A 55614-nucleotide genomic window follows, 5' to 3' on the forward strand; every position below is an offset into this window, starting at 1 on the left:
GGATGCGGGCGCCGAGCTGGTGGTATTTCTCGGGCTGGCGCAGGAAGTCGACGACTTCCTGCAGGTCCTGCTTGGCCTCGTCGCAGCCGGCGACGTCGGTGAAGTTCAGCTTGATCTGCCCCTCGGCGATCACCGCCGCCTTCGACTTCCCGAAGTTGCTGGCCGCGTTGCCGCCGCCCCCACCCGCGCCGCGCATGCTGCGCCACAGCACCAGCAGGATCAGGGCGGTCAGCACCAGCGGCAGCGCCTGCGTGATCCAGCCGAAGGGCGAGCCGCCCGTCACCACCCGCAGCGGCACATCCGCCGCGCGAATCTTATCCAGCGTCGCGCCGTCGGGCGGCACCACCAGCGAGCGCACCGCCGGCGAGTCGCTGGGACTGGCCAGGAAAGTCACGCTGGCATTGCCGGCGCTGTCCAGCCGGACCGAGGCCACCCGTCCGTTCTTGAGGTCGTCGAAGAAGCGGTTGGTGCTGTAGCCGCCGCCCGCCGACGTGCCCGGCGCCACCGGGGAACCGGGTTTCGCGTCCAGCGGATCGGTCTGGGCCGCCGTGGGAAAGACCGGTGTCGCCTGGGCCAGGGCGGCGGAATAGGGGGCGGCGCTCAGCAGCCACATCAACAGCAGGGAACGCGCGGCGCGGGTCATACGGCATGCTACGTCAGGGCCCGGCGCGGCAACCGTCAGGAAAGCCGGGATCACGCCGCGTACAGGCAGTCCAGCATGCGCGGCCACGTGACGGCCGGTCCCGAACCTGAACTGTCGGGCAGCCGCCTCTCAGCTTCCCGTCAGCCTGGGCGCCTATGCTGCCGGGTATGCGTACATTCCTCCTGCTCGGCACGCTGGCCCTGGGGCTCAGCGCCTGCACCGTGACGGTCCGGCCCAACGCCAGCGCCAATGTTCAGATCCAGCCGCAACGCAGCAACCTGATCACCGGCCTGCGCCCGGACCGGGGCGAGGGCAGCACCTACGCGGTGGGCGAGGCGGTGCGTTTTCAGTTCAGCGCCCGCGTGCCCGGCTACGTGACCCTGATCGCCCTGCAGAGCAACGGTTACGCCAGCGTGCTGGCCCAGAACGTCTACGTGAACGCCGGAACCACCTTCTTCCCGCGTCCCGAGGACGGCGTGATGTACAACCTGGCCGAGCCGCGCGGCATCCAGCGGGTGCGCGCCATCTTTACCCGCGTGCGCCCCACCACCAATATCGTGCTGAGCGGCACCTACGACGGCAACCGCTGGAACTCGACCACCACCGCCTACCTGACCCCCTACGCCGTGGGCGACCGCGACGTGCAGGAAACGTTCCTGTACATCCGCTAGCAGCGCCTCAACGTGGCCTTACCCCCTCCCCCAGCGGAGGGGCTTTTTTTGAGGTGACCCGGACAAGCGCTAGCCTGCGGGCATGGTTCAGACCCCGCCCGCTTCTCTCACTTTCGCCGACGCCAGCGCCCGTGTGGACGCGTATATCTCGCAGTTCAAGGAAGGATACTTTCCGCCGCTGCTGCTGATGGCCCGCCTGACCGAGGAGGCCGGCGAGGTGGCCCGCGTCCTGGCCCACGAGAACGGCAAGACGCCCAAGCCCGGCGAGGACGCGGGTGATCTGGAGCTGGAACTGGCGGACCTGCTGTTCGTGATGATGTGCATGGCCAACGAGCGGGGAATCAGCCTGGAGCGCGGCTTTGCCCGCATGATGGACAAGGTGGAGACGCGCGACGCCAACCGCTGGACCCGCAAGGATGGGGAGGGCGCGTGAGTGCCGATCCCCGCTACCCCCTGGGGCCGATGCCCACGCCGCTGGAACTGAGTACGCGCGAGCGCGAGACGGCGCTGACGCATCTGCGCCTCTTGCCCGGCGAGCTGCGCGCCGCCGTCGCCGGCCTGAGCAACGCGCAGCTGGACACCCCCTACCGCGAGGACGGCTGGACCGTGCGTCAGGTGGTCCACCACGTCGCCGAGAGCCACATGAACGCCTTCGTGCGCGTCAAGCTGGCGCTGACCGAGGAAAACCCGGTGATCAAGCCCTACGAGGAAGACCTGTGGGCCAACCTGCCGGATCATCAGTTGCCCCCAGAAGGGAGCCTGACGCTGCTGGACGCGCTGCACGCCCGCCTGCTGCCGGTGTTAGAAGGTGTGACCGATTGGAGCCGCCCGTGGACGCACCCCGCGCAGGACTGCACCTACACGCTGGACTCGCTGCTGGCGCTGTATGCTTGGCATGGGCGGCACCACGTCGCCCACATCACTGGCCTGCGTGGGCGACAGGGCTGGTGATGCAGCACGGCGAGAAGACGCACGTGGACGTGGAATTGAAAGCCGCTGGCGTGGTTGTTCTGAACGCGGCGGGCGACATCCTGCTGGTGCGCGAACGGGGCACGGTGGGCCAGATGGCAAAAGCGGGCCTGTGGCACATTCCCAGCGGCACCGTGGAGGACGGCGAGAACCCGCAGGACACCGCCGTTCGCGAGGCGTTCGAGGAAACCGGCCTGCGGGTGACGCTCACGCGCTTTGTGGGCGCGTACCTGGGCCGCTTTCCGGACGGTGCGCTGGTTCTGCGGCACGTCTGGCTGGCCGAACCTCTGCCGGGGCAGACGCTGCGGCCCACCTTTGCCGAGGAAATTGCCGAGGCGCGGTACGTGGGCCGGGCGGAATTCGACGCGCTCTACGCCGCCGGGAAGATTCGCATGTACCAGACAGGGCTGTTTTACGAGGACGCCCTGCGGGAAGCGGCCAGAGCCTAGGGGTCAATCCCACCCACCTCTCCATCCGGCGCGCGGCGGCACGGTAGGCTGCGCCGCATGACGCGCCCTTCCCCCTCCCCCACCGATCCGGTCACGGCCCCCGTCGTGCGGGCCTATGACCGCTACGGGCGGCAGGCCGACAAATGGCAGGCGGGCTACCGGGCGCGCGGCGGCAAGATCTTCTGTGGGGCGGGGTGCTTCCAGTGCTGCAACATGCCCATCCGGGTGTCGCTGGCCGAGGCGATCATCACCGCCCGCGCCATCGACGCCGCGCAGGCGGTGGCCGTGGAGGCGCACGCCCGCGCCGCCCTGCAGAACGCGCGGACCGCGAAGGACGACGCCCAGTACGTGCAGCGCCACCGGCAGGAGGTGGGCTTCTGCCCGCTGCTGGACCGCGAGAACGGCGCCTGCACCCAGTACGAGGCGCGGCCCACGCGCTGCCGCGACACCTTCAGCGCCTTTCCGGCCCACTACTGCGCGGAAGGCACCTGGGAGGCCATGAGCAACCGCGAGAAGCGCGAGTACAGGCGCGAGGTGGCCCGCACCCCCGGCACCGACGGCGAGTGGCACTTCATCGCGCCGCTGGAACACCTCTCGGAGCCGGTGTGGGTGGCCGCGTCCAAGAGCATGCGCGCCGCGTGGGGGCTGGAGGTCTGGGGCGATTTCTGGCTGCTGACCACGCTGGCCGCCGACGCGGGCTTCATGGCGCGGGTGCAGCGCGGCGACGGGCGCGGAGCGTGGCAGGTGGCCAGCGGGCGCGGGCTGGCGCACCGGGAACTGTTGCAGATCGAGTAGCGCCCTGGCCCCATCTAGCCTTTTCTGGTGCCCGCCTACGCCCGCCGGCTTCTGGAGCGGCCCGAGCGGGGGCGGTGGCGCTGCAGCCGCAGCTTTCTGGCGCCCTGCCGGAAGCCGTGATCGGGCCGGATGCCGTCGGCGATCAGGTGCAGCCACTGGCTGAGAAAGTAGCCCAGCACCAGCGGCAGGACGAACTTCATGCTGATCGGTTGCGGAATGGTGGGCAGGGTCAGGCCGGGCGCGGCGTAGCGCAGCACGCCCACCACCAGCGTGAGGAGCAGCGCCAGGTAGGCCAGCCGGGTCAGCGGGCCGATCACCCAGCTGTGCGACAGGCCCCGGTGCCGGAACAGCTTGCCGTACGGCACCCACACGAAGCCCAGCAGGCCCCAGTGGCGTTTGCTGTCCACCCTGCCGTCGGCCAGGTCCAGGTCCGGCGACAGCAGGAACGTTCCGGCCGCGTAGGCCACGGTGAAATTCAGCGCCTGCACCGGCGTGACGGTCAGCAGCTCCTGACGGCTGAGGACCAAGGCGGCGGCGGCCAGGACGCTGTAGGCCGCGATGTTGATCAGATTGTGGACACGTCCGCTGGGCACCGCCCCATTGTGCTGTGCTGGAAGGGGCTTTGTCAGCCCGCCCCCCTCCACCCGCCCACTGTCTCCGGCGCGGACTCCCTTCCTTTCACGCACTCCCCACCCTGGTGCGGCATGCTACGCACAATGCCCCGTCTGTTCCCGTCGACCCTGCCGCTGAGCCTGGTGCTGGCCTGCACGCTGGCCGCCTGTACGCCTTCCGCGCCGCTGCCCCTGCAGGACCAGGCACTGGACCTGGGCCTGTCGCTGGGCACCAAAGCCAGCCAGCCGTTCGTCGGGCGGTGGACGGTCACCGACGTGCCAGCCTGGTTGCAGGTGACGCCCACCTCGGGACAGGGAGACGTAACGGTGCAGCTGCGGGCCGACCGGGGGCTGGGCACGCCCCTGGCCGCCGATCAGGCGGTGCTGACCGGCCAGTTCAAGATCGTCTGGACAGCCGGTCCGCAGGACGCAACGGGCGGCACGGACGCGCCTGCGGGCACCGCCACCTGGACGGTGCGGGCCGATCAGTACGCCCTGACCGGGCGGGTTCGCGAAGCGGCCAGCGCGCAGGGCCAGGACCTGCGGGTGGGCACCGGCTTGTCCAAGGGGACATCCGAACCCACGCCGGCACGCGGCCTCATCGTCAAGTACCGCAAGGTGGAGAGCGTGTCCGGCCTCCAGGCGCGCGGCGCAGTGGCGGGCAGCACTGTGGCCCAGCGTGCCCGAAGCACCCTGCAGGGGGCCGCCCTGAGCGTGACTTCCAGCCGCCCGCTGTCGGACGACACCGCCGCCCTGCAGGTGGAGAACGTGGCGGCGGCCCTGCAGGCCCTGCGGGCCGATCCGGCGGTGGAGTACGCCGTGCCCAACGCCATCCTGCGCGCCCAGAGCCTGCCCCGGCCCAGCGGCCCCGGTCAGCCGCCGCTGGCGCAACCGCTGGAACCCACCGATCAGTACGCGGGCCTGCAGTGGCCTTTCCGGCTGCTGGGCTACCCCGCCGTGTGGCGGGACATGGAGGGTGGCGCGTACACCCGGCCCGTGACGGTGGCGGTGGTCGACAGCGGCGTGCGCTACGACCACCCGGATCTGGAAGGCCGGCTGTGGAAACCGGGCGAGGGCGCGCTGGACCTGCTGTCAGACCCCAAGAATGGCGACGGCGACGGCGTGGACAACGACCCCACCGATCCGGGGGACCGCACCCGCCAGAGCGGCAGCCACGGCACGCACGTGACCGGCATCATCGCGGCCCGCTGGGGCCAGAACACGGCCACCTGCGCCGGATGCAGCGCCACCGGCGTGGTGGGCGCGGTGCGGCGGGCCAACGTCAAGGTGCTGCCCCTGCGGGTGATCGACGCGGCGGGCGATGCCAGCGTCGCCGACGTGGCCCTGGCCGTGCGCTACGCCGCCGGCCTGCCGATCACGCTGACGGACCCGCAGACCCAGAAGGCCACCACCCGGACCAATCCCCAGCGGGCCGCCGTGATCAACCTGAGCCTGGGTGCCGAGGTCAGCGCCGACACTGCCCGGCCCATGTGCGAGGCCATTGGGGACGCCAGCAACGCCGGATCACTGATCATTGTCGCGGCGGGCAACGGCTACGGCACCAAGCCGTATTACCCGGCCGCCTGCCCAGCGGCGGTGGCGGTGGGCAGCGTGACGCTGTCGGGCGGCAGCGCGCCCAAACACGCGGTCTACAGCAACGCCTACCCGGCGGTGCAGCTCAGCGCGCCCGGCGGCACCGATCCGCTGCAGGACCCCGCCGCGTTCAACGGCGGCGTCTTCAACGGCCAGCCCTTCCCGGATCTGGTGCTGTCCACCGGCTGGGACTACGCCAAGGACCAGCCAAACTACGAGGCCGAGGCCGGCACCAGTCAGGCCGCGCCCCAGGTCTCGGCGCTGGCCGCGCTGCTGCTCAGCAAGGGCGTGACCACCGACGCCGCCTCCACCCTGGCCCGCCTGAACGCCACCGCCACCGATCTGGGGGCCGCCGGGCGCGACCCGCTGTTCGGCTTCGGCATGATCAACGCCGCCGCCGCCCTGGGCGCCCCGGCCATCAGCGACACGCTGGGGCTGCGGCTTCAGGACTCGCGTGGGCGGGTCTTCCAGCCCCCCCTGGACGCCCTGGGCCGCTTCAACGCCTTCCTGGGCGACGGCACGTTCCGGGTCATTGGGGGTCGGGACCGCGACGGCAACGGCATCTACGGCGAGACGGGCGAGCCGCGCGCCGAGAAGGCGGCCACCCTGGGACCAGCCACCCCACAGGTGGACGTGGGTGACCTCGTCCCACAGGAGTAAGCCGCGTTCCAAGGGCCAGAAGTTGAATCCCCTGAAAATTTCAGCGCAGCGGGCGGGAATCGGAGAGGACCGGCCCCCAGCGCCTTATACGGATTCCGATTGAATCGTTTGCAAAAACGATGAAATCCGAGCGGACGCGAGGAGGAAAAAAGACGGGTTCCGCGTATGGATGAACCCAGCGGTGCTTTCCCGATGGGTTAAGGAATTAAGCGGAATCCGTATTAGCCGTTCACGTCAATCACGGTGCGTCCCCGCACCTGCCCGGCCAGAATCTGCGGGGCCAGGGCGGGCACCTCGGACAGGCCGCGCGTCTGGGTCACGTCCGCCAGCCTGGAGGCCGGAAGATCGCGGGCCAGCCGCTGCCAGGCGGCCTCGCGGCGCGGCCGGGGGCAGGTCACGCTGTCGATGCCCAGCAGCGAGACGCCGCGCAGGATCATCGGGAAGACGGTGGTGTTCAGGCCGGTGCCCCCCGCAATGCCGCAGACGGCCAGCGCGCCGTGCGTGCGGGTGGAGGCGTAGGCCCCCGCCAGCGTCTCGCCGCCCACCGTGTCCACCACGCCCGCCCAGCGCTCCTTTTCCAGCGGGCGTTTCAGGGCCGGCACTTCTTCGCGCCCGATGATGCCCGAAGCCCCCAGCTCCCGCAGGTAGGCCTCCTCCTCGGGGCGCCCGGTGCTGGCGGTGACCGTGAACCCGGCGGCGCTCAGCAGGGCAATGGCGGTGCTGCCCACGCCGCCCGCCGCGCCCGTCACCAGCACCTCGCCGTGCCCAGGCCGCACGCCCGCGTCCTCCAAGGCCATCACCGCCAGCATGGCCGTGAAGCCCGCCGTGCCCACGCTCATGGCCCAGGCCGCGTCGGTCCCTGCGGGCTGGCGCACCAGCCACTCGGCCCTGGCCCGGGCCAGAGTGGCGTAGCCGCCGTCCTGCCGCTCGCCGATGCCCCAGCCGGTCAGGATCACCGCAGTCCCAGGGGCATACGTGCCGCTGGCATCGTCGAGCACCGTCCCGGCCAGATCGATGCCGGGAGTCATGGGCCACTGGCGCAGGATGCCTTTGCCAGTCACCGCCAGCCCATCCTTGTAGTTCAGGCTGGAATGCGACACCGCGATCAGCACCTCGCCTTCGGGCAGTTCGGAGAGGGGCAGGGTCTGCAACTCAGCGCGTTTTTCGTCACCGTCCTGAATGACCCGCAGGGCGCGGTAGGTGTCGGGCGTGGGGGGGGTGGTCATGGGTGGAACCTCCAGGGAATGAAGTGGACGGCAGACTGTGGACCGCCGTTCAGGCTAGCGCGTCCGCCTGGGCACGCCAGCGCTCAAGAATTGTTCAAGCCCGCGCCGCGCCCTCCGGTGTGTTAAACTTTGCGCTGCTATGGAGCCTCCCAGTTTCGGCTCTTCCCTAGTGCCCGGTGAAACCCGCCTCAGGGCGGCGTTTTTGCTGTGGCAGCCTCGCATCACCAGCGGTCACCGACACCCCTCCACTGTGGAGCGGGCGGGCAGCATGTGCCCTGCGGCTGACCAAGGCGCGGTTACGGAGCGCGCCCATTCATGAATGACCTTCTCGGAATACTTGCGCTGTTGGTTCTGGTGTTAATGAACGGTTTCTTTGTGGCCGCGGAGTTCTCGCTGGTCAGCGTGCGCCGCACCCGCATCGACCAGCTGGCCGACGAGGGCGTCGCCGCCGCCAAAGCCACCCAGGGCGCGCTGAAAAACCTGGACCTGTACATCGCCGCCACCCAGCTCGGCATTACCATGGCCAGCCTGGCCATCGGCTTCGTGGCCGAACCGGCCATTGAGCATCTGGTGCATCCGCTGCTGGACGGCGGCTCGCTGACCCAGGGCCAGATCACCGGCATCTCCTTCGGGCTGGCCTTCGCCATCAGCACCATCTTGCACATCGTGTTCGGCGAGCTGGCCCCCAAGAGCTGGGCCCTGCAGCGCACCGAACAGGTCGCCATGATGGTCACGCGTCCGCTGCTGGTCTTCACGCTGGTCTTCAAGTGGGCCATCATCCTGCTGAACGCGATGGGCAACGGCGTGGTGCGGCTGTTCGGGCTGCGCGGGGTGGCCGGTCATCACGCCGCGTACTCGGAAGAGGAAATCCGCATGATCGTCGGCGCGTCCAGCCAGGAAGGCGTGCTGGAGGAGAGCGAGCGCGAACTGGTCTACAACGTCTTCGACCTGTCGGACACCACCGTGCGCGAGATCATGACCCCACGCGTGGACATGATCGTGGTGGACGGCGCTTCGCCGCTGCGCCGCATGCTGGAGCTGAACGCCGAGCACAGCTACTCGCGCGTGCCGGTGTACCAGGACACCCCCGACAACATCGTGGGCATCGTCCACAGCGGCGACGTGCTGCGCCACCTGGACGATCTGGATACCCTGACCGTGGCCGACATCATGCGCCGGGTCTTCTTCGTCCCCGAGAGCATGAAAATCAAGGACCTGCTGGCCAAGATGCGCGAGAAGAAGTCGCACCTGAGCGTGGTGGTGGACGAATTCGGCGGCACGGCGGGGCTGGTCACGCTGGAAGACGCCCTGGAAGAGATCGTGGGCGAGATCTACGACGAGACCGACGAAGAAGAGCTGCCGCTGTACCAGCTGGTCGGCGAGGGCGTGTACCTGATCGACGGCGGCATGATCGTCCACGAGGTCGAGCAGATTCTGGGCAGCAACCTGGAAGACGGCGAGGGTGAGTTCGACACCCTGGGCGGCTTCATGACCGACCGCTTCGGCGACATTCCCGAGATCGGCTACACCTTCATCCACGAGGGCTGGGCCTTTACCGTCGAGGAGGCCGACGAGCGCCGGGTCAGCCGCGTGCGCGTCGAGCGCGCCGCCGACCCCGGTCCGCTGGCCCTGCCCGAGGAGGCCAGCGATGGCTAAAACGAAGCTCAATCCGTTGGGCATCACGCCTGACCCGGCCCTTTTGGCCGCCGCGAAAGCCGCGTTTGCCCAGGCCTACGCCCCCTACAGCAAGTTCCACGTCGGCGCGGCGCTGCGGACCCCGGACGGGCAGGTGTTCAGCGGGGCCAACGTGGAGAACGCCAGCTACGGCCTGGGCCGCTGCGCCGAACAGTCGGCGGTGCAGGCGATGGCGACGGCGGGGGCGCGGACCTTCACCGATCTGGTGGTCTACGCCGAATCCAGCCCCCCGGCCAGCCCGTGCGGCGCGTGCCGTCAGGTGCTGTACGAGTTCGCCCCCGACGCCCGCGTGGTCTGCGTCAACGCCGACGGTGAGGTGCTGAGCGGTCTGGTGCGCGACTTCCTGCCGCACGGCTTCCGGCTGGAAGAACGCGAGGACGGACATGGCGTGGGGACGGAGTAGCGGCACGCCGTCTCCCGTAGACGGCAAGACAGAGCGTTCCCATCCTCCCCTTTCCTCTCGGAGAGGGGGTTTTTAGTCCTCTGCGCTGCCCTGCAGTTCCTCCAGCCGCCGGTCCAGCAGCGCGGCCTTGCCCAGCGCGTTCCACTCGTCCGGGCCTTCCAGCAACGGCGCCAGCCCGCGCAGGTAGGCGGCCTGGGCGATCAGGTAGGCGCTCAGCGGCGTGGTCAGAAACTGAAACAGCAGCACCGCCGCCAACCGGGTCAAGGCCTCGGTCTGGGCGAATTCCAGTCCCACCCCGATGAAGATGCCTGCCGAACCCAGCGTGATCAGCTTGCTGCTGGCGTGCAGCCGCGAGTACAGGTCCGGAAAGCGCACCATGCCGATGGCCGCCGTCAGCACGAAAAAGGCCCCCAGCAGAATGGGGATATCGCGGGCCGCATTGAAGTCGTTCATGGCCGCCCCCCCGTTCCGGTGTTCATTTCATCACCCGGCCCAGCAGCAGGTAGCGCGTCAGGGCCACGGTGCTGAGAAACCCCAGCAGGCTCAGGACCAGCGCGGCGTCCAGCATCACGATCAGGCGGGTCTTGACGGCGATTAAAGCGATCAGCACCACCAGATTCACGCTCAGAAAGTCGAAGGCCATGATCCGGTCGCCCCAGCTGGGGCCGCGCAGCACCCGCACCGTGACCAGCAGGACCGACAGCGTGACGATGCCCAGGGCCAGATTGATGATCATGCGTGTTCCTCCACGGTGGGGGCGGTGGACGCGGCGCTCTGGCCGTACAGCGGCAGCAGGGCGTCTTCCACCTTCTTGAAGCCCTCGCGGGCGGCCTGCGGACTGTCCGCGCCGATCACGTGCGCGTACAGCACGCTGCGCTCCGGGTTAAAGCCCATCGCCACCGAGCCGGGCATCAGGGTGATGGTGGCCGCCAGCACCGTCTGGGCCGTGTCGCCGCTCAGGCGCAGCGGGTAGGCGATGACCATGGGGTGCAGCGGTGGACGCGGGCGCAGCGCCCACAGCGCCACCTGCACGTTCGCCGCCGTCAGCTCGCGCACGAAGAACAGTGCGAAGCGCACCACCGCCAGGGTCCGGCGCACGTAGTTGCCGGTGCCCAGCGACAGCGGAAAGAAGCTCAGGATGGCGAAGCCCAGCAGCATCCCGATGGCCAGCTCGCGCAGGCTGAACTCGCCCACGAACAGCGTCCAGACGATGGCGAGCAGGATGTTCAGCGAGAGGCCCCTCACGGCGCGTCCTCCGGCTGCTGCACCTCGTCGCCCGTGGGGGGCGCGGGAAGGTCCAGCGGGCCTTCGCCCAGCACCCCGAGGATGTACGAGGCGTTGCTGCCCAGTTCGTCGGCGGTGCCGCGCGCGTAGCCCAGCAGCGGCCCGGCGAACACGGTCAGCGCGGCCACCAGCGCCGAGGCCAGGTAGGCCGGGAGCCGCTCGGGCCAGCGGACCCGCCGCACCGGTTCGCTGACCGGATGACGCCCCCAGAAGAAGCCGCTCCAGACCCGCAGCAGCGCGTACAGGGTAATCAGGCTGCTGAGCAGGGCGCTGGCCGTGGCGGCGTAGGCCAGCGCCGTGCCGCCCTCCAGCCCGGCGCGGACCAAGTCAAACTTCGCCACGAAGCCCGCGCTGGGGGGCAACCCGGCCACCGTCAGCGCGCACAGCAGGAAACACGCGGCCAGCAGCGGCAGGAACTCGATAAAGCCGCGCGCCCGCACCAGCCGGGTGCCGCTGGCCCGCTCCGCGACGGCAGCGATGAGAAACATCGCCAGGGTCACCACCACGCTGACCGCCAGGTACGCCAGGCTGGCCCGCAGCGCGTCCGGCGAGTCCAGCCCCAGCCCGAAAGCCAGGTAGCCCACCGAGCCCACCACCGTGAACGACAGGATGCGGCGCCACTCGCGCTGGCTGACCGCGCCCAGCGCGCCGTACAGCATGGTCACGGCGCCCAGAAGCAGCAGCAGCGTGTCGGGCAGCCCCGGGTCCTGGTTGAACACGGTGGTGAACACCCGGATCAGCGCGTACAGCCCCACCTTGGTCAGCACCGCTCCGAAAAACGCGCCGGTGGCCGGGGGCACCGCCGGATAGGTGCCGGGCAGCCAGAAGCCCAGCGGAAACAGCGCCCCCTTGGCCGCAAAGACGATCAGCAGCAACACGCCCACGGCAGTGACGGTGGTGTTCGGCCCCAGCGCCGCGCTGCGCTGCGCCAGATGCGCGAAGTTCAACGTGCCCAGCGTGCCGTAGGCCAGCCCGCAGGCCACCACCAGCAGCGCCGAGGCCGACAGGTTCATCACGATGTAGCGGAAGCCCTCGCGCAGCTGCTCGCGGGTGGACCCCAGCACGGTCAGGGCGTAGCTGGCCACCAGCATCACCTCGAAGGCCACGAACAGGTTGAACAGGTCGCCGGTTAAAAACGACAGTTGCACCCCCGCGAACAGGAACGAGGTCAGCGCAAATGAATGATGCCGCTCGCGCACCGGGTCCGGCTGCGCGGCCATCAGCCAGACGGTGAACACGCCGCACAGGGCGGCCAGGGCACTCATAAAAGAACCCAGGCGGTCGGCGGCCATCACGATGCCGAAGGGGGCCTTCCAGCCGCCCAGTTCGCTGACCAGCACGCCGCCGGTCGTGGCGTTCATCAGCAGCAGCGCGAAGGCCAGCGTGAGCAGCGCCGAGGCCAGCGCCAGCGTCACCCGCCACCGGCGGCGCATGGGCAGCAGCAGCAGCAGGCCCAGCCCCAGCGGCGTCAGGATCGGCGCAAGGGGCAGGCCAGAGGTGATCACCCCGATGGGTTCAGGCGTCATCGCGTGATCCTCCGCAGGCGTTCCAGCTCGGCCAGCTGGGCGGCGGTCTCGTCGGCGTGGTCCACTTCCGGTACGTCGGGGCTGAGGTGCTCGGGATCGGCGTGCTGGCCGTCCGGGGCGTCGGGGTCACGGGCCAGGTTGTCACCGAAGGCCGCCACGTCGTCGTGTCCGGCCACCTGATAGGCCCGCAGCGCCACCGTGAGCAGCAGCGCGGTGGTGCCGAAGCCGATCACGATGGCGGTCAGCACCAGCGCCTGCGGCAGCGGGTCCACGTACGGTCCTTCCAGCGTCAGCAGCGGCGGCGAGTCCTGACGCAGCCCCGACACCGTCAGGATCGCCAGATTCACGCCGTAGGCGACGAAGGCCAGCCCCAGCACCACCCGGATGATCGTGCGCGACAGCATCAGAAAGACGCCTGCGGCCACCAGCAGGCCGATCAGCACGGCAAACAGGGTCTCCATTACCTGGCCTCCAGCCGGGCGGGAAGGGAAGGAACGCCAGCGCCGGCCCGCCGCCACCGGTCTACAGGAGCAGCCGGCTTCCGCCCCCCGACACGACCATCTGTCCGACCTCCACCCACACGCTCCATCCTCATTCGTCTCCCTCCACCCGTTCCGACGGCTCGACCTCGATCAGGGCGTAGGCCAGCGACAGCCCGGCGCCCACCACCACCAGGTACACGCCCAGATCGAACAGCAGGGCGGTGGCCCACTCGAACTCGCCGGTCAGGGCGGTGGTCAGGTAGCCAAAATCGGACTTCAGGAAGGGGCGGCCCAGCAGGTACGGGACCAGCCCGGTGGTGAAGGACAGGGCCAGCCCCCAGGGAATGAATTTCACTGGGTCCACCCGCAGGGCGCTGTCGCCGTTGGCGATGCGGTGCAGGATCAGGGCGCACACGGTCATCAGGCCCGCGATGAAGCCGCCGCCGGGCGCGTTGTGACCGCGCCACAGCAGCAGCAGCGCGAACAGCATCACCAGCGCGAAGGCCGCCCGGCTGATGGTCTTCAGGATCGGATCGTTGATCAGCAGGTCGCCGGGGCGGGGCGGGGCGGGCGCGGCCTCCTTCACCGCCTTCTTGGGGGCGCGTCTGGGACTCATGGGCGCCTCTGTTGCAGCTCAAGGTCCAGCAGGTCCTGCGTCGGCGGGGCAGTGTCCTTCTCGCTGCGGGCCTTGCCCCGGCGGCCCAGCCGCACCAGACTGCCCACCGCCAGCGCCACCATCGCCACCACCATGATCTCGCCCAGCGTGTCGAAGCCCCGGAAGTCCACCAGCAGGACGTTCACCACGTTCTTGCCGCCGCCGCCCTTGTAGGCGTTTTCCAGGTAATACGGCGAGATCGGCGGCGACAGGAAACGCAGGCTCGCCAGAATCAGCAGCGTGGTCCCCACCCCCGCCGCCCCGGCCAGCCCCACGTCGATGACCTGCCGCGTCCGGCCGCGTGGCAGGCTGCGGAAGCCCGGCAGATAACGGAAGACCAGCAAAAAGAGAATCACCGTGACCGCCTCGATCAGCAGCTGCGTCAGGGCCAGATCGGGGGCGCGCATCGCCAGGAAGGCCACGGCGCTGCCGAAGCCGGTCAGGCCGGTCAGGACCACGGCGGTCAGGCGGTTGCGCGACAGCAGCACGCCCAGCGCTCCGGCCACCAGCAGCACGGCAATGGGCAGCGTGCTGAGGGGCACCCCCTCCAGCGGCTGCAACACCTGCGGCGCCCGCCACACCGCGTAGCCGCCCATCAGCCCGGCGGCGGCCAGCGTGATACGCAGCTGGTCCGGCAGCGCCAGCCCCTGCGTGCCCGTGATCACGCGCGAGGCCAGGGTTTCCAGGCCCAGCAGCAGCCGCCGGTACCCCCGGTTGGAGCTGAACGGCAGTTCCAGATGCACCTGCAGGAAATACACCCGCGCCGCCTGCCACACCAGCAGCGCGGCCAATCCCCAGGTCAGCAGCGTGAGCAGCAGGGCCGGAGTGACGCCGTGCCACAGCGTCAGATGGCCGCCGTAACCCGCGAAATCCAGCGCCGCCCCGGCCCGGCGGGCCAGCCACTCGGCGCTGGCCGGCCAGACCCCGAACAGCAGCGCCGTCCCCGCCAGCAGGGCAGGCGGCAGCAGCAGGCCAGGACCGGCCTCATGAATGTGGGGGGTGAGGGGCTGCCCATGGTCGTCCTCGGGCGCGCGGAAGTCGCCGAAGAAGATGCCGATCAGCCGCGCGCAGTACGCCAGCGTGAGGGCGCTGCCGATCACCGAGACAGCGATAAAGCCGGGGCCGGCGCGCAGCATCGCCTCGTAGAAGAGTTCCTTGGAAATAAACCCGCCCAGCGGCGGCAGCCCGGCCATGCTCAGGGTGGCCAGCAGCGCCACCACGAACGTCAGGGGCAGCACCCTGCGCAGCCCCGACAGCCGGAAGGTCTCGCGGGTGCCGGTTTCGTGGTCGATGATGCCCACCACGAAGAACAGCGCCGCCTTGAAGGCCGCGTGGTTCAGCAGGTGCGTGGTGGCGGCGAAACGTCCCGGCGCGTCGGCCAGGCCGTACAGCGCCATCAGCAGCCCCAGTTGCGACACCGTGGAAAAGGCCAGCAGCGCCTTGAGGTCTGTCTGTTTCAGGGCCCGCCACGAACCCCAGAACATCGTCGCCACCCCCAGCGGCACGATGATTCCGGACCACAGGGCGCTGCCCCCGAAGATCAGGCCGAACTTCGCCACCAGCACCACCCCGGCCTTGACCATGGTGGCCGAGTGCAGGAAGGCCGACACCGGAGTGGGCGCCTCCATCGCGGTGGGCAGCCACAGGTGGAAGGGCAGCTGCGCGCTCTTGGTAAACGCCGCCAGCAGCGTGAGCAGCAGCGCCGGCACGAACAGCGGTGAGGCCCGCACCGCCGCCAGATCCAGTTCCGAGAGCAGGGTGCTGCCTCCCGCCACCGACAGCAGCGCCGCCGCCGCCAGCAGCCCCAGGCCGCCCAGCGCGCTGACCAGAAAGGCCTTGATCGCGCCGTCCCGCGCCTCGCTGCGGGTGTGCCACAGCCCGATCAGCAGGAAACTGGTCACGCTGGTCATCTCCCAGAAGCCGAACAGGGCGATCAGGTTGTCGCTCAGGACCAGCCCCAGCATCGAGCCGCCGAACAGCAGCAGGTACGGGTAGAAGCGCCCGAAGCGTTCGCGTGGCGACAGGTAGGCCACCGAATACAGCGAGGCCAGCGCCCCGATCACGCCGATCAGGACCGCGAACAGCAGCGAGAAGCCGTCGCCCCGGAAGGCGAAATTCAGCCCGAGTTCCGGCACCCAGCCCGTGACCTGGGCCAGTGGAGCGCCGCCGACTTCCACGCTGCTGCCGGCCAGCGGCACGGCCAGCAGCAGCGCCGGCCCGAAACCCAGCGCCGCCAGGTAGCCGGTGCGGCGGCCCAGCGGGCGGGACAGCAGCGCGCACACGGCGGCCATCAGCAGCGGGAACAGGACGGCGAGCGTCACAGGAGGGGCGGGGAAAGAGACAAAAGGGTGAGCATGCGTGTTCTATCAAAGCACACCCGAATGAAAGGGGCATAGCTGGCGGGGCCATGTCACCGGCCTGGAGCGGGGCCTCCCCCGCCTAGACCGCCGGCCCCCGCTGGCTTCCCTATCCGTCTACACTTCCCCCATGCACCCCAGCGCCGCGTATTTTGACTGGTTCCGTTTCCACCGGGCCTAGCGTCGCGCTGTTTCCACCCCTGACCGCCCGGTAGCTGCCCACAAGGCCACCGGGCGGCGCTTTTTTGACCGCCCTCTGACAGACAGGAGAACCGCCTATGACCCCGCTTTCCGAAGTCGACGCGCCCAGCGCCGCAGCCGGCCCCCAGCCGCACACCCCCACCCGGAGCCGCACCGAGAACCTGAACGTGTCCAGTTTCACGCCGCTGCCCACGCCGCGCGAGCTGAAAACCGCGCTGCCGCTGACGCCGGGGGCCGAGCGCACGGTGCTGGCCGGGCGGCAGGCGGCGCAGGCCATTCTGCGCGGCGAGGACCCACGCCTGCTGGTGGTGGTGGGGCCGTGCAGCGTCCACGACTCCGGCGCGGCGCTGGAGTACGCCCGCCGGCTGGCCGCGTTGCGCGAACGGGTGGCGGGAACCCTGGAACTCCAGATGCGCGTGTACGTGGACAAGCCGCGCACGACGGTGGGCTGGCGCGGCTTTTTAATGGACCCCGACATGACCGGGGAAAACGACGTGGGCCGGGGGCTGGCGCTGACCCGCCGCCTGATGCTGGAGGTGGGCGAGCTGGGCCTGCCGGTGGCCACCGAGCTGCTGGACCCCTTCGCGCCGCAGTACCTGTTCGACGCGGTGGCGTGGGCCTGCCTGGGCGCGCGCACCACCGAATCCCAGACCCATCGGGTGATGGCCAGCGCGGTCAGCGCCCCGATGGGCTTCAAGAACGGCACTGGCGGCGGCCTGAAGCTGGCGGTGGACGCGATGGTGGCGGCGGCGCACCCGCACGTCTTCTTCACGGTGGACGACGACGGGCGCGCGTGCATCGTGCAGACGCAGGGCAATCCGGGCGGCCACCTGATCCTGCGCGGCGGCCGGAACGGGCCGAACTACGCGCCGCAGTTCGTGCAGGAGGGCGTGGACCTGATGACGGCGGCAGGCCTGGCCCCGGCCGTGATGGTGGACTGCTCCCACGCCAACAGCGGCAGCGATTTCCGCCGTCAGGGATTGATCTGGCGCGACGTGGTGCAGCAGCGCCTGAGCGGCCAGAGCGCGATTCGCGGCCTGATGCTGGAAAGCAATCTGGAGGCGGGCAAGCAGGGCGTTCCCGCCGATCCCAATGACCTGAAGTACGGAGTCAGCGTCACCGACGCCTGCGTGGGCTGGGCCGAGACCGAGGCGCTGGTGTTGGAGGCAGACGCGGCGCTACGCAGCTAGGAGGATGGCCGGGCTGCAAACGCCGGGGCGGAGGCGTGTGGATAGTCCACGCCTCCGCCCCAGCCTGACCTGTGGGTTACTTCGTCTGGGACAGCCGTTCCAGCACCAGACGGCTGACCGTCTTGAGGGTCTCGAACACGCCCACGCCCTTGTCGGACATGGCCTCGAACAGCTGCAGTTCACTGCGGGGATCGATCACCGCGCGGATCATGCTGGTGGGCAGGGCGTCGGGCAGGTCACGCTTGTTGACCTGCAGGACAATCGGCACGTCGCGCACGTTGATGCCGTGCTCGGCCAGGTTCTCGCGCAGGTTGCGCATGCTCTCGGCGTTGGCGCGCAGGCGGTTGGGGGCGCTGTCGGCCACGAAGACGATACCGTCCACGCCGCGCAGGATCAGCTTGCGGCTGGCGTTGTAGAACACCTGCCCCGGCACGGTGTACAGGTGAAAGCGGGTCTTGAAGCCCTGCACCGAGCCGAGGTCCAGCGGCAGGAAGTCGAAGAACAGGGTGCGCTCGTCCTCGGTGGCCAGACTCACCATCTCGCCGCGCAGGTGGCCGGGCACCTTGGAAAAGACCTGCTTGAGATTGGTGGTCTTGCCGCTCATGCCGGGGCCGTAGTACACGATCTTGCAGTTGATCTCGCGGGCGGCGAAGTTAATGGTGCTCATGCGCTGGTGCCTCCTGTGGGCGGGTTCAGAGGTGGGACGGGGGACGGGTCAGCCGTGAGGCCGGGAGGGGCAGACCGGGGCGGCTTAACCCAGCAGATCGTCGAGCAGGGCCGTGGCCCCGGCGCTAAAGTCCCCGCCCAGCTGAATCTCGGGGATGTCCTTGAGTTCGTCCAGAATGGCGGCCAGCTGCACCACCGTCTTGCGGGCGTAGACCTTGACCTTGCCCAGAGGCACGCTGGCGTCGAAGATCAGGGTCAGCAGGGCCTGGTCCCCCACCGATTCCACGTACAGGGTGCCGTTCTCGCCCTGGTGAATCTGCTCGCTGAAGGTGTGCTCGCCCAGCATGTTCGCCAGCGCGGCGGTGGCGGCGGCGTTGCTGGCCACCAGCGTCGCCACGCTGTCGAGCGCCGGCGGGCGGGGCGCCCACAGCGCCTCCTTGTGCGACAGCACGAAGCCCTTGCGGTCCACCAGCAGACCGTAACGCACGCCCGTCACGTCCAGCAGGTCCTGAATGTGCGCGTCGACGCGGGCGTAGGCGTCCCCGTACAGCGCGAGTGAGGGTTCGATCATGAGACGCAGTATATGAACAGGGGCCAGCACAATAACCTGACGGCGGCGGGCATGAGTGCCGAAAATGCCCCATTGCCTCTGGCCCGGCGACTCATCCGGTGGCGCGGGCAGACGCTAGACTCCGCCGCGTGAAGTTCGGGCAGAACAGAGGCAGGAAGGCAGAGGTACGCACACTGGGCCTGGGCCTGCTGGTGCTGGTTGCCGCAGCCCTGCTGGCCGGGACGGCGGGCGCGCGGCCCACGGCCATCGGCGGCGTCCGGCAGAGCGCCGGGGTGGATTCGAAGCTGCTGGCCGGCACCGAGATGCTGGCGGTGTGGACCCTGCCGCGGCTAGGGGTCTCGGTCCGCAACGATCCGCTGGACCTGCGGCTGCTGCTGGGCAAGCGCGAACTGCGCTACGCGCCGGGCCAGGGCTGGACCGCGCTGGGCTTTGCGCTGGGCGGCCCGCTGCCCGCGCCCGTCACCGAGGGCGGCAGCCTTCACGTGCCGCTGCGGGCGCTGGAGTTGCTGGGGGTCCGGGTGCTGACCGACACGCCGGGCCTGCTGGGCTTTGCCGCGCCGGTCAGCGTGCCGACGGCGACGTTGCTGCCCTCGGACGGCGGCCCCGAACGCCCGGTGATCCGGACACCAGTGGCCGCGCCTCCGCCTGCGCCCGCCGCCCAGCCAGTGCCACCAGCCTCACCCGCGCCCGCTCCGGCCCAGACCCCGCCCCGCATCCAGCCCGTCCCTTCCCTGCCCGCGCCGACACCGCCGCCCCTGGTGCCCACGCTGAGCGTGCCGCGCGTGGCGAACCTGGACACGGTGCGGATCAGCCGGACCCTGTACCGCACGGTAGAGGTCCAGCGGTTGGTGCTGGACCTGAGCGCTCCGGTCTCGCAGACGGTCTCGCAGACGGTCTCGCGCGAGACGGGCGGGCTGGGCGTATTTTTGCCGGGCGTGACGGTGACCGGCAGCCAGCAGACGCTGCCGGGCGGCGACACCCTGACCCTGACCCAGACCAGCAGCGGCGCGGCCCTGCGGCTGACCACCGGGGGCGGGCGCAGCGAGATCTTCACGCTAGACGACCCGTTCCGCGTGGTGATCGACACCACCACCTACACCGATGCCAGCGTGCCGCCGCCCCTCAACCCCGACGATCTGCCGGCCGGAGTCACCTACCGCAGCCGGGGCCGTCTGCACCTGCTCAGCTTCGATCCGGCGCTGTTCCAGCCGCGCGTGGTCAGCGCGCCGCTGGGCCGCTCGCTGGCGGTGGCCGAGTTGGTGAAGTCGGCGGGCGGGGTGGCCGGGGTCAACGGCGGGTATTTCGATCCCCGCAGCAGCCTGCCGGTCGATCTGGTGGCGGTGGGCGGCCTGATGACGGCGGCCAGCCTGGAAAAACGTGCCACGGTGGGCTTCACGGCCGGCGGCGAGGCGCTGTTCGGCTACCCGCGCCCGCGCTACGTGCTGAGCGGGCCGTTCGGCAGCGTCACGGTGAACAGCGTGCGGGCCACGCCCAGCGCCGCGCTGCTGACGGCCTTCGTGGGCGACGGCAAAACAGTGGTGGGCGGCACCGGCCTGACCACGCTGCTGCTGGCTCCGGGCAGCGCCAGCGTCACGCGTGCCCTGACAGGACAAATCACCCCGCCCGCCCGGACGCTGGCCTTTACCTTCGATCCGACGCGCTTTCCGGCGCTGCCACGCGAGGCAGGAGCGCCGCTGACCGTCACCCTGAACTGGCAGGCCACCGACGCGCCCTGGGAGAATGCCGTGGACGCCCTGAGTGCCGGGCCGCTGCTGGTGCAGGGCGGCCGGGTGGCCCTCGACCCGCGCCGCGAGGGCTTCAATACCGCCGCCGGCGTCTGGCGGCCCACCCGGCAGTCCGCGCTGGGCACCGTGAACGGCCAGCCCACCATCGCCTACTTCGAGTACGGCACCCCCGAGGCCTTCGCTGCGGCCCTGGCGGGGGCCGGCGTGCGCGACGCCGTGCGCATGGACAGCGGCAGCAGCGCCACCGCCTACCTGCAGGGCGGCTACGCGGGTCTGGGCGCGTACCTGAACACGGTCTGGAGCCAGCCGGTGCCGAACGCCATCGTGTTTGTCCCACGTGGCGTGGCAGGCCAGAAGTAGAACCTTTTTGTCAATAGCAGAATAAAATACAAGGATCAAGCTCATGACAGAATTTCCCGCCTGGGCTTAGACTGGCCTTCAGGCCGCCATGCGCGGGTCTGGGGGAGGCGGCATGAAGAAGGACCGTTTCATCGTGTTGCGGCAGGACGGCGGGCGTCCGGGCGAGGTCAGGACCGAGGCGGACAGCGCCCTGCCGTCCCGCCTGGACGCAGGGCCCGAGGCGTCGGCCACGCCGGTCATGACGCTGGAGGTGCAGACCCTGGATCACCGCGAACTGCCCGATCTGCTTCAGGACAGGACCGTGCGGGCCGCCGCCCCCAGCATCCCCATGCGCCTGATCCGGCCGGTCAGCAGGTCAGAGGCTGATGCGAGCGCCACCGGACCCACCTGGGGCGTGCAGGCCGTGAGGGCCGACACCAGTCCGCAGAACGGCAAGGGCGTCACGGTGGCTGTGCTGGATACCGGCATCGACCCGGAACACCCGGCGTTTGAGGGCGTGACTCTGGTGCGGCGCGACTTCACGCTGGCCGATGGGGATGCGGACGGCGGCGTGGACGCCCAGGGTCACGGCACCCACTGCGCCGGAACGGTGTTCGGGCGCGAGGTGGCCGGGCAGCGCATCGGGGTGGCCCCCGGCGTGGAGCGGGCGCTGATCGGGCGGGTGCTGGGCGCGGACGGCAGCGGCAGCAGCGAGGGCATCGCGCGGGCGCTGGCCTGGGCGGTGCAGCAGGGCGCGCACGTGGTGAGCATGTCGCTGGGCATGGACTTTCCGGGTTTGGTGGCCGAATTGATCCGGCGCGGCCTGCCCGCTGAACTGGCCACCTCGCAGGCGCTGCTGGACTACCGCGCCAATCTTAACCTGTTCGGCGCGCTGGCCGCCTACGCCCGCAGCTACGGCGGCGACGCCACGCCCACCCTGCTCGTGGCCGCCGCAGGCAACGAGAGCCGCCGCCAGCAGAACCCCGACTGGGAAGTGGGCGTCGCGCCCCCTGCGGCTTCCGACGGCTTCATCTCGGTGGCGGCGGTGGGGCTGGGCGCCCAGAAGACGCCGGATCAGGGCCTGACCGTCGCGCCGTTTTCCAACACTGGGGCCACCCTGAGCGGTCCCGGCGTGGACGTCACCTCGGCCAGGATGGGCGGCGGGCTGGTGGCCTACAGCGGGACCAGCATGGCGACGCCGCATGTCGCCGGGGTGGCCGCACTGTGGTTCCAGGCCCTGATCGACTCGGGTGACCTGACGCGCAACACGGTGGAAACCGCCCTGAAGGGCAGCGCCACCCGCACACCGCTGATCGGGGGGGTGGACCGGCTGGATGTGGGGCTGGGACTGGTGCAGGCTCCACAATAAGCAGGAGAGGAGATTGAGTTCCCCCTCCCCTACGCGCCCACCTTCAGCATGTCCAGCAGGCGCAGATATGCCTGCGCGGTCACCTGCACGTCGCCGTAGCTGCGGTGGCGTCCGCCGGGCGCGAAGTTCAGGCCGAGGCGTTCGGCCAGCACGGTCAGGTTGTGGGCGCGTTCACGGGGAAAGGCGCGGCGCGACAGTTGCACGGTGCAGTATTCCGCCGCCGGTTGCCACACCAGGCCGCAGCGCCGGGCGTTGGCGCGCATGAATCCGCTGTCGAAGCCGATGTTGTGCGCCACCACGGCCGAGTCGCCCACGAACTCCAGAAATTCGGGCAGCACCTCGGGCATGGTGGGGGCGTGGCGGACCATCTCATTGCTGATGCCGTGAATGCGCTCCACGCGCCAGGGAATCAGCAGCGGCTGACCGGATTCGCCCATCGGGCGCACCAGGGTCTCGTATTTCTGCGTTTCCTCAATGCGGCCATTGACCACCCGCACCGCGCCGATTTCCACCACCGCGTCGCGCTCCGGCGAGAGGCCCGTGGTTTCCAGATCGAAGACGACGACGTTCACGCCGCCCAAGGTAGCGCGGCAGGCGTGAGACGACTGGAAGATGCGAGAGGCGCTCCCGCAGCCTGAGCCCCCGTTAGACCGCCGGGCCTTCCATCAACGCCCCCACCGCCTCCTCCTTGCCCTTGGCCTCCACCTCGATCCACGGCACGTCCGCGAAGGCGGCGGGCAGGTGCGTGATCAGGTGGCTGTGGCGGCGGTCCTGCGGTCCCTCGATGCCGTTGGACAGGTGCACCACCTGCCACTCGGGCGGGGTCCAGGTGGCGCGGGCCTTCAAGACCCACTCGCGCACGGCGGGGTGGTCCTGATCGGGCAGCCGGTCGTGGATGACGTGGTGGTGCCCGTCGTAGACCATCGGGGTGCCGGTGGCCTCGCAGACGGGCAGCAGGTCGGCGGGACCGTAGGCGCGTTCGTCGTTTTCCAGCCCCAGGCGCAGGCGGGCAGCGTCGGGCAGGTCGGGAATCACCGCCGTCAGTTCGGCGGCGCGGCCCCCCTTGCCGCCGTGCAGCAGCAACAGGTTCCAGGGACTGCGTTCCAATCCCAGACCGTCCATCACGCGGGCGTGCGAGGTCAGGGCGTGAACGCTGCGGACCCGCACGTCCGGGGTGTCGCTGTTCAGAACGATGAACTGCTCGGGATGCATCAGCACGCGGATGCCGTGGTCCACGAACGCCTGTCCCGCCTCCCGGAGCGGGGCCGCCAGCGAGGTCAGCACCGCCTCCCCGGTGTCGTCGCCAATCAGGTCCAGCATGGGAAACAGGCTGGAACTCATGCGGTAGAGCCGGATGCCACGCGCCGCGCAGAAGTCGGCGGCCCCGCGCAGTCTGGAAATATTGTCGGTGTACAGGTCCAGCAGCTTGGCCTCGCGCTCGGCGGGCGACAGCGCCCGGTAGCGGCTAAGGGTGACGGTGCGGAAGCGGACCTCCGGCCCCACGGTCAGGCACACCAGCCCGTAGGCGGGCGTGGGCGCTTCGCTCACTGGGCCGCCTTCGCCGCCGCCCGGCAGCGGTCCGAGCAGTATTTGACGCTGTCCCAGTCGCGCTCCCACTTCTTGCGCCACGAGAAGGGCAGGCCACACACCGGGCAGATCTTGCTGGGGCGCTCGGAGGGTTTGCGGCCCCCGCCGAACGCCCGCTTCTCGGCCTTAGCGGGCATGGGGCAGCCCCAGCGCGGCCAGCGCCAGCCGCGTCAGATCAGCCGGCGAGTCCTGCGGCGTGACGTGCAGGGTCATCACGTCGGCCTCGTCGCGGTCCGGCGGCTCCAGGGTGTCCAGCTGCGAGGGCAGCAGATCGGCGTGGGCGTAATGGTCACCGCGCTCCTGAAGGCGGGCCAGCAGCAGGCGCGGCGGCACGTCCAGAAAGATGAAGCGCGTGTCCAGCACCCGCAGCACGTCGCGGTAGCTGCGGCGCAGCGAGGAACACGCCAGGATGACCTGTGGGTGGGCCAGCAGTTCGGCCCGCAGGCGGAGCAGCCAGGGCTGGCGGTCCCCGTCGCTGAGGCCCAGCCCGGCGGCCATCTTGGCCCTGGCCTCCGGCGTGTGGAAGTCGTCGCCGTCCAGAAACGGCCAGCCGGTCTTCGCGGCCAGATCCTCGCCCAGCGTGGTCTTGCCGCTGCCGGACACCCCCATCAGAATCAGTCTCATCTCCGCCGTTCCCGTGCCATGACCCGCAGTCTGGCGCAACAGGCCGCGCCGCAGACGAGAGCGGGGCGCACCATCTCTTTAGATGCGCCTCTTCAGGTGCGCTCTGTCGAGGTGCCCCACTCAGGCCAGCGCCCGGCTGGCGTGCCGGATGCGAATGGCGAACACGGCGGCGATCAGGTACTTCGCCAGGATGTCCGCAAAGATGATCTGCGCGATCTCGCCGCCGGCCATCAGGCCCCAGAAGGCCAGCAGATTGAACAGCACCGAGTCCAGCGGCACGCTGACCGCGTTGGAGGCCAGCACCCGCGTCCACCAGCTGCGGTGGATCAGGCGCTGGTACACGGCGGTGTCGGCCAGTTCGCCGGCCAGAATCGCCAGGAACGACGCACCGATAAAGCGCCATTCGGTGCCGGTCAGCAGGGCGGCCAGCGTGTTGATCAGCAGGGCGCAGGCAATCGCAATGTACACGGCCTTCAGGCCGCCGGCGCGGTGAATGCGGTCACGCAGGGTGAACACGGCGGCAAAGAAGATGGTGCCGACGCTGAGCAGGCCGTACACCGGCAGCGGAATGAACTTGTTGAGGGTGATGTTGGCGGCCAGGATGCTCAGCGCGTACAGCGCGATCAGCAGCAGCGGCAACGGTGTGGTGCCAGACGGGGCAGGGCGTCCCCGGACGGTGAACTGGTTCATGGGTCTAACCTCCGGCCTGGGCGACTGTAGAGGTCACGGGCCGCCCGCCAGGGTAGCAGACGCGCGGCTCTGAAAGAGGGCCGTGATAGACGGCGCGGCACACTGCCCCGGTGCGCGCCCGCCTGCCCCTGCTGCTCCTGCTGCTCGCCGCTGCCCCGGCGCAGGCGGCCTCCACCCCTCCTGGTTACGTGCTGTCCGGCATGCCGCTGATCCGCCAGAGCTACAACGCCTGCGGCCCCGCCAGCCTGACCCAGGTGCTGCGCTACTACGGCGTGAACGCGGACATGGCGACGGTCAGCAGTTTCACCCGCCCGTCGGAAACGTCGTACATGACGGCGCAGGCGATTGTGGATTTCGCGCCCAGGGTGGGCATGGAGGCGCGGCTGTACGCGGGCGGCTCGCTGAACACCGTGCGGGCCGCGATCAAGAACGGCGTGCCGGTCATTGCCCTGCAAACCTACGTCAGCCCGCGCGGGCAGGCGATTCCGCACTGGCGCGTGGTGGTGGGCTACAACGACGCCGCCCGCCAGACCTACCTGATGGATCCGTTGCTGGGCTACGTGGCGATGGGCTACGACGACTTCTCGCGCGTGTGGGCCGACCACCACGGCCAGTTCGCCCTGCTGTACCCACCCCGGCTGTCGGCCACGGTGAAACGGGTGATCGGCTAGCCCAACAGTTGAGCGACGGTCTGCTCGAGACTCAGGCCGGAGGTGTCCAGCACCCGCCACCCCGCCGCGCGGTACTCGGCGGGCGGCATGGCCGGATGAAGGGCCGCGATCATCGGCACCAGACTTTGCGTGTCGAAGGCCTTGCCGGTGCGGGCCGCGTTGCGTGCCTGCGTGACCTCCAGCGTGGGGCACAAGAAGACCGGGCGGACGTCCAGTCCGGCCCAGTGAACGCGCATCGCCTCCAGATCGGCGGACCACAGCACGTCGTCCACGGCCACCGCGAAGCCTGCCTCCGCGTACAGCCGGGCATGAAAAGCGGCGGCGCGGCGGGCCAGCTCAAACTGCCGGACAGCCTCGGGCGGGTGATTGAGGCTGGGCGGCACCAGACCCGACACCACGAATTCGCGCAGATCGTCCACCGGCAGGTGCAGGCCGCGCGGGTAGTGCTGTAACAGGGCGTGGGCCACGCTGGACTTGCCCACCCCCGGACTGCCCGACAGCACCCAGACGGGGCCGCTCACCGCTGCGCCCCGTCCTGCAGTTCCTCAGGCACCGCGCCCCCCACGCCCCGGTACGCGGCGCTGGTCATCCAGTAACGTTCCAGCCAGCGCTTGAGCAGCGTGGCGGTGGGAATGGCGATGATCGCGCCCACCGGCCCCGCCAGCGCCAGCCCGACGAGCAGCGCGATCAGGATCGCCGCCGGGCTGAGGCTGACCACCCGGCCCATGATCAGCGGCCCCAGCACGTTGCCCTGCAACTGGTTGATAACGAAGAACAGCGCCGCCACCAGCCCGATGGTCAGCCCACCCTGCGGAATCGCCTGCAACATGGCGGCCACGGCGGCCAGCACGATCCCGATGTACGGCACCAGACTCAGCAGGCCGCTCAGGGCGCCCAGGGCCAACGCGTTCGGCACGTTCAGGGCCAGCAGGCCCAGCGTGGACAGCACCGCGCCGGTCAGCATCAGCAGCAGCTGACCGCGCAGGAAGCCGCCGAAGCTCTGGCTCACGTCCTCCGCGAGCCGCAGCACGGTGGGCTGCGACTGGCGCGGAAACACGCGCAGCAGACTGTGGCCCACCCGCTCGTAGTCCAGCATGAAGTACGCCGCCAGCGTCACGATAAAGCCCAGCTGCCCCAGCCAGCCCACCAGATTGGACAGCGTGTTCAGCACGTTGGGGCCCGAGTTCAGCAGCCGTTCCAGCAGCGGCCCGGCGTTCTCGGTGATGTTGTTGGTCTGCTCGTCGATGTAGGTGCTGACGCTGGCTTTCAGGCCCTGCACGCCCTGAATGCTGTCCAGCCTGTCCAGCACGTTGAACAGCGCAATCTTGAGGTTGATGGCGATCACCGGAATCCCGGAGATCAGGCCGGCGATCTGCTGGCTGAGGGTCATGATCAGCAGCGTGGTCAGGCCCAGCAGCAGCAGCAGCAGCAGCAGCACCCCCACCATGCGCCCCACCCGGCGGCGCTCCAGCCACTCCAGAATGGGGTTGACCAGAAAGGCCAGGCCGTAGGCGGTCAGCACCGTCAGCAGCACGCTGGCCAGCAGCTGGCTGCCCCACAGCAGGGCGCGCACGGCCAGCACAGTCAGCACCGCGTAGAAGATCAGGCGCACCACGGGCATGGCCCACAGCCGACGGATCAGGTCACGCACGTCGCGCGCCGCCCGCCAGTCACCCGCCGGCGGACGCGGCGCGGGAGAAGGCGGCAGGGTCATGTTCCCTATCCTGCCACTTCGGCGGGCCAAAAGAAGCGCCCCCGCGGCTCAGGGCGGGGACGTGAAGAAATCAGAGGGGTCAGGACTGCTCAGGCTAGAGCATTTGTCCGAATTGCTGCATCAGAAAAAAGACTTCTGATGCCTCCATTCTCTCCTGCGGAGCTGAATCAGTCCCAACTGCTCGTTGAAATTCACTCACTCTCTGCGAGCTGTGCCAGTCCGTTCGGTCAAAAGCAAACAGCACTTTTGACAACTGCTCTAGGCCGCAGCGGGCAGCGACGTCGGCGGCTCGCGGCGGCTGCCCGCCTTCTGCCAGAAGTAGACGGCGGCAATCAGGCCCAGCGCCAGCAGATTGACCAGCAGATGGGTGGGAATGATCAGCATGAACGAGGCAATGAGCAGCAGCAGCGCCTGCAAGGGGTTGGTCTTGCGGTGCAGGAAACGCATGGTCGCCGCGCTGAAGGCCACCAGCCCGATGAACGCGAACAGGATCATGAACACCGCGTCGCCGAAGCCCAGCCCGCTGAGCCTATTGTTGGCGATCAGCAGCAGTTGCGGGTTGAAGAACAGCATGTAGGCCAGCAGCGCCGTGCGAAGTTCGTACTTGAAGGCCTGCACGCCCGTGGACACCGGGTTGCCGCCGCTGATGGCCGCCGCCGCAAAGGCCGCCAGCGCCACCGGCGGCGTGCTGTCGGCCATGATGCCGAAGTAGAAGACGAACATGTGCACCGGGAGCATCTGCACCGGGTTGCTGTTGTCCAGCCCCGCGATCTTGGCGATGATCGGCACGATCAGGGCGCTCATCAGGATGTAGTTGGCGGTGGTGGGCAACCCCATGCCCAGGATCAGCGCGATCAGCTGCGCCATCATCAGCACGATCAATATGGCCCCGAAGCCGGCGATGGCCCCGGCGTCCAGCCCCGGAATCAATCCCACCACGCCCATCAGCAGGTTGCGGACGCCGTCGCTGACCAGCTGCACGATGTCGGCCAGCCCGAAGCCCAGCCCGGTGATGGTCACGATGCCGACGATGATCCCGGCGGCGGCGGTGGCGATGGCGATGCCGATCATGCTGCGCGCGCCGCTCTCGAAGGCCTCGATCAGTTTCCGGCCACCGTCGATCAGTCCCTGCCCCACGCTGAGGCCGTGCTTGCGCCCGAAGTAGACCTCCTGAATGAACATCATGGCGATCATCATGAAAATGGTATTCAGGGCGACGCGCTCAGGGGTGGCCTCGGGATTGATGGTCAGCGTGCCGATCAGGTACACCAGCGGCACCAGGTAGTACCAGCCCTTGACCAGCGTCTGGCGCACGCGCGGCAGCTCATTTCTGGGCAGGCCCTTGAGGCCCAGCTTCAGCGCCTCCAGATGCACCACCACCAGCAGCGCGCCGTAGCACAGGAAGGCCGGAATCGCCGCCGCCAGAATCAGCGTGCGGTACTCGATGTTCAGGTTCTGCGCCATGATAAAGGCCGCCGCGCCCATCACCGGGGGCATCAGCTGGCCGTTGCTGCTGCTGGCCACCTCGATGGCCCCGGCCTTCTCGGCGCTGTAGCCCACCCGCTTCATGGTGCCGATGGTGATGTTGCCGCCGGTGACCACGTTGCTGACCGCCGAGCCGCTGATGATGCCGTTCAGCGCGCTGCTCAGGACGCTGGCCTTGGCCGGGCCGCCCCGGAAGCCGCCCAGCGCCCCCTGCGCCACGTTCATGAACCAGTCGCCGGCCCCCAGCTTGTCGAACACGGCCCCGAACAGCACGAACAGGAAGACGATCTGCGCCGAGACACCAATCGCGGTGCCGAAGATGCCCTCGGTGTTGGCGAACAGCTGGCCCACCACCTGCGGCCACGTCTGCCCGGCGTGCAATTGCAGCTGCGGCCCCAGGTCACCCCGGATCAACCCGCGCGGCCCGGTCAGCGCGTACAGCATAAAGACTGACGCCACAATGGGCATGGCGATGCCGATGGTGCGCCACGCGGCCAGCAGCAGCAGCAGCACCATGCCGCTGCCAATCCAGACGTCCACGTTGGTGAGCACCCCACCCTGCACCGTGGCAATCGATGGGTACTGCACGATCAGGTAAATGGCGGTCCCCGTCGCCAGCAGCCCCAGAATCCAGTCGTACCACGGCACCCGCGTCTGCGGCTTTCCCGGCGACTTGCGGAAGGGAAAGACCAGGTAGGCCAGGCTGAAGGCGAAGGCCAGGTGAATGGCCCGCAGCGTCAGGGTGTCGATGTTGCCCACCTGCGCGGCGTACATCTGGTAGATACACCACGCGACGGCGATGACGGTCACCAGCGTCTTTTGCCAGCCCCACAGTTTGCGCCCGCCCGTTTCGGCGGCCTCCACCATCTCCAGGGCGCGGCGTTCGCCCTCGGTCATCTCGGTGCCCGGCGGCTCCAGGCTGGGGTCTGTACTGATCGGTCTTGTGGGATCACTCACTCGTTGCTCATCTCCTTTTCAACGGGGAGGGGGCCAGCCTCCCGATAAATGTTTGGCTGGCCCCCTCTCTGCGTTCGAGTGACCTTACTTGACGCTGACGCCCTGTTCCTTGAAGAACTTGACGGCGCCGGGGTGCAGCGGGGCGGGCAGGCCCTTGACCGCCTTGGCGTAGGAGAAGTTGGTGCCCAGGGCCGGATGAATGGCCTTCAGCGCCTTCTCGTCACCAAACGCGGCCTTCATCGCCTTGTAGATGGTGTCCTCGCTCTCGTCGCTGGTGGTGACCAGGGTGGCCTGCACCGCCACGCCGGGCACGGTGGCGTCGATGCCCTTGTAGCTCTTGGCGGGAATGTTGTAGCGCACGTAGAAGGGGTACTTCTTGAGCAGGGCGGTGGCCTGGTTGCCAGCCACCGGCACCAGTTTCACGTCCACCGTCTGGGCGATCTGGGCAATGGCGCTGGCGCCCACGCCCACGGTGTAGAACAGGGCGTCGGCGCGCTTGTCCTGCATCAGGCTGATGCCCTGCGACGGCGAGACCCGCAACGCCTGCCCCAGATCATCGAACTTCAGGCCGTAGGCTTCCATCACCTGCGCGGCGGTCTGCTCGGTGCCGGAACCCAGGTCACCGATCACGACTTTCTTGCCCTTGAGGTCGGCGATGCTGTTGATGCCTGAATCCTTGCGGGCCAGGACGTGCAGCACTTCGGGGTACAGCACAGCCATGGTGCGAATCTTCTTGTCGGGCTTGCCCTTGAAGGCGTCCAGGCCGGTGCCGGTGTAGGCGTAGTACACCACGTCGTTCTGGGCCACGGCGGCGTTCAGTTCGCCGGTCGCCATGGCGTTCATGTTGAAGACGCTGCCGCCGGTGGAACGGGCGTTGGCGCGGATACCGCTGCCCGAATCGTTGATCATCTTCGCCATGCCGGTGGCGACAGGAAAGTAGACGCCGGTGGTGCTGCCCGAGCCGATGGTCAGAAAGGTGGTGCCCTGGGCCAGCGCTGCGCCGGTAAACAGGGCGGCGGTGCCGAGAACGGCGGCGGTCATCAACTGCGTGTTGCGTTTCTTCATGTGGATCCTCCGTGAGCGCAGTCCTGCAGGGCAAGCAGGCCGCAAAAAAGTTGAGAGTTTTGGAAGCTTAGCACATGGTGTGAATTGGACGCGCTTCCATAAAGATCGGTCAGCTGGCCTCAAACCCCGTCCTGCGTGTCTGGCACGTTCTGAACCCGGCCTCTCTAGCTGCGCCCCGTTCGCTCGGATACAGTTGCACGTATGACCTCTCTCGCCAAAGACCGCTCATCAGGTGCGCCGATCATTCAGGCCGAGAACGTCCAGAAGCATTTCGGCAGTTTCCAGGCCCTGAAGGGCGTCAACCTGAGCGTGCGCGCGGGCGAGGTGGTGGTCATCATCGGGCCGTCGGGCAGCGGCAAGAGCACCTTTATTCGCACCATCAACGCGCTGGATCCCCACGACGGCGGCAGCATCACCGTGGACGGCATTCCGCTGAACGGCAAGGGCAACCTCGACGCCATCCGCCGCGAGGTGGGCATGGTGTTTCAGTCGTTCAACCTGTTTCCGCACCTGACCGTGCTGGAGAACATCACGCTGGCCCCCACCCGCGTCCGCAAGACGGACAAGGCCGAGGCCGAGCGGCGCGGGCTGGAGCTGCTGCGCCGGGTGGACATCGAGGAACAGGCGCACAAGTACCCGGCCCAGCTGTCGGGCGGCCAGCAGCAGCGGGTGGCCATTGCCCGCGCCCTGGCGATGGACCCCAAGGTCATGCTGTTCGACGAGCCGACCAGCGCCCTGGATCCGGAAATGATCAAGGAGGTACTGGACGTGATGAAGGATCTGGCGCGCGGCGGCATGACCATGCTGGTGGTCACCCACGAGATGGGCTTTGCCCGCGAGGTGGCCGACCGATTGCTGTTCTTCGATGGGGGCAACGTCGTGGAGGACACCACCCCCGAGGACTTCTACAACAACCCCAAGCACGAGCGGGCCAAGCAGTTCCTGGGCAAGATTCTGGGGCACTGAGGGGCAACCCCCGCCTCTCCTAAAAAATCAGGAGAGGTTCAATCTCACGGTCACGGCAGTTCGTTGCCTGTCTCCCCCAGCTCCAGCAGCCACAGGGCGTCGCCGGGGCGCAGGTGGGCCAAGGCGTCAGCTTGGGGACCGTGCAGGCCGCGCAGCAGCGCCCAGGCCTCACCACTGTCCTCTAGAGCCCGCCCCAGCGCCCGCCACACGCCCGCACGGAAGGGGGCCAGCGCCGGGTGCGATAGCGCCGCGCGCAGCCACTGAATCGTCGGCACGCCGTCACTGAGGGTGGAGGCCGCTTCCAGGGTCAGCAGTTGCGCCTGCAACCCGGGATCGGGCGCGTCACCCAGCCCCGGCTGAACGCGGCGCAGCAGGGCGTGGGCGCGGTTCAGCTCGGCCAGGGCGTCGGCGGGGCGGGCAGAGCGCAGCAGCACCTCGGCGCGCATGGCGCGGGCCTGGCCCCCCTCGTAGGGGTGGGCGGCCAGGGCCACGGCGCGGTCCACCGACGCCAGCGCCGCCGCCGGATCGGGGTCCGCCAGGGCGCGGCTCAGGAGCATGTCGAACAGCAGGATGGCGTCGCGGTCGCTGCCCGTCACGGGCTGGGCGATCAGGTCGTCCAGCAGCGTGCGGGCCTGCCGCAGGTCGGGATGGTCACGCACCGGACCCAGCAAGGGCTGCAGGTACGCGCCGCCCAGCCCGCGCGTCAGGTAGGCCAGGGCCACCCGGTAGCGGGTGCGGCGCTGGCGGTAGCGCACCTCGGCGGGGCGGGCGCTGCGGCCTTCCAGCAGGGTCAGTGTCCGGGCCGAGACCGCCAGCGCGTCGTCCGGGCGGCCCAGCGCCAGCAGCACCGGCAGGCCCTCCGAGAGCAGGCGGGCGCGGGGCACGTGATCGGCGTGGCGGCGTGGATCGGGGGGCAGCAGCGCCAGCGCATGGCCCAGGACGGCCTGCGCCTCTTGAGGGCGGCCCAGGCGGCGCAGGGCGGTGGCGCTGCGGGCCAGCACGCGGGCGCGTTCCTCCTCGCCCGCACCGGCCGCTTCCAGCCGGGTGGTGGCGTCGCGCAGCGCCGAGAGCGCGGCGGCCGGCTGACCCAGGCGCAGCCGCAAGTCGCCCTCCTGATAGCGGGCGCGGGCCGAGAGCAGCGGGCTGGAGGCCGGCACGGCAGCCAGGGCGGCCAGCGCCTCGTCCCAGCGCCCGGCATCCTTGGCGATCAACCCGCGCCACAGCCCGGCGCGGGGGCCGCCCACCGCCGTGCGCGGGTCGGAGACGGCGCGCGTGGCGGCCTCCAAGTCGCCCGCCCAGCGGGCCAGGGCGGCCTGCACCAGCAGCGCGTCGGCACAGGCCGCCACCGCCCACGGCTCGCGCGCCGGTGAGGCGGCCGAGAGCACGGCGGCCACCTCCGGGTGGGCCAGCTGTTCGGCCGCCGCCGTCATGTTCCCGGCTTCCAGACTGCTCTCGGCCAGCTTGACGCGTGCCCAGGCCCGTACCGGGGGGCGCGCGGCCCCGAACAGCGTGAACAGCGCGTCACGCAGGCCCGCGTCGTGGTAGTCGCCCCGACCCGCCGAGTGCCGCACCACCGCCCCCGCCAGATCGTCGCGGGTCTCGCCCGCCGCCCCGTCACGGATGGCCGGCCACAGCGGCGGCAACCAGCGCGCGTCGTCGGGCGACGTCCGCACCTGGGCCGCCAGCGCAGGCCAGTCCTCCAGCGCGGCCAGCGCGGCCAGCCGGATGGGGCGACACTCCCCCGAGGTCAGGTTGGCCAGCCTGGCCAGCGCCCGCGTCCGCTCGGCCGCCGCCACTCCGGTCCAGGCGGCACGCAGGGCGGGCGTGGGGGTCCAGCCCAGCGCGTCCGAGCCGGCCAGCAGGGCGCGGGCGTGCGGGGGCAGTTGCCGGAGTTCCGTGCCCAGAGCGGCCCGCAGCAGTTCCGGTGCCCACGCTGCGGAGGGCAGATGCGGCGTGCTGGCCGCCAGCGCCGCCGTCGCCCCGATCAGCCGCTGGAGGTCAGGGTCCGCCAGCAGGGCCGGCATGTGCGGCCCGGCCTCCCCTCCCCGCAGGCGCACCAGCAGGCTCAGGCGGTCCAGATGGCGTCCGGTCTCGGCCACCAGCTCCTCGGCTTCAGCGCGGGGCACGCCCAGCCGGGCCATCAGGTAGCCGCGCGCCTCGGCGGGGGTGGGCGGGTGCAGCGCGATGGTCTCGGGAGGGTGCGGGCCGAGATCGTCGGCGTCGGCCTTTTCCAGTGCCAGCAGCACGGCCAGCCCCGGCGGCGCGGCGCTCAGCAGGTGTTCGGCGGCCCAGCGCGCGGCGGAGGCCACCGAACCGTCGGTGCGGCGCGGCGGCTGGCCCGCGAAATTCAGGTCGTCGGTCACGCGGACCAGCAGCGCGCCAGCCGCCGGAAACTGACGGCGCACGGCCTCCGCCTGCGCCGCCGCCAGTTGCGCGTAGGCGCTGCCGGACGCCGCCAGCCCCAGCAGCCCCGACACGTCGCCGGACAGAAACAGCCGCCTGACGGGCACGCCAGCGCCGCGCAGGGCCGCGTCCAGGCTGTCAAGCAGCACGGTCTTGCCCGCCCCGGCCCGGCCGGTCACAACCAGCCGGGGGGCGCGGCCCGCCCGCACGCCAGCCAGGAACTGCCGGTAGGCCCGCTTCTTGCTGCGGCCCAGCAGTTCCAGTTCGGCCGGCAGCGGCGTGGGCGACGGAACGGCGGACGTTTCGGGCAGCGGGCGGCCCACCCCGGCGGCCAGTTCGGCCAGGATAGCCCGCAGGGTGTCGCGGTCCGCCGCCGTGCCGATGTCGCGGTAGATGATGTTCCGCACCGCTGCGCCGCCGGCCCCGCGCGCCCGCATCTCGCCCTCCAGCCAGCGCAGGCTGCCGCGCCGCGCCCCCGCACCTCCGCCCGGCTCCGGCGGCAGGTGGGCGCGCAGCTCGGCCAGCACCGCCCTGTAGTCCACGATGGCTCCCACGGTAGCATCCCCGGCGGGCGAAATAGACCCGGTGCAGAAAAAGGCCGGGCCAGCGTACCTGACGGGTCCATCAGCAACCCGGCACCGGGCTGTGTATACTCGGCGTAGCCTTCAAATCCATCCCTTTTCGGCCAGTTGTCTGGCCCCCCCCTGGAGAATCCCTATGCGTACCCCCATGCTGATCGCCGCCCTGACCGCCGCCCTCGTGACCACCGCCTCCGCCCAGAGCCAGGCGGCGGCCCAGGCCCTTTACGACTCGGGCAAGTGGCAGGAAGCGGCGCTGGCCGCCGCCGCCCTGAACACCAGCGCGGGCCTGGCCCTGGCCGCCGAGGCCACCACCGCCGGGGCCGGACTGGTTGCCGACGCCCAGAAAAAAGCGCTGTTCCAGAAGGCCCAGGACTACGCCAAGAGTGCCATTGCCAAGGACAAGAACAACGCCGACGCCTACTTCGAACTGGCCCGCGCCCAGGGCCGTCTGGCGCAGTTCTCGGGCATCCTGCAGAGCCTGGGACTGGCCGGGGACATGAAGAAGAATCTGGATCAGGCCATCAAGCTTGACCCCAAGCTGGCCGGAGCTTACGTCGCGCTGGGGCTGTGGCACGCCAACCTGGACGAGAAGGGCTTTATCGCCCGCCGCGCCACCGGAGCGGACAAGAACCAGATCGCCCCCAACTTCGAGAAGGCCTTTGCGCTGGAGCCCAACGTGGCCGTCCATCACATCGAGTACGCCAACGCCCTGATTCTCCAGAAGCGCAAGGCCGAGGCCGCCGCCGAACTGCAGAAGGCCATTGCCCTGCCCGCCGAGACCTTCTGGCAGAAGCGCGATCTGGAGGCCGCCCGGAAGACCCTGGCCAGCCTGAAGTAAGGAGGCAGGACGGGCGAGGCCGGCCGCGGGACCAGCGTCCCCAGGCCGGCCTCGCCCTGTTCGGTGGGTGACAGCAACGCCGCACCGTGCTCCGGCCTTTCACCCCCCAATCCCCGCTGACGCCTGTCCCTCGCCCTGCCCGGCGCGGCGCGCTAAATTGGCCCCATGATCGCCTACAGCGAGGTCAGCGCCTTCACGCGCACGCCGGGCCAGGGCAACCGCGCGGGCGTGGTGCTGGACGCCGCCGGGCTGAGCGAGGCCGAGATGCGCGAACTGGCCGCCTTTCTGGGGGCGCCCGAAACCGTGTTCGTGACCCGCCTGTCGGTCAACCATACGGGCCGCTCCGCCGTGCGGGTGCGCTACTTCACGCCCACCCAGGAGGTGGAGTTCTGCGGCCACGCCACGCTGGCGCTGGGGCTGATGCTGGCGCAATCGGGCCACTGGCGAGGCGGGGCGCTGGAACTTGAAACCCTGGCGGGCCGGGTCCCCCTGCGTCTGATCAGCGAGGCGGGGGTGCCGCAGCAGGTCTGGATGCAGCATCAGCGCCACGAGACCCGCCCCCTACCCACCTCTCTGCGCGCCGAACTGGCCGAGGCGCTGGGCATCGACGCCCGCATGATTCACCGCGGCCTGCCGATGGCCGCCGCCAGCACGGGCCTGTGGAGCGCTTTCGTGCCGCTGCTGGACCCACTGATCCTGGACGCCCTGGACCCGGATCTGGAACGCATCGTCATGCTCAGCGAGGCGCTGGACGTGGGCAGCGTCTACGCCTACGCCCCGATGGGCGTCAACCGGTTCGCGGCGCGCGATTTTGCCCCGGCGCTGGGCATTCCGGAAGACCCGGTGACCGGCAGCGCGGGCGGGGCGCTGATGGCCCTGCTGGCCCACGGGGGCCGCCTGCCGGTGCGCGCCGGGCGGGCCTGCGGCGTGATCTACCAGGGCCACGCGCTGGGCACCCCCGGCGAGGTGGAGGTGGAGGTGGAAATGCGCGGCGACGCGGTGGTGGCCGTCCATGTCGGCGGCTGCGCGGTGCTGGAGCGCGAGGGGCTGTGGAAGCGCGGGGCGCCGGGGGACTGATACGGATTCCGTTTGTTTCGTGTAGAAATCGGGACAGCGCCGGTTTCTACACTCCACGTCCGGAACCCGTTTTTCTCTTGCTCGCTCTGCTCGGATCTCCAGGTGTTTTCAACACCTTTCAATCGGAGTCCGTATGAGCATCCAGCGCCATTGGATGGGGCCTGCGATCTATCCTCCCCCGTCCCGCCCAGCTGCCCAGCCCCTAGACTGCCGCCCATGCTGGGACTGATTTGTGTGGATGTGGACGGAACTTTAATCGGCACGGACAACACCGTGCGGGACGACGTGTGGGCGGCACTGGCGGACGCGCGGGCGCGCGGCGTGCGTATTGCGCTGTGCAGCGGGCGGCCCGCCATTGGCAATGCGCTGGAGTACGCGCGGCGGCTGGACGCGGACGGCTGGCACGTCTTTCAGAACGGGGCCAGCGTGGTGCGGGTGGATACAGGAGACAGCCTGTCCGAGGCGCTGCCCGAGGGCGTGCTGCCCCTGCTGACCGCCCGCGCGCACGCCGAGAACCGCCTGCTGGAGGTCTACACCGACACCGAATTCGGCGTGACCAAGCCGGGCATGCTGGCCGAGCGCCACGCCGCGCTGCTGGGCGTGCCGTACGATCCGCGCACCCCCGACTCGCTGGTGGGCACGCGGGTGCGGGCGCAGTGGGTGGTGCCGCGCGAGCAGGAGGCGGCGGTCACGGCCGAGCCGCATCCGGGCCTGGATCTCCATCCGGCGGGCAGCCCGGCCATGCCCGACACCATGTTCATCAGCATGACCCGCGCGGGCATCAGCAAGGGCAGCGCGGTGCGGCGGATCGCGGCGGAATACGGCCTGGACATGACGCGGGTGATGATGGTGGGCGACGGCGAGAACGACGTCAGCGCCATGCGCGTGGTGGGCCACCCGGTGGCGATGGGCAACGCCGATCCGCCTGCCCTGGCCGCCGCGCGCTACACGGTGGGCCACGTGGACGATGGCGGCCTGCGCGAGGCGGTGGGGTTGGCGCTGACGCTGTAAGCGCCTAGAGTTGTCAGGTGCTGGAGACCGCCGAACAGACCGTGCAACTGGGCGCGCGGGCCATCGCCTCGCTGGCCGAGTTCGCGGCGGCGCTGGTTATCGCCGCCGCCATCGTGCAGGCGCTGTGGCGTTCGCTGCGCGCCCTGTTCCTGCCGCGCGACGCTGGGGCCAACGACGAGGCCAAGCAGAACCTGCGCCTGCAACTGGGCCGCTGGCTCGCCATTGCGCTGGAATTCCTGCTGGCCGCCGACATCCTGCTGACCGCCATCGCCCCCACCTGGGAGGACATCGGCAAGCTGGGGGCCATCGCCCTGATCCGCACCGCGCTGAACTATTTTCTGGAGCGGGAGATCGACGCGAACAACCGTGAGAAGGGCAAGCTGAAAGCGGGCAGCGGCCCTGTGGAGGGTCAGGCGTAGGCCGGGCAGCGACGGCCCCCTCAGGCCCCCAGCACGGTCCGCACCGCGTCCACAATGCGTTCGCCGTAATTTTCAATGCGCTTCGGCCCCATGCCGGGCAGTCCCTCCAGCTCAGCCAGACTGCGCGGAGAGGCGGCGGCCAGGGCGTCCAGCGTGGCATTCGGAAAGATCACGAAGGCGCTGTGGCCGGTTTCGCGGGTCAACTCGCGGCGCAGTTCGCGCAACGCTTCGGCCACTTCGGGGTTGGCGGTGGCCGGGGGAGTGTCCTTTGCCGGCGTTGGGGCTGAAAAGAGAGATGGAGCGGGCTGGACTGGAGTTCGTTCTTCCCTGCCGCGCAACAGCCCCAGCACCGCGCTGTTTTCCCTGGCCCCACGTTCGGCGGGCAGGGTGGGGCGCGCCCGTTCGCTGCCCGAATGTTCACGCACGATGTTCAGCACGTCCTCGCCGTACTCGGCCAGTTTGCGCTGGCCCACGCCGCTCACTGTTCCCAGGGTGGCCGCGCTGCCGGGGCGCAGCTCGCAGATGGCCTTGAGGGTGGCGTCGCTGAAGATGGCGTAGGGCGGCACCGCCCTTTCCCGCGCGAGCTGGAGTCGCCACGCCCGCAGCGCCTCGAACAGCGGGGCGTCGTGTGAATCCACCGGGGCGCGGCCAGAGCGGGAAGCGTCCCGGTCACGCTTCTTCACCCGCTCGCGGGGCAGCAGGCTGTCCTCGCGCAGCATCAGCGTGGTCTCGCCCTTCAGCAGGGCGCGGGACTTGCCGGTGGCGCTCAGACCGTGGTGCTCGCCCGCCGACAGGTGGCCCAGGCTGACCAGCTGGCGAATGAGGCCGCGCCACATCTTCTCGTCGTGACCCTTGCCGACGCCAAAGGTGGGCAGCAGGTGGTGACCCATGCCCACGACTTTCTCGGTGGGCTGGCCCAGCAGCACGTCGGTCAGGTGGGCCGCGCCGAAGCGGTTGCCGGTGCGGATGGCCGCCGACAGGGCCATCTGCGCCTCGCGGGTGGCGTCGCGCACGCGCGGCGGGTTCAGACAGATGTCGCAGTTGCCGCAGGGTTCGCTCCTCTCCTCGCCAAAGTAGGCCAGCAGCAGGTTGCGGCGGCAGGTGGCGGCCTCGCAGTAGGTCAGCAGGGCGTCCAGTTTGGCGGCCTCCACGCGCTTGACGTCTTCGGGGGCGTCGCTCTGCGAGAGCATGCGCTTCACGTTCACCACGTCGGCCAGCCCGTAGACCATCCACGCGGTGCTGGGCAGGCCGTCGCGCCCGGCGCGGCCCGTTTCCTGGTAGTAGCCCTCCATGCTCTTGGGCAGATCCAGGTGGGCCACGAAACGCACGTTGGGCTTGTCGATGCCCATGCCGAAGGCCACCGTCGCCACCACCACCACGCCCTCGTCGTTCAGAAAGCGTTCCTGCGCGTGGCTGCGCTCGCGCGGCGACAGGCCCGCGTGGTACGGCACGGCGTCGATGCCCTGAGTCGCCAGCCACTGCGCGGTCCCCTCCACCGACTTGCGCGACAGGCAGTACACGATGCCCGCGTCGCCCCGGTGTTCGGCGTGGATGAAGTCCAGCAGCTGGGTCTTGGGGCCTTCCTTGTTCGCCACCCGGTACTGGATATTTGGGCGGTCAAAACTGGAGATGAACTGCGCCGCGCCGCGCAACTCCAGCACCCGCAGGATGTCGGCGCGCGTGCGGTCATCGGCGGTGGCGGTCAGGGCCACGCGCGGAATGTCGGGAAAACGCCGGGGCAGCACGCCCAGTTGCCCGTATTCGGGCCGGAAATCGTGACCCCACTGCGAGACGCAGTGCGCCTCGTCGATGGCGAACAGGGCCACCGGGGCGCGTTCCAGGAGATCCAAGGTACGCGGGAGGAGAAGCCGTTCCGGGGCCACGTACAGCATGTCGAGTTCCCCAGCCAGCAGCGCCGCCTCCACTTCCCGCACACTCTGGAGATCCAGGCTGGAGTTCAGGAACGCGGCCCGCACCCCGAATTGCCGCAGCGCGTCCACCTGATCTTTCATCAGCGCAATCAGGGGCGAGACCACGATGCCGGTGCCGGGGCGCAGCAGGCTGGGCACCTGATAGCACAGGCTCTTGCCGCCGCCGGTGGGCATCAGCACCAGCGCGTTCTGCCCTTCCACCACCGTCCGCACGATGTCGGCCTGCACGTCCCGGAACGCCGCGTAACCCCACACCCGGCTCAAGGTTTCCAGGGCGCGGGCGTCGGTGTCGGCGGGAGTCTGAACAGCAGGCATCGCCCGCCAGGATAGCGCGTTCTGTGTGGGGCGTAATGAAACGCCGCCACACCTCGGAATAGGCCGCCGCACAGGACGAATGGCAGAGGTTCCACTTCGCCCAATGCTCTACAGTCCAGGGCGTGCATTTCCTGGCCCGCCTCGCGTCCCGACACCCCTGGGCGGTGCTGGCGGTGTGGATTGTTGCCGCCGCGCTGAGCCTGCCGCTGGCCGCCCGCGCCCCGGCAGCATTAAACGCCGATCCGGCGGGAGGCCTGACCCACTCGGAGGCCAACACCGTCAGCGCCCTGTTGCGAGAGCGCTTCGGCGAGCGCGACACCAACACCGCCATTCTGGTCACCCGCAGCACCCCGCCGCTGAACACGCCGGAGGGTCGGCAGATTTACGGCGCGTTTGTGGAGGGTCTGGAAACCGTGGCGGGCGTCTCGCGCGTCGTGCCGGCCACCACCGGCGGCCCGGTGCCCACGCAGGCGCAGGACGGCGTGCTGGCCCTGACCGTGGCGCAGATTCCCTTACAGGAGGGGGGCACCGAGGCGCTGGCCAACGTGCGGCAGTACGTGCGCGGCGTGCAAGGCGAGAACCTGAGCATCCGCGTGACCGGCGGGCAGGCGATTGCCGACGACTTCACCGAGTTTGCCGAGTCCGACACCAAGCGCAGCGAGTTCACGGCGCTGCCGCTGATCGGCGGGCTGCTGCTGCTGGTCTTCGGGGCGCTGGTGGCGACAGGGTTGCCGCTGGCGGTGGGCCTGCTGAGCATCTCCGTGGCGATGGCCGCCCTGTACGGCCTGACCTTTCTGATGCCGGTCAGCACCTTCGCTCAGAGCGTGATCACCATGCTGGGCCTGGGCGCGGGCATCGACTACGCCCTGCTGATGGTCAACCGTTTCCGCGAGGAGTTGGGGCGTGAGCCGGATTCCAGGGCCGCCGCCGCCCGCACCGTGATGACCGCGGGCCGCAGCGTAGCCTTCAGCGGCATGACCGTGGGCATCGCGATGGCGGGCCTGATCCTGCCGCCGGTGGCCTTTGTCCGCAGCATCGGCATCGGCGGGGTGCTGGCCGTGATTCTGACGGTGCTGGCCAGCCTGACCGCGCTGCCTGCGTTGCTGGCGCTATTGGGCGAACGGGTCAACAGCCCGCGCCTGCTGAAAGTCACCTGGGCGCAGAGCGGCGCGGCGTCAGCGGCGTGGACCGCGTTTGCGCGGCGGGTGACCGCTCGGCCCGTGCTGGGCGTGGTGCTGTCCACCGTCTTCCTGCTGGCGCTGGCCGTGCCTGCGCTGGGACTGAAGACCGGCTACGCGGGGGCATGGGGGCTGGTGCCCGGCGTGCCCAGCCGCGACGCCCTGAGCGACGTGCGGGAATTGGGCGCGGGCGGCCTCCTGAGCCAGTTTGAGGTGATTCTGGACCTGAAAGGCGAGCGGTACACTCCGGCAGACCGGGACAGATTCCAGGCCGTGGTGAACGATCTGCGCGCCCTGCCGGACGTGAAGGCCGTGATCAGCCCCTTCCTGACCCCCGCCGATCTGGCCGGGGCGGGCACCGGGGGACTGGAGGCGCTGAGCCTGCTGACCCGCCGCTCGTTCAGCGCGGACCGCGAGTTGCTGCGCGTGACGGTGGTGCCGGACGATACGTTGCGCGCCCAGGACATCGCCGCGTTTGAGGGCCGGGTGCGCGCGGCACTGAATGCCAGCGGTTACGTCTACCTGCTGGGCGGCGCACCTGTGGGCGGCGAGGAGTTCAGCCGCGCCATCATCGGCACGCTGCCGGGGGTGATCGCGGTGGTGTTTACCGGCACCTTCCTGCTGCTGATGGTGGCCTTCCGCAGCCTTTTAATTCCCCTGAAAAGCATCGTGATGAATGCCCTGACCGTGGGCGCGGCGGTGGGGGTGGTCACGCTGATCGTGCAGGAGGGCTTTCTGGCCGCGCCGCTGGGCATTCCCGCCGATGTGGGCGTGCTGGACGCCTCGCTGCCGGTGCTGCTGTTCGCCGTGATGTTCGGCCTGAGCATGGACTACGAGATCTTCCTGCTCTCGCGCGTGCAGGAGGAAGTGCTGCGCGGCAGGAACAACGACGAGGCCGTGGTGCTGGCGGTGGGCCACACCGCGCGCATCATCACCAGCGCCGCCGTGATCATGTTCATTGTCTTTGTGGCCTTCATGTTCGGGCGGGTGGTCGCCACCAAGAGCATCGGCCTGGGGCTGGCCGTGGCGGTGGCCCTGGACGCCACACTGGTGCGCCTGGTGCTGGTGCCCGCCTTCCTGAAACTGGCCGGCAAGTGGAACTGGTGGCTGCCGGAGTGGCTGGACAGACGATTACCGCACATCCGACTCGAACACTGACGCTTGGAGAATTGAGTGCTGCTCAGGCCGTCAGAATCAGCGGCTGGCTCCCGGTGATCATGATGGTGTGTTCAAAATGCGCGGCCAGCCCGCCGTCGGTGGTGCTGAGGGTCCACCCGTCGCGCCGCGTCCTGACCCGGTGCGAGCGGCCCGCCGAGACCATCGGCTCCACGGCGATGACCAGCCCCTCGTGCAGCTTCTTGCGGTCCACCGGGCGGAAGTAGTTGGGCACGTTGGGTTCTTCGTGGATGGCGCGGCCCACGCCGTGGCCGAACAGTTCCCGCAAGACGGTGAAGCCCCGGCGCCGGACCTCCGTCTCCACCGCCCGCCCGATGGCGTGGACGGGCTGACCCACCTTCGCGGGGGCCAGGGCCACCCCCAGCGCCGCCTCGGTGCATTCGATCAGCTGCAGGGCGGCGGGCGACGCCGGGGGCACCGCCACCGTCACGGCGGCGTCGGCAATGAAGCCATCCACGAACGGCGTGACGTCTAGACTGACCACGTCCCCGGCGGCCAGCGGACGGCGCGTCGGCAGGCCGTGGACGATGTCGTTGTTGACGCTGACAAACACGTTGACGGGCGCGTTGTAGGTCATGCGCGGCGCGGAGGTGGCCCCGTGTTGCCGGAACACCTGCCCGGCCAGCGCGTCGAGTTCGGCGGGCGTGACGCCGGGCCGGATGGCGTCTTTCAGGGTGCGGAGCGTCTCGGCCACCACGAAACCCGCGCGTTTCATGCCCTGCAATTCAGCCTTGGTGGTGATGGTCATGGACCAGTGTAGACCACCGGAACCCACCGCACCCGTCCCACCGGGCGGCTGTCTCCCCTGGCCGGATCTGCTTGAATGGCCCCATGTTCACCATTCGCCCTGCCCGGCCCAGTGACCGCGACACGCTGTACCGCATCTGCCTGGAGACGGCGGACAGCGGGGCCGACGCCACGACCCTCTACCGTGATGGGCTGCTGGTGGGCCACATCTATGCCGGGCCGTATCTGGCGTACGCGCCCGACTTTGCCTTCGTGCTGGAGGACGAAGAGGGCGTCTGCGGCTACGTGATCGGCGCGCCCGACTCGCGGGAGTTCGAGGCGACGCTGGAGCGGGAGTGGTGGCCGGCCCTGCGCGCCCAGTACGCCGACCCCACCGACATCCCCCAGGCCGAGCGCACCCCGGACGAGCGATTGACTCACCTGATTCACCACCCGCCTACGGCCTCGCAAGAGATCGTGGAACCCTATCCCTCGCACCTGCACATCGATCTGCTGCCGCGCGGTCAGGGCGGCGGGAACGGGCGGCGCATGCTGGAACGGCTGTTCGCAGCGCTACGGGAGGCGGGGTCTCCCGGCGTGCATCTGGGCGTGGGCGGCGGGAACACGCGCGCCATCGGCTTCTACCGTCACCTGGGCTTTCAGGAACTGGAACGGTGGCCGGGCGGCTCGCTGACGCTGGGGCTGAAGCTGTAGTGTTGCGGCTCTGTCAGCGCTGCTGATCGCGCACTGCCGCCAGCGTTTCCTCGAACTCGTCCAGGAATTCGTCTTCCAGCAGGCGGTCGCGAATCAAAGCGTCCTGCTCGGTGGTGGCCTGCTCGCGGGTCCAGCGCACGCGGGCCTGACGCGCGCCGCTGACGTTGCCCTTCCCGGCGATAAAGCGCGCGGCGTGGCGCACCGCTTCCAGCGGATCGTCGGTGGGCGCGGTGACGCTCAGGTTGCGCAGGCCGCCGTGATCGTTGACCAGCGAGGACGTGACCTCCACCCGCATGCCCTTGCGGGCCAGAAACACCTGATCCACGCGCCACATGCTGGTGGCCCGGATCGGCTCGGCGGCGGAACGAACGGGACGGCGGCGAGGCATTACGGTGGCGTCCTCAGAGTTCCGGGGCCGCAGCCTGGGGATGCCGCCATTCACGGGCGGCGTCCAGGCCCAGCAGCACCCGGCCCGCACCCTCGGCCAGGGCTTCGAGTTCCAGTTCGCCGGGAATGACCAGCACCGGGGCGATCCAGGCCACCCGGCGCTCAATGCGGTCGACCAGTTCGTCCCAGCGGGCAATCCCGCCGGTGATGACCAGCGCGTCGGGGCGGCCCGTCAGCGCGCCGGTCTGCTCGCCCAGGCCCTTGCACACCTGATGCACGAAGGCGGCGGCGGCGGCCTGCACGGCAGGATCGCTGACCATCCGCGCTTCCAGGTCCTTGAGGTTGGCACTGCCCGCCAACGACAGGAAACCGCCCGCACCGGACAGCTGGTGCAGCGCCGCCGCCTCACCCTCCTCGCGGGCCAGCCGCAGCAGCATGCGGGCGGGCAGCGGGCCGCTTTGCACTGCGCCCAGCGGGCCGCCGTCAGGGCCAGTTCCAGTGGTGTCCACCGCGCGGCCCTTCTCGAAAGCCGTGATGCTGGTGGTGGCTCCCAGGTGCGCCACCACGACGCGGGCGTCCTGCAAGCGCTTGCCCACGTCATGGGCGGCACGCCGGGCCACCACGCGCACGTTCAGGGCGTGGAACTGGGCGTGGCGGCGCAGACCCTTTACCCCGGTCTCGCGCGCCTCGGGCAGCAGTTCGTCCACGCTCTGGGGATCCACCACGAAGGCGGGCACACCGTATTCCCCGGCCAGCGCCAGCGCCAGCGGGCCGCCCAGATTGGGCGGATAGTGTGCCCCTTCGCCCTGCACGGCAAATTCGGCCATCTCCGGCGTCACCCGGTAGGTCCCGGCGGCCACCCGTCCGATCAGGCCGCCGCGCCCGACGATGGCGTCCGGGGTGGGCCAGTCGGCCGTCAGTTCCCGAAGTTGAGTCGTCAGGCGCGGCAGGTCCGCCGCACTGGGCGGCGCCTCCAGCATGAGCTCGGCGCGGGTCAGCGACAGCTCCAACTGCCCCGGCAACGCCGAATTCAGACTCGGCTCAATGCTGGCGCAGGCGAGCTTGATCCCGCTGGTTCCTGGATTGATCACGTAGGCGATCACGACGCCGCAGAGTAGCAGAGGGGGGGCACCGGGTGTCCCGCTTCTGAGAAAGAGATGAGGCCCAGGCTGCGGCCCGAACCTCATCCCCAGCCTTCAGCGGCTCAGACGCTCGGTTCGATCAGGCCGTAATGCCCGTCCTTGCGGCGGTACACCACGCCCGTCTGACCCGAGGCCATGTTGGCAAACACGTAGAAATCATGGCCCAGCGCCTCCATCTGGACCACCGCGTCCTCGGCACTCATGGGGCGCAGGTCAAAACGCTTCTGGCGCACGATCTCGGGTTCGAATTCGCTCACGTCGTCGAGTCCCGCGTCCACGGCGGCCTCGGCAGGGCCAGGCTCGGGCATCGGCACGGCCTCATGGCGGGCTTTCATGTAGCGGGTCTTGAATTTGCGCAGTTGCCGTTCCAGCACGTCGCTGGCCTTGTCGATGGCGGCGTACATGTCGGCGTGGTGTTCCTCGGCGCGGATAATCCCGTTGGGCACGTTGAGCTGCACTTCCACGCGGTTGCGGCGTGTCGAATCCCTTACATCTCGCACTGTCAGCGTCACCCGCGCGTCTGTGATGGAATCGTTGTAACGGTCCAGTCGCGTGAGTTTCTCCTCGACGTAATCGCGCATGGCGTCTGTGACGTCGACGTTTCGGCCCGACAGTTTGTAGATATGCACGGCTTTCACCCATCCTTTGCCCGGAAGGGTAGAAAAGGGCCTTCCGGTCCTCCTCACTGTAGCCCGCACCGCCCGGCGTTGTCGGGCGAAGTCTTCATGGCGCCTACACCCACGCTGGGGGTATGGTAAGGGGCGGCCGGGGGCACGGCCGGGGGCACCGTGCCTGCCCCCGCACGGTGAAGGACTGACCTGCAACACGGCGCTCTGCCAGACCATTTGAGGCGCCCTGGGGGCGGTATCATGACGCCATGACGGTGGAGCGGCCATGAAGGTGGATCGGCACGAACAGGATGAGGCGCGGCGGGACCGCATCGCGCGCGCCGCGTTCGAGTTGTTCGCCCGCAGCGGCCTGGAGGCCACCAGCGCCCAGGACATCGCCCGCGCGGCCTTTGTGAGCCGCACCAACCTGTACCGCTACTTTCCCAGCAAGATCCACATGCTGCTGGCCCACTTCGACAAGGCGGTGCAGGCCAGCCGCGACGACGCCCTGGAACGCCTGCACGCCGGGGCCAACCCGCAGCAGGTCTGGGACAAGGTGATGGCCCGCATGGCCGATCTGGGCGTGCGCTACCGCCATCTGGTCGGCGCGGTGGGGCAGGCGGTGCTGGGGGCGGCGCCGCTGGGGGGCACCGAACCCCCGGCAAAGTCTCCCCTGTCCTTCCCGGCCCGCCTGGCCCCCGCCGACGGCCTCAAGACGGCGCTGACGCTGGGGGCACTGGTGGAACCGGTGCTGCTCGCCATGCAGGCCCAGGGCCGCCTGCGCCCGGAGGTCAACGTCGCCGGCCTGAGCGCCCTGCTGGTAGACGCCTGTCTGCTGGCCCTGCTGCACGGCGGCCACCGCGATCAGCGCGAGGTGCTGCGCGACTGGCAGGACCGCTTCAGCCTGCTGATGTCCGGCGCGCTGGCCCCCGGCGCAGCCGTGGAAGGCCGGCGGGACTGAGCCACATCCCGCTGTCTCAGGGTCTGGCCACAGGTTCAGTTGCTGGCACGTGCCTGGCGGCGGCCCACGCCGCCTCCTGAGGAGCGTCGGCGCCAAATGCTGTCCGCCCCCACAGCCTTCCGGGCCACAGGCCACTACAATCAGCGGCGTGATTGCTTACCTGTCCGGCGTGGTGCGCGAGGTGCGCGAGAACAGCGCCGTGGTGGTGGCGGGCGGCGTGGGGTACGAGGTCCAGTGTCCGGCAGGCACGCTGGCGAAGCTGGTGGCGGGGCAGCCCGCCGAACTGAACACCCGTTTCATCGTGCGCGAGGACGCCCAGTTGCTGTTCGGCTTTGCCGACACCGACAGCGTACGGCTGTTCGATCTGTTGACTGGCGTCAGCGGCGTGGGGCCGAAACTGGGGCTGGCCCTGCTGTCGGCCATGCCAGTGTCGGCGCTGGCCCAGGGCCTGCTCGGCGGTGACGCCAAGCTGCTGTCCAGCGTCTCCGGCGTGGGCAAGAAGACCGCCGAACGGCTGGTGCTGGAATTGCAGGGCAAGGTGCCTGAACATCTGGCCGCGCCCTCGGTGGGCGGCGCCAAGGCGGCGAAAGTGGCGACGACGGCGGGCCGCGACGCGGTGGACGCGCTGCTGGCCCTGGGTTTCCGCGAGGCTGGAGTGCGGGCCGTGGTGGCCGAGTTGCTGTCCGCCGAGCCGGAGCTGAGCGCCGACGCGCTGATTCGCAAGGGGCTGGGGCGGCTGCGGTGAGGGCGGCCCACGGCGGCGCCGTCAGTCTTGCCCGCCACCCCGGATGACGCACGGCGAGCCGGACACCCTGGACATCCGCCGGGCCGGTGCGTCGGCAGCGGACCCGCAGGACCGCAACCCTTCGGAGTACCGGGAACAGAAGGTCTCCTGGCTGGAACTGTTTTTTGACCTGATCTTCGTGGTGGCTTTCGATCAGCTGGCCAAGCGGCTGGGGCAGTCGCCGGACGCGGGCAGCCTGCTGCGTTTCGGGCTGCTGTTTGTGGCGGTGTGGTGGGCCTGGGCGGGCAACGCCACCTTCGCCGCCCGCTACGGCAACGAGAGCCGCACCTACCGCTGGGGCACGCTGGCGCAGATCGTGTCGCTGGGCATGATCGCCCTGACCCTGCGCGCGGACCTGATGGACACGGGTTCGGCGTTCGCGCTGGCCTACGGGGCCAACCGCATGATTCAGGCGGGGCTGTACCTGACTGTGGCCCGTCGCCGCCCAGCCGGGGCCGCTTTCGCCGGCCGCATGGCGCTGTCCTTCGGCGCGGCGGCGGCGCTGTGGCTGGGGTCGGCGGCGTGGCCCGGGGACTCCGCCGCGCAGCTCGGGCTGTGGTGCGCCGCGCTGCTGCTGGACGTGCTGACCCCGGTGCTCGTCCGCAACCACAGCGGCGACGCCCTGCCGCACGAGGGCCACCTGCCCGAACGCGTGGGCCTGTTGCAGATCATCGCGCTGGGCGAGATCGTGACCGAGATCGTGGGCGGCAGCCGCCAGCAGCCGCTGGACGCGGGCAACCTGATTCCGGCGCTGGCCGCCATCGTCACGGCGCTGGCGCTGTGGCGGCTGTACTTCGATCAGGCCCGCTCGCTGCCGCTGCTGGGCGCGCGGGTGGACCGGCGACTGGAAAGCATGCTGGCGTGGCTGTACGGCCACCTGCCCTTCACGCTGGCGGTGGTGGTGCTGGGCGTGGGCCTGGGCCACGGCCTGTCTGCCGCCGGCACCGCCGGGGCCGCCGGGGATCAGCGCCTGGTGGGCGCGTCGCTGGCCCTGGCGCTGCTGACGCTGGCCTTCTTGCGCTGGAACTCACTGCGGGTCACGGGGCGCTTCTTTCCGGACCGCACCGTGCCCGCGTTGCTGCTGGGGGCAGGGCTGGCCGGGGGCCTGCTGCTGACCGACCTGGATACCCTGCGGACCCATTTGGCCGTGGCGGCGCTGACCACGCTGGTGGCCCTGATCAGCGCCACCGATCCGGTCACGCGGCGGCTGGGACGCCTGGAAGAGCGGATGTTGCAGCGGCTGGAGGAAGGCGATCAGCCGGACTCGGTGGCCGACGCCCTGGATGACGCGCCGGCGGCCCGCACCGCCGACACGTCCCCGTAGCCCCCCACGAACAGGGCCACGCGCAACTCGTGGATAAAGTTCGCCAGCCAGTCCTCGGCGGCCTCGGCGCTGTCGAGCGCGGGGGCGAGCAGCGGACGGGCCACCGCCACCACCTGCGCGCCCAGCAGCAGGGCACGGGCGGCGTCCAGCCCGGTCCGGATGCCCCCCGAGGCGATCAGCGGCGTCTGCGGCGCGGCGGCCCTGGCACCGCGCAGGGCCTGCGCCGTCGGCACGCCCACCTCGCACAGGTCAGGGCTGATGACCGCGCCGCGTTCCACCAGTTGCTCCACGCGCGCCCAGCTGGTCCCCCCGGCCCCGGCCACGTCCAGCGCGGCAAAGCCCAGACCCGACACGGCGGCCACCGTCCTCGCGTCCAGCCCATGCCCCACCTCTTTAAGAATCACCGGAAAGGGCAATTGGGGCAGCAGTTCGGCCAGCCGCGCGGTCAATCCGGCCCAGTTGGTGTCGCCGCCACTTTGCAACGCTTCCTGCAGGGGGTTGACGTGGATCGCCAGGGCTTCGGCCCCCACCGTCCGCACGGCGCGCACGGCTTCCTTCGCGCCGTAGCCCAGCAGGAACTGCGCCCCGCCCAGATTGCCCACGAGCAGGATGTCGGGGGCCAGTTCACGCACCTGAAAGGTGGCGGCGGTGTCGGGGCGCTCCAGCATGACGCGCTGCGAGCCCAGCATCAGCCCGATGCCCAGGTTCTGCGCCGCCCGCGCCAGATGGGCGTTGATGCGCCCGGCGCGCTCGGCCCCGCCGGTCATCGCGCCGATCAGCAGCGGGGCGCTCAGGCGGCGGCCCAGGAAAGTGGTCCCCAGGTCGACGTCGCTCAGGTTGCGCTCGGGCAGGGCGCGGTAGGGCCAGGGCACGGCCTCCAGCCCGGTGGTCACGCCCGCGTACTGGCTTTCGGGCAGCAGGCAGGCGTCCACATGGCGCAGTTTGCGCGCCGCGATGTCGGGGGGCCGGACCAGGGTCATGGCCACAGCCTAACGCCCGCTGCGGGGAACCGACGGGTGAATTCCCGCACTGCGCCGCACTTAGCAACCCCCGGCACAGTTGACAGCCTGGGCAGGGAGTTGTACTATTCCCAAGCGCTGAGAAAAGAAGCACGGCGCGAGGCACGAGGAAAGCAGGTTCCGCAGGGTAGAGCAGTCTGGTAGCTCGTCGGGCTCATAACCCGGAGGTCGCAGGTTCAAATCCTGTCCCTGCAACCAAAATGAAAGACCCCCACTTTACGGTGGGGGCTTTTCCTTGCGACCAGACAGGCGCCGGGTGCGAGGCGGAACTTCATCACCCCCCGCGCCGTACTGTAGGCCGAGATGAGCGTTGCCTTTCTGATTTTTCTGGTGGCCTGGATCGTGGGCATGGCCGCAACCTTCGTCCCGGTGCTGCCCGCCACGCTGATCATCTTTCTGGGGGCGCTGGGCGCCACCCTGCTGGACGGCTTTCAGGTCTGGCCGGATCTGCCGTTCCTGCTGACCTTCGGAGCGCTGACGGTGCTGATCGGCTTCGTGGACAACGTCGCCTCGGCGTGGGGGGCGCGGCGCTACGGCGGCAGCAAACAGGCGGTGTGGGGCGCGCTGATCGGCGGACTGGCGGGCCTGTTCATTCCCTTCGGCCTCCTGGTGGGGCCGCTGGCCGGGGCGCTGCTGGCCGAAGTGCTGCTGGTGCGCAAAACCCTGCCGGACGCCCTGCGCTCGGCCTGGGGCACCCTGGTGGGCCTGCTGACCGGGCTGGCCGCCAAGCTGGTGCTGCACCTGCTGATGGGCCTGTATGAACTCTGGCGGCTGTGGGAGCCGGCGCGCAGCCTCTTGGGGGGACAGGACAGCGTGTTGGGCTAGCGGGCTACCGCGCAAACAGCAGCGGCGACACCCCGATCAGCCCGATGATCAGCGCGGGCAGCAGCGGCAGCAGCGTGCCCATGACGGCCTGTACGGGGCGCTCGGTCAGGTGGCGAAAGGCGGCGTACACGAAACCGAACTGCGCCGCCGTGCCCAGCAGCGTGACCACGATCAGCCCGAACCCGGCGGAGGTCTGGGCGGTGGCCGCCAGCGCGGCGCGCTCCAGCACCCTGGGATCGCTGCCCAGCCCGGCGACGCTGGCCGCGTCAGGCACGAAGGCGGCGGCGGGCGTCAGCAGCGTGACCACGAGAATGAGCAGGTACAGCGGCGGCAGCAGCGCGAAGCTGGCCCCGTAGACCTCGGCGGCACGGCCCCTCAGGCCCGAACCCACCCGCCCAAAGCCCCACATCAGCACGAAGACGAACACGGCCAGGAAGGTGGTGCCCAGCGTGTTGACCGCGTAGGTGGCGAAGTTGGGGGCCGCCGCCTCGCTGTGGGCGGCGGCGAACGCGGCGGCGTGACGCACCAGCAGGGTGTAGGCCAGCCCCCCCAGCAGGCCCGAGACCACCGGCACCCACACGTAACGCCACCACAGCAGCTCCACCTCCTGCAACTGCGCCGCAAAACGGCGTGGGCTGACCAGCAGCGTGGCGGGCGTGGGCGGTTCGGGCAGGGGGGCGGGCGGACGGGCGGGGCCGCCCTTGCCGGCGCGGGTTTTGCGGGGAGAGGCCATAGACCCCGCCATGCTAGCGGCTGCGGTGGTATTGGCTGCGGCGCGGGAGGGGCGACAGGGTCAGAACAGCGCGCTTCTCAGGTCAGAGACCCACAGCCCCACCTGCGGGAAGGTCAGGGCCACCGCCACCGCGCCGAACAGCACGATCACCACGTAGGCCAGACTGAGCCAGGGGCCGGGGGCGCTGCGCACCTGCGGATCGGGTTTGGGCGTCAGCCACAGGTGCAGCACCACCATCACCACCGCGCCGAACAGCAGCGCCCCCAGCGCCAGCGGCAGTTTCAGGGCCGGGTTGCTCAGCAGTTCGGCGGCCTGCGCCGGATCGCCCAGCTCCTTGCCGAGCAGAAACGCCCCCAGCCCCACGGCCAGCGTGTTGTTCAGCGCGTGGACGATGACGCTGTTCCACAGGCTGCCGCTGTGCTGCACCAGCCGCGCCAGCACGTAGGCCAGCGGCAGAATCCCGGCAATGCTGGCCGGCACGCCGTGCGCCAGCGAGAACGCGAAGGTGGAGGTCAGCGCCGCCACCGTGAAACCCGCCGCTCGCTCGTGCCCGCGCATCAGCAGGCCCCGGAAAGCGACTTCCTCGGCAAAGGGAATCAGGATGCCCGCCGCCAGCAGCAGCGCCCACACGTCCGGCCCGCTGCTCAGGAACTGCGGCACCGCGTCCGCCGCCGACGGGAAAAAGGTGACGTAGGCCAGCACGAACGCCCGCGAGGCCAGGAAGGCCAGCACGAACGCGGCCAGCGCCAGCCCCCACGACGGCGGCGTGCGCCAGCGCGTGTCGGCAGCCAGCGCCCGCACGGTGGGCCGGAAAAAGAGGAACGCCGCCGCCACCACCACCGCGAACGAGCCCAGCAGCGCCGTGCCCAGCGGCACCCGCACGGCGATCAGCAGCGCCGAGACCACGTTCTGAATGATCAGCAGCCCTAACGCGGCGCGGTTGCCATCCACCGCCCGGATGCCGGTGGGGGGCGGAGGGGTCTGCGCCGCTTCGGGCCAGGACGGAGTGTCGGGGTGCGGCGCGGTCATGCTGTAGAGGGTACTGCGCTCCCCGGCACGGCGCCTCCGCTGAAAGGCGGAGACTTTCTTGAGGCTCGGGGGGAACAGCGTTGAGGGCGGGGCCGCCTCATACGGATTCCGTCTGCTCCGTTAACAAACCGGGAAGGCACCGGTTTGCCAACTCCACGCCCGGAACCCGTCCCGCTCCTGCTCGCTGTCGTCGCGAACAGACGTCGTCGTGAACAGACGCCCATGAGGACGCTACTCCTCCCCATGACTGGGACAGCCCGCAGGGAGGACGCTGCTCCTCTTCTGCGAAGCTCTGCGAGTCTCGCTCGGATGTCCATCGTTTTTGCAAACGATTCCATCGGAGTTCGTGTCACGCCGTCAGCACCGCTATTGCCCGTTCCAGCGCCTCGTCCCCGGTCTGGTGATGCAGCACGAAACGCACCGAGTCCGGCCCCAGCGCGCTTGCCAGCACGCCCCGTTCGGCCCAGCGGGCCACCTGCGTGGCGGCGCCGGGCAGCGTGGCGTAGATGATGTTGGTCTGCACGGCGGCCAGATTCACGTCGAACCCCGCGCCCACCAGCGCCTCGGCCAGCTCTCGGGTGCGGCGGTGGTCTTCCTTGAGGCGGGCGGGGCCGCCCCGCAGGGCCACCAGGGCGGCGGCGGCCAGAATTCCGGCCTGCCGCATGCCGCCGCCCAGCATCTTGCGGTAGCGGTGGGCCTGTTTCATGGCCTCGGCGCTGCCCACCAGCACGCTGCCCACCGGGGCGCCCAGCCCCTTGCTCAGGCACACGCTGACGGTGTGGAAGTGCCGCGTGATCTCGGAGAGGGGCACGTCCAGCGCCGCCGCCGCGTTGAAAACCCGCGCGCCGTCCAGGTGCAGGGGCAGGCCCTCGGCATCGGCCACCGCGCGAATCTCCTTGATGACCTCGGTGGGAATAATCGTGCCGCCCGCCTTGTTGTGGGTGTTTTCCAGGCTGATCAGGCCGGTGGGCGACTGATGGATGCTGTGGCGCACCGCCAGCCGCACGTCCTCGGGGGCCGGCACGCCCAGCGGCGCGGGCACGAAGCGCGGCACCACGCCGCTAAAGGCCGCCATCATGCCCAGTTCCCACTCGTAGATGTGGCTGCCCTCGGCGCACACCACCTCCTCGCCCCGGCGGGTATGGACAGCAATCGCCACCTGATTGGTCATGCTGCCGGACGGCATGAACAGGCCCGCCTCGTGGCCGGTCAGGCGGGCGACTTCGGCCTGCAACTCGTTGACGGTGGGATCTTCGCCGTACACGTCGTCGCCCACCGCCGCCGACGCCATCGCGGCGCGCATTTCGGGGGTGGGCGTGGTGACGGTGTCGGAGCGCAGATCGGCGATCACGGTTTGAGGCATGACCGACATGCTAGCGAACTGCGCGCCTCTCCTTCTGCTGTTCAGTCCCGCACGTACACCTTGACCTGCCTGATGCCGCCGCCGCTGTAACTGGCCGGGTTGAAATCGTCCCACGGCACCCAGCGCACCGTCACGCTGTCATGTTCCACGTCACCGTCGGTCAGCCCCAGCTTCAGGGGCCGCTTGCTTCCGTCGGGCAGGGTGGCGGTCACGGTCAGCGTGTATCTGCCCAGCGGAAGGTCATTGAAATTGGTGCTGTGGTAGGGCCAGTCCGCTCCCAGGGTGGTGCGGCCACCGCCGTTGGGATCGGAGTAGGGGTAGCCGCCGGGAGGGGCGACTGGCGCGGCCTTGAAGGTGTAGACGACGGGTTTGCCCACGCTGCCGTCCACCAGTTTGCCCTGCGGGGTGAAGGTCACGTTGATCACGCTGCCCCCCGGCGCGGCCCCCGGCGTGACCGCGCCGTATTTCTCGGCGCAGTAGGCCTTGGCAGGTAAGCCGCAGTAGCTGAAATCCACGCTGGAACCGTAGAAATCTGTGTCCCGGCCAGCCCCGGCCCCGCTGCCCGCCCGCAGGCCGCTCAGTGTCCAGCGGAAGTTGAGGTTGCCACCCTCGCTGGAGTCCACGCTGGTATTGGGGTTGCCGCTGGCCGGGTCCATGAAGAACGAGAAGGTCTGGCCCTCAAAGGTGGTGGTGTACGAGGCCTTGGCCTGATAGCGCCCGTCAGGCACGCGCAGGCTGTAGGTGCCGTCCGTTTTCGTCTCGGTCTCGAAGCTGGTTTTCTGGCCCTGCGTGAAGGTGGTGCCGCTGAGGAAGACCCGCGCGCCCGCCAGCGGACGGCCCTGGGTGTCCAGCACCAGTCCGGTCACGTAGCCGGGTTTGGGGGCCGGCACCTTGACGGGGGCCGCCGGCGGGGCAGGCTTGGCGGGGGCCGGCGCGGGTTTGGGCGCACTGGCCGCAGGCGGATTGGGTTGCAGCGCGGGCGCAGGCTTGGCCGGGGCCGGAGAGGCCGCCAGCTTGAGCACACACCACGCCAGCACGGCATTCCCCTGCGCCTCCACCCAGAGGCCGGCCAGGGACTGCTTGGGACCGCTGAGCGCAAACACCGAGGCCCGCCCATCAGCCTCATCGCTACGGTCCAGCAGGCGGTAGGTGTAGCCCAGCGACTTCACCCCGCCGTTGAAAGTCGCCTCCAGATCGTCTTCGGGGGCAGT

At 69.8% G+C, this 55614-nt stretch carries 54 protein-coding genes, 1 tRNA gene and 1 pseudogene (1 of these 56 only partly in view); 24 read left to right on the forward strand and 32 right to left on the reverse strand.

Annotated features, from left to right (window positions below):
- A pseudogene (locus tag FHR04_RS14285) lies at positions 1 to 643 on the reverse strand (ATP-dependent zinc metalloprotease FtsH); the annotation flags it as partial.
- Between the two features lie 167 nt (positions 644 to 810).
- Between FHR04_RS14285 and FHR04_RS14290 the strand changes: the two are divergent.
- From FHR04_RS14290 to FHR04_RS14310, 5 genes are all read left to right on the forward strand, one after another.
- Positions 811 to 1314 carry a DUF4384 domain-containing protein gene (locus FHR04_RS14290; protein WP_039682300.1) on the forward strand — a complete coding sequence of 168 codons (504 nt, stop codon included), beginning with the start codon at positions 811 to 813 and terminating at the stop codon, positions 1312 to 1314.
- An 82-nt stretch (positions 1315 to 1396) separates the two neighbouring features.
- Entirely contained in the window at positions 1397 to 1747 is a 351-nt protein-coding gene (locus tag FHR04_RS14295) for a nucleotide pyrophosphohydrolase (RefSeq protein WP_039682298.1), read from the forward strand.
- Positions 1744 to 2265 (forward strand): YfiT family bacillithiol transferase, encoded by a 522-nt coding sequence (locus FHR04_RS14300; protein WP_276341396.1) that lies wholly within the window; start codon positions 1744 to 1746, stop codon positions 2263 to 2265. The genes FHR04_RS14295 and FHR04_RS14300 overlap by 4 nt, the downstream gene beginning before the upstream one ends.
- Positions 2265 to 2732, forward strand: coding sequence for a Nudix hydrolase (locus FHR04_RS14305; RefSeq protein WP_139404076.1), 468 nt, complete (start codon positions 2265 to 2267; stop codon positions 2730 to 2732). Before FHR04_RS14300 ends, FHR04_RS14305 begins: the two co-directional genes overlap by 1 nt.
- A gap of 57 nt (positions 2733 to 2789) precedes the next feature.
- Positions 2790 to 3527: a YkgJ family cysteine cluster protein gene (locus FHR04_RS14310; RefSeq protein ID WP_039682293.1), complete on the forward strand. Its 738-nt coding sequence runs from the start codon at positions 2790 to 2792 to the stop codon at positions 3525 to 3527.
- A gap of 35 nt (positions 3528 to 3562) precedes the next feature.
- On the opposite strand, the gene FHR04_RS14315 is transcribed toward FHR04_RS14310, so the two are convergent.
- Positions 3563 to 4120: a metal-binding protein gene (locus FHR04_RS14315; protein WP_052195222.1), complete on the reverse strand. Its 558-nt coding sequence runs from the start codon at positions 4118 to 4120 to the stop codon at positions 3563 to 3565.
- A 123-nt stretch (positions 4121 to 4243) separates the two neighbouring features.
- Here FHR04_RS14315 and FHR04_RS14320 point away from each other — a divergent pair, with 123 nt between their 5' ends.
- Entirely contained in the window at positions 4244 to 6391 is a 2148-nt protein-coding gene (locus FHR04_RS14320) for a S8 family serine peptidase (RefSeq protein WP_139404024.1), read from the forward strand.
- A 221-nt stretch (positions 6392 to 6612) separates the two neighbouring features.
- Here FHR04_RS14320 and FHR04_RS14325 read toward each other — a convergent pair whose 3' ends face one another.
- Entirely contained in the window at positions 6613 to 7617 is a 1005-nt protein-coding gene (locus FHR04_RS14325; RefSeq protein ID WP_139404025.1) for an MDR family oxidoreductase, read from the reverse strand.
- Positions 7618 to 7932: 315 nt separating this feature from the next.
- On the opposite strand from FHR04_RS14325, the gene FHR04_RS14330 reads away from it, so the two are divergent.
- Positions 7933 to 9273 carry a hemolysin family protein gene (locus FHR04_RS14330; RefSeq protein WP_039682287.1) on the forward strand — a complete coding sequence of 447 codons (1341 nt, stop codon included), beginning with the start codon at positions 7933 to 7935 and terminating at the stop codon, positions 9271 to 9273.
- The gene (cdd, locus tag FHR04_RS14335; RefSeq protein WP_139404026.1) at positions 9266 to 9715 is read left to right on the forward strand and encodes a cytidine deaminase; all 450 of its coding nucleotides are present in this window, start codon (positions 9266 to 9268) and stop codon (positions 9713 to 9715) included. The genes FHR04_RS14330 and cdd overlap by 8 nt, the downstream gene beginning before the upstream one ends.
- Before the next feature lie 72 nt (positions 9716 to 9787).
- On the opposite strand, the gene mnhG is transcribed toward cdd, so the two are convergent.
- The 7 genes from mnhG to mbhE all read right to left on the reverse strand — a co-directional run bounded on the left by mnhG (position 9788) and on the right by mbhE (position 15983).
- Entirely contained in the window at positions 9788 to 10168 is a 381-nt protein-coding gene (gene mnhG, locus FHR04_RS14340; RefSeq protein WP_139404027.1) for a monovalent cation/H(+) antiporter subunit G, read from the reverse strand.
- A 22-nt stretch (positions 10169 to 10190) separates the two neighbouring features.
- Positions 10191 to 10451 carry an MrpF/PhaF family protein gene (locus tag FHR04_RS14345; RefSeq protein ID WP_039682283.1) on the reverse strand — a complete coding sequence of 87 codons (261 nt, stop codon included), beginning with the start codon at positions 10449 to 10451 and terminating at the stop codon, positions 10191 to 10193.
- The gene (locus tag FHR04_RS14350) at positions 10448 to 10960 is read right to left on the reverse strand and encodes a Na+/H+ antiporter subunit E (protein ID WP_039682280.1); all 513 of its coding nucleotides are present in this window, start codon (positions 10958 to 10960) and stop codon (positions 10448 to 10450) included. Before FHR04_RS14350 ends, FHR04_RS14345 begins: the two co-directional genes overlap by 4 nt.
- On the reverse strand, positions 10957 to 12525 hold the full coding sequence (locus FHR04_RS14355; protein WP_139404028.1) for a proton-conducting transporter transmembrane domain-containing protein: 1569 nt from the start codon (positions 12523 to 12525) through the stop codon (positions 10957 to 10959). Before FHR04_RS14355 ends, FHR04_RS14350 begins: the two co-directional genes overlap by 4 nt.
- Complete coding sequence (locus FHR04_RS14360; protein WP_039682275.1) at positions 12522 to 12986, reverse strand: Na+/H+ antiporter subunit C; 465 nt, start codon at positions 12984 to 12986, stop codon at positions 12522 to 12524. The genes FHR04_RS14355 and FHR04_RS14360 overlap by 4 nt, the downstream gene beginning before the upstream one ends.
- Positions 12987 to 13116: 130 nt before the next feature.
- Positions 13117 to 13623 carry a Na(+)/H(+) antiporter subunit B gene (locus FHR04_RS14365; RefSeq protein ID WP_139404029.1) on the reverse strand — a complete coding sequence of 169 codons (507 nt, stop codon included), beginning with the start codon at positions 13621 to 13623 and terminating at the stop codon, positions 13117 to 13119.
- The gene (gene mbhE, locus FHR04_RS14370) at positions 13620 to 15983 is read right to left on the reverse strand and encodes a hydrogen gas-evolving membrane-bound hydrogenase subunit E (RefSeq protein ID WP_139404030.1); all 2364 of its coding nucleotides are present in this window, start codon (positions 15981 to 15983) and stop codon (positions 13620 to 13622) included. The genes FHR04_RS14365 and mbhE overlap by 4 nt, the downstream gene beginning before the upstream one ends.
- A 314-nt stretch (positions 15984 to 16297) precedes the next feature.
- On the opposite strand from mbhE, the gene FHR04_RS14375 reads away from it, so the two are divergent.
- Positions 16298 to 17410 (forward strand): 3-deoxy-7-phosphoheptulonate synthase, encoded by a 1113-nt coding sequence (locus FHR04_RS14375; protein ID WP_139404031.1) that lies wholly within the window; start codon positions 16298 to 16300, stop codon positions 17408 to 17410.
- 76 nt (positions 17411 to 17486) lie between these two features.
- Here FHR04_RS14375 and mglA read toward each other — a convergent pair whose 3' ends face one another.
- Together mglA and mglB are read right to left on the reverse strand one after the other, a co-directional pair.
- Complete coding sequence (mglA, locus tag FHR04_RS14380; protein ID WP_039682263.1) at positions 17487 to 18077, reverse strand: GTPase MglA; 591 nt, start codon at positions 18075 to 18077, stop codon at positions 17487 to 17489.
- Between the two features lie 84 nt (positions 18078 to 18161).
- Entirely contained in the window at positions 18162 to 18647 is a 486-nt protein-coding gene (gene mglB / locus FHR04_RS14385; protein ID WP_039682261.1) for a GTPase-activating protein MglB, read from the reverse strand.
- 128 nt (positions 18648 to 18775) lie between these two features.
- On the opposite strand from mglB, the gene FHR04_RS14390 reads away from it, so the two are divergent.
- Both FHR04_RS14390 and FHR04_RS14395 read left to right on the forward strand, forming a co-directional pair.
- Positions 18776 to 20752, forward strand: coding sequence for a phosphodiester glycosidase family protein (locus FHR04_RS14390; RefSeq protein WP_311734717.1), 1977 nt, complete (start codon positions 18776 to 18778; stop codon positions 20750 to 20752).
- 112 nt (positions 20753 to 20864) lie between these two features.
- The gene (locus tag FHR04_RS14395; protein ID WP_170213966.1) at positions 20865 to 22100 is read left to right on the forward strand and encodes a S8 family peptidase; all 1236 of its coding nucleotides are present in this window, start codon (positions 20865 to 20867) and stop codon (positions 22098 to 22100) included.
- A gap of 29 nt (positions 22101 to 22129) precedes the next feature.
- On the opposite strand, the gene FHR04_RS14400 is transcribed toward FHR04_RS14395, so the two are convergent.
- From FHR04_RS14400 to FHR04_RS14420, 5 genes are all read right to left on the reverse strand, one after another.
- Positions 22130 to 22672: a 3'-5' exonuclease gene (locus tag FHR04_RS14400; protein ID WP_139404033.1), complete on the reverse strand. Its 543-nt coding sequence runs from the start codon at positions 22670 to 22672 to the stop codon at positions 22130 to 22132.
- A 73-nt stretch (positions 22673 to 22745) separates the two neighbouring features.
- Positions 22746 to 23648, reverse strand: coding sequence for a UV DNA damage repair endonuclease UvsE (gene uvsE / locus FHR04_RS14405; RefSeq protein WP_375782580.1), 903 nt, complete (start codon positions 23646 to 23648; stop codon positions 22746 to 22748).
- Complete coding sequence (locus tag FHR04_RS14410) at positions 23645 to 23824, reverse strand: DUF2256 domain-containing protein (protein ID WP_139404035.1); 180 nt, start codon at positions 23822 to 23824, stop codon at positions 23645 to 23647. Before FHR04_RS14410 ends, uvsE begins: the two co-directional genes overlap by 4 nt.
- Positions 23814 to 24311: a gluconokinase gene (locus tag FHR04_RS14415; RefSeq protein ID WP_039682251.1), complete on the reverse strand. Its 498-nt coding sequence runs from the start codon at positions 24309 to 24311 to the stop codon at positions 23814 to 23816. The genes FHR04_RS14410 and FHR04_RS14415 overlap by 11 nt, the downstream gene beginning before the upstream one ends.
- A gap of 120 nt (positions 24312 to 24431) precedes the next feature.
- The gene (locus FHR04_RS14420) at positions 24432 to 25001 is read right to left on the reverse strand and encodes a VUT family protein (RefSeq protein WP_052195219.1); all 570 of its coding nucleotides are present in this window, start codon (positions 24999 to 25001) and stop codon (positions 24432 to 24434) included.
- Positions 25002 to 25111: 110 nt separating this feature from the next.
- Between FHR04_RS14420 and FHR04_RS14425 the strand changes: the two genes are divergently transcribed.
- Positions 25112 to 25672: a C39 family peptidase gene (locus FHR04_RS14425; RefSeq protein ID WP_249039142.1), complete on the forward strand. Its 561-nt coding sequence runs from the start codon at positions 25112 to 25114 to the stop codon at positions 25670 to 25672.
- Here FHR04_RS14425 and FHR04_RS14430 read toward each other — a convergent pair.
- The 4 genes from FHR04_RS14430 to FHR04_RS14445 all read right to left on the reverse strand — a co-directional run bounded on the left by FHR04_RS14430 (position 25669) and on the right by FHR04_RS14445 (position 30893).
- A complete protein-coding gene (locus FHR04_RS14430; protein ID WP_039682249.1) occupies positions 25669 to 26193 on the reverse strand; it encodes an AAA family ATPase in 525 nt (174 codons plus the stop codon). The genes FHR04_RS14425 and FHR04_RS14430 overlap by 4 nt on opposite strands.
- Positions 26190 to 27386, reverse strand: coding sequence for an AI-2E family transporter (locus FHR04_RS14435; protein WP_139404036.1), 1197 nt, complete (start codon positions 27384 to 27386; stop codon positions 26190 to 26192). Before FHR04_RS14435 ends, FHR04_RS14430 begins: the two co-directional genes overlap by 4 nt.
- Before the next feature lie 258 nt (positions 27387 to 27644).
- Positions 27645 to 29768 (reverse strand): TRAP transporter permease, encoded by a 2124-nt coding sequence (locus FHR04_RS14440; RefSeq protein WP_039682247.1) that lies wholly within the window; start codon positions 29766 to 29768, stop codon positions 27645 to 27647.
- A 144-nt stretch (positions 29769 to 29912) separates the two neighbouring features.
- Positions 29913 to 30893, reverse strand: coding sequence for a TAXI family TRAP transporter solute-binding subunit (locus FHR04_RS14445; protein ID WP_139404037.1), 981 nt, complete (start codon positions 30891 to 30893; stop codon positions 29913 to 29915).
- Positions 30894 to 31094: 201 nt separating this feature from the next.
- Between FHR04_RS14445 and FHR04_RS14450 the strand changes: the two genes are divergently transcribed.
- Entirely contained in the window at positions 31095 to 31859 is a 765-nt protein-coding gene (locus FHR04_RS14450; protein WP_139404038.1) for an amino acid ABC transporter ATP-binding protein, read from the forward strand.
- Between the two features lie 50 nt (positions 31860 to 31909).
- On the opposite strand, the gene FHR04_RS14455 is transcribed toward FHR04_RS14450, so the two are convergent.
- A complete protein-coding gene (locus FHR04_RS14455) occupies positions 31910 to 34816 on the reverse strand; it encodes an AAA family ATPase (RefSeq protein ID WP_249039143.1) in 2907 nt (968 codons plus the stop codon).
- Between the two features lie 163 nt (positions 34817 to 34979).
- Between FHR04_RS14455 and FHR04_RS14460 the strand changes: the two genes are divergently transcribed.
- The 4 genes from FHR04_RS14460 (at position 34980) to FHR04_RS14475 (ending at position 38188) form a co-directional block, all read left to right on the forward strand.
- Complete coding sequence (locus FHR04_RS14460; RefSeq protein WP_039682242.1) at positions 34980 to 35681, forward strand: hypothetical protein; 702 nt, start codon at positions 34980 to 34982, stop codon at positions 35679 to 35681.
- A gap of 165 nt (positions 35682 to 35846) precedes the next feature.
- Positions 35847 to 36758, forward strand: coding sequence for a PhzF family phenazine biosynthesis isomerase (locus FHR04_RS14465; RefSeq protein ID WP_139404039.1), 912 nt, complete (start codon positions 35847 to 35849; stop codon positions 36756 to 36758).
- Positions 36759 to 36974: 216 nt separating this feature from the next.
- Positions 36975 to 37769: a Cof-type HAD-IIB family hydrolase gene (locus FHR04_RS14470; RefSeq protein ID WP_139404040.1), complete on the forward strand. Its 795-nt coding sequence runs from the start codon at positions 36975 to 36977 to the stop codon at positions 37767 to 37769.
- Positions 37770 to 37786: 17 nt separating this feature from the next.
- Positions 37787 to 38188 (forward strand): DUF1622 domain-containing protein, encoded by a 402-nt coding sequence (locus FHR04_RS14475; RefSeq protein WP_039682239.1) that lies wholly within the window; start codon positions 37787 to 37789, stop codon positions 38186 to 38188.
- Positions 38189 to 38208: 20 nt separating this feature from the next.
- Here the strand turns inward: FHR04_RS14475 and recQ are convergent, their stop codons facing one another.
- The gene (gene recQ, locus FHR04_RS14480; protein ID WP_139404041.1) at positions 38209 to 40434 is read right to left on the reverse strand and encodes a DNA helicase RecQ; all 2226 of its coding nucleotides are present in this window, start codon (positions 40432 to 40434) and stop codon (positions 38209 to 38211) included.
- Between the two features lie 122 nt (positions 40435 to 40556).
- Between recQ and FHR04_RS14485 the strand changes: the two genes are divergently transcribed.
- Complete coding sequence (locus tag FHR04_RS14485; protein ID WP_139404042.1) at positions 40557 to 42770, forward strand: MMPL family transporter; 2214 nt, start codon at positions 40557 to 40559, stop codon at positions 42768 to 42770.
- Between the two features lie 22 nt (positions 42771 to 42792).
- Here FHR04_RS14485 and map read toward each other — a convergent pair whose 3' ends face one another.
- Positions 42793 to 43536 carry a type I methionyl aminopeptidase gene (gene map, locus FHR04_RS14490; RefSeq protein ID WP_139404043.1) on the reverse strand — a complete coding sequence of 248 codons (744 nt, stop codon included), beginning with the start codon at positions 43534 to 43536 and terminating at the stop codon, positions 42793 to 42795.
- An 83-nt stretch (positions 43537 to 43619) separates the two neighbouring features.
- Here map and FHR04_RS14495 point away from each other — a divergent pair, with 83 nt between their 5' ends.
- On the forward strand, positions 43620 to 44228 hold the full coding sequence (locus tag FHR04_RS14495) for a GNAT family N-acetyltransferase (RefSeq protein ID WP_139404044.1): 609 nt from the start codon (positions 43620 to 43622) through the stop codon (positions 44226 to 44228).
- Positions 44229 to 44241: 13 nt separating this feature from the next.
- Here FHR04_RS14495 and FHR04_RS14500 read toward each other — a convergent pair whose 3' ends face one another.
- The 3 genes from FHR04_RS14500 to hpf all read right to left on the reverse strand — a co-directional run bounded on the left by FHR04_RS14500 (position 44242) and on the right by hpf (position 46386).
- Positions 44242 to 44616, reverse strand: a complete 375-nt coding sequence (locus FHR04_RS14500) for a hypothetical protein (RefSeq protein WP_039682229.1) — start codon at positions 44614 to 44616, stop codon at positions 44242 to 44244.
- Between the two features lie 13 nt (positions 44617 to 44629).
- Positions 44630 to 45718 (reverse strand): butyrate kinase, encoded by a 1089-nt coding sequence (locus FHR04_RS14505; RefSeq protein WP_139404045.1) that lies wholly within the window; start codon positions 45716 to 45718, stop codon positions 44630 to 44632.
- Between the two features lie 101 nt (positions 45719 to 45819).
- Entirely contained in the window at positions 45820 to 46386 is a 567-nt protein-coding gene (gene hpf, locus FHR04_RS14510) for a ribosome hibernation-promoting factor, HPF/YfiA family (protein ID WP_139404081.1), read from the reverse strand.
- Positions 46387 to 46651: 265 nt separating this feature from the next.
- Between hpf and FHR04_RS14515 the strand changes: the two genes are divergently transcribed.
- From FHR04_RS14515 to FHR04_RS14525, 3 genes are all read left to right on the forward strand, one after another.
- On the forward strand, positions 46652 to 47326 hold the full coding sequence (locus FHR04_RS14515; RefSeq protein ID WP_039682227.1) for a TetR/AcrR family transcriptional regulator: 675 nt from the start codon (positions 46652 to 46654) through the stop codon (positions 47324 to 47326).
- Between the two features lie 148 nt (positions 47327 to 47474).
- Positions 47475 to 48071 carry a Holliday junction branch migration protein RuvA gene (ruvA, locus tag FHR04_RS14520; RefSeq protein WP_139404046.1) on the forward strand — a complete coding sequence of 199 codons (597 nt, stop codon included), beginning with the start codon at positions 47475 to 47477 and terminating at the stop codon, positions 48069 to 48071.
- Positions 48072 to 48114: 43 nt separating this feature from the next.
- Complete coding sequence (locus tag FHR04_RS14525; protein WP_139404047.1) at positions 48115 to 49434, forward strand: low temperature requirement protein A; 1320 nt, start codon at positions 48115 to 48117, stop codon at positions 49432 to 49434.
- Here the strand turns inward: FHR04_RS14525 and fni are convergent.
- The gene (gene fni / locus FHR04_RS14530; protein WP_139404048.1) at positions 49365 to 50414 is read right to left on the reverse strand and encodes a type 2 isopentenyl-diphosphate Delta-isomerase; all 1050 of its coding nucleotides are present in this window, start codon (positions 50412 to 50414) and stop codon (positions 49365 to 49367) included. The two genes, FHR04_RS14525 and fni, sit on opposite strands and share 70 nt — an antisense overlap.
- Before the next feature lie 160 nt (positions 50415 to 50574).
- On the opposite strand from fni, the gene FHR04_RS14535 reads away from it, so the two are divergent.
- Positions 50575 to 50651: transfer RNA gene (locus tag FHR04_RS14535), tRNA-Met, on the forward strand.
- A 105-nt stretch (positions 50652 to 50756) separates the two neighbouring features.
- Positions 50757 to 51278, forward strand: a complete 522-nt coding sequence (locus tag FHR04_RS14540) for a DUF456 domain-containing protein (protein ID WP_139404049.1) — start codon at positions 50757 to 50759, stop codon at positions 51276 to 51278.
- A gap of 4 nt (positions 51279 to 51282) precedes the next feature.
- Here FHR04_RS14540 and FHR04_RS14545 read toward each other — a convergent pair whose 3' ends face one another.
- The 4 genes from FHR04_RS14545 to FHR04_RS14560 form a co-directional block, all read right to left on the reverse strand.
- On the reverse strand, positions 51283 to 52011 hold the full coding sequence (locus FHR04_RS14545) for a hypothetical protein (protein WP_221265520.1): 729 nt from the start codon (positions 52009 to 52011) through the stop codon (positions 51283 to 51285).
- A 60-nt stretch (positions 52012 to 52071) separates the two neighbouring features.
- Positions 52072 to 53040: a CPBP family intramembrane glutamic endopeptidase gene (locus tag FHR04_RS14550; protein ID WP_139404050.1), complete on the reverse strand. Its 969-nt coding sequence runs from the start codon at positions 53038 to 53040 to the stop codon at positions 52072 to 52074.
- Positions 53041 to 53389: 349 nt separating this feature from the next.
- A complete protein-coding gene (locus FHR04_RS14555) occupies positions 53390 to 54403 on the reverse strand; it encodes a threonine aldolase family protein (protein WP_170213968.1) in 1014 nt (337 codons plus the stop codon).
- A gap of 41 nt (positions 54404 to 54444) precedes the next feature.
- Positions 54445 to 55614: the 3' portion of a carboxypeptidase-like regulatory domain-containing protein gene (locus FHR04_RS14560; RefSeq protein WP_170213969.1), read on the reverse strand. Its footprint extends 213 nt past the window's final position; the window shows 1170 of its 1383 coding nt (coding positions 214–1383); its start codon lies off the right edge, out of view — the gene reads right to left on this strand; its stop codon occupies positions 54445 to 54447.

The sequence above is a fragment of the Deinococcus radiopugnans ATCC 19172 genome (assembly GCF_006335125.1).
Taxonomy (GTDB): domain Bacteria; phylum Deinococcota; class Deinococci; order Deinococcales; family Deinococcaceae; genus Deinococcus; species Deinococcus radiopugnans.

Excerpts from the sequence above, each read along its gene's own strand:
- FHR04_RS14310 (WP_039682293.1), top strand. The coding sequence starts at position 2,790 with ATGACGCGCCCTTCCCCCTCCCCCACCGATCCGGTCACGGCCCCCGTC.
- FHR04_RS14545 (WP_221265520.1), bottom strand. The coding sequence starts at position 52,011 with ATGGCCTCTCCCCGCAAAACCCGCGCCGGCAAGGGCGGCCCCGCCCGT.
- fni (WP_139404048.1), bottom strand. The coding sequence starts at position 50,414 with ATGACCCTGGTCCGGCCCCCCGACATCGCGGCGCGCAAACTGCGCCAT.
- FHR04_RS14540 (WP_139404049.1), top strand. The coding sequence starts at position 50,757 with ATGAGCGTTGCCTTTCTGATTTTTCTGGTGGCCTGGATCGTGGGCATG.
- map (WP_139404043.1), bottom strand. The coding sequence starts at position 43,536 with ATGACCATCACCACCAAGGCTGAATTGCAGGGCATGAAACGCGCGGGT.
- recQ (WP_139404041.1), bottom strand. The coding sequence starts at position 40,434 with ATGCCTGCTGTTCAGACTCCCGCCGACACCGACGCCCGCGCCCTGGAA.
- FHR04_RS14415 (WP_039682251.1), bottom strand. The coding sequence starts at position 24,311 with ATGAGACTGATTCTGATGGGGGTGTCCGGCAGCGGCAAGACCACGCTG.
- FHR04_RS14550 (WP_139404050.1), bottom strand. The coding sequence starts at position 53,040 with ATGACCGCGCCGCACCCCGACACTCCGTCCTGGCCCGAAGCGGCGCAG.
- FHR04_RS14395 (WP_170213966.1), top strand. The coding sequence starts at position 20,865 with ATGAAGAAGGACCGTTTCATCGTGTTGCGGCAGGACGGCGGGCGTCCG.
- FHR04_RS14355 (WP_139404028.1), bottom strand. The coding sequence starts at position 12,525 with ATGACGCCTGAACCCATCGGGGTGATCACCTCTGGCCTGCCCCTTGCG.
- FHR04_RS14525 (WP_139404047.1), top strand. The coding sequence starts at position 48,115 with ATGACGCACGGCGAGCCGGACACCCTGGACATCCGCCGGGCCGGTGCG.
- FHR04_RS14420 (WP_052195219.1), bottom strand. The coding sequence starts at position 25,001 with ATGAACCAGTTCACCGTCCGGGGACGCCCTGCCCCGTCTGGCACCACA.
- FHR04_RS14555 (WP_170213968.1), bottom strand. The coding sequence starts at position 54,403 with ATGCCTCAAACCGTGATCGCCGATCTGCGCTCCGACACCGTCACCACG.
- FHR04_RS14470 (WP_139404040.1), top strand. The coding sequence starts at position 36,975 with ATGCTGGGACTGATTTGTGTGGATGTGGACGGAACTTTAATCGGCACG.
- FHR04_RS14365 (WP_139404029.1), bottom strand. The coding sequence starts at position 13,623 with ATGAGTCCCAGACGCGCCCCCAAGAAGGCGGTGAAGGAGGCCGCGCCC.
- FHR04_RS14330 (WP_039682287.1), top strand. The coding sequence starts at position 7,933 with ATGAATGACCTTCTCGGAATACTTGCGCTGTTGGTTCTGGTGTTAATG.
- mnhG (WP_139404027.1), bottom strand. The coding sequence starts at position 10,168 with ATGAACGACTTCAATGCGGCCCGCGATATCCCCATTCTGCTGGGGGCC.
- FHR04_RS14440 (WP_039682247.1), bottom strand. The coding sequence starts at position 29,768 with ATGACCGAGGGCGAACGCCGCGCCCTGGAGATGGTGGAGGCCGCCGAA.
- mglB (WP_039682261.1), bottom strand. The coding sequence starts at position 18,647 with ATGATCGAACCCTCACTCGCGCTGTACGGGGACGCCTACGCCCGCGTC.
- FHR04_RS14290 (WP_039682300.1), top strand. The coding sequence starts at position 811 with ATGCGTACATTCCTCCTGCTCGGCACGCTGGCCCTGGGGCTCAGCGCC.
- FHR04_RS14435 (WP_139404036.1), bottom strand. The coding sequence starts at position 27,386 with ATGACCCTGCCGCCTTCTCCCGCGCCGCGTCCGCCGGCGGGTGACTGG.
- FHR04_RS14450 (WP_139404038.1), top strand. The coding sequence starts at position 31,095 with ATGACCTCTCTCGCCAAAGACCGCTCATCAGGTGCGCCGATCATTCAG.
- cdd (WP_139404026.1), top strand. The coding sequence starts at position 9,266 with ATGGCTAAAACGAAGCTCAATCCGTTGGGCATCACGCCTGACCCGGCC.
- FHR04_RS14460 (WP_039682242.1), top strand. The coding sequence starts at position 34,980 with ATGCGTACCCCCATGCTGATCGCCGCCCTGACCGCCGCCCTCGTGACC.
- FHR04_RS14320 (WP_139404024.1), top strand. The coding sequence starts at position 4,244 with ATGCCCCGTCTGTTCCCGTCGACCCTGCCGCTGAGCCTGGTGCTGGCC.
- FHR04_RS14495 (WP_139404044.1), top strand. The coding sequence starts at position 43,620 with ATGTTCACCATTCGCCCTGCCCGGCCCAGTGACCGCGACACGCTGTAC.
- FHR04_RS14465 (WP_139404039.1), top strand. The coding sequence starts at position 35,847 with ATGATCGCCTACAGCGAGGTCAGCGCCTTCACGCGCACGCCGGGCCAG.
- FHR04_RS14325 (WP_139404025.1), bottom strand. The coding sequence starts at position 7,617 with ATGACCACCCCCCCCACGCCCGACACCTACCGCGCCCTGCGGGTCATT.
- FHR04_RS14515 (WP_039682227.1), top strand. The coding sequence starts at position 46,652 with ATGAAGGTGGATCGGCACGAACAGGATGAGGCGCGGCGGGACCGCATC.
- FHR04_RS14410 (WP_139404035.1), bottom strand. The coding sequence starts at position 23,824 with ATGCCCGCTAAGGCCGAGAAGCGGGCGTTCGGCGGGGGCCGCAAACCC.
- mglA (WP_039682263.1), bottom strand. The coding sequence starts at position 18,077 with ATGAGCACCATTAACTTCGCCGCCCGCGAGATCAACTGCAAGATCGTG.
- FHR04_RS14345 (WP_039682283.1), bottom strand. The coding sequence starts at position 10,451 with ATGATCATCAATCTGGCCCTGGGCATCGTCACGCTGTCGGTCCTGCTG.
- FHR04_RS14305 (WP_139404076.1), top strand. The coding sequence starts at position 2,265 with ATGCAGCACGGCGAGAAGACGCACGTGGACGTGGAATTGAAAGCCGCT.
- FHR04_RS14445 (WP_139404037.1), bottom strand. The coding sequence starts at position 30,893 with ATGAAGAAACGCAACACGCAGTTGATGACCGCCGCCGTTCTCGGCACC.
- FHR04_RS14375 (WP_139404031.1), top strand. The coding sequence starts at position 16,298 with ATGACCCCGCTTTCCGAAGTCGACGCGCCCAGCGCCGCAGCCGGCCCC.
- FHR04_RS14295 (WP_039682298.1), top strand. The coding sequence starts at position 1,397 with ATGGTTCAGACCCCGCCCGCTTCTCTCACTTTCGCCGACGCCAGCGCC.
- FHR04_RS14360 (WP_039682275.1), bottom strand. The coding sequence starts at position 12,986 with ATGGAGACCCTGTTTGCCGTGCTGATCGGCCTGCTGGTGGCCGCAGGC.
- FHR04_RS14500 (WP_039682229.1), bottom strand. The coding sequence starts at position 44,616 with ATGCCTCGCCGCCGTCCCGTTCGTTCCGCCGCCGAGCCGATCCGGGCC.